The sequence below is a fragment of the Kitasatospora sp. NPDC049258 genome (assembly GCF_040678895.1).
Lineage (GTDB): Bacteria > Actinomycetota > Actinomycetes > Streptomycetales > Streptomycetaceae > Kitasatospora.
This window is the reverse complement of record NZ_JBFAQT010000051.1, coordinates 1-41,945: the sequence shown is the minus strand read 5'-3', so window position 1 is coordinate 41,945 and position 41,945 is coordinate 1. Positions and strand designations below refer to the sequence as shown.

The following is a 41,945-nucleotide window of genomic DNA, read 5'->3' as shown; positions in this document are numbered from 1 at the left end:
GACCGATGTCGGATGACAGATGGTGAAATCTGTCATCCGACATCGGTCCGACGGCCCCTGTCTACTGATTCTGCGTCAGCGGACGATCAGATCCGCTCAAGGACCTTCCCCAGCAGCGCGCCCATCCGCTCGGCCGAGGCCTTCCCGGCCTCCAGCACCTCGGCGTGGTTGAGCGGCTCGCCGGTCATGCCCGCGGCCAGGTTGGTGACCAGGGAGATGCCCAGCACCTCGGCGCCGGCCTCGCGGGCCGCGATGGCCTCCAGCGTGGTCGACATGCCGACCAGCTCGCCGCCGATCACCCGGGCCATGTGGACCTCGGCCGGGGTCTCGTAGTGCGGGCCGCGGAACTGCACGTACACGGCCTCGTCCAGGCTCGGGTCCACCTCGCGGCAGAGCTCGCGCAGCCGCTTGGAGTAGAGGTCCGTGAGGTCGACGAAGTTGGCGCCCACGATCGGCGAGTCCGCCGTCAGGTTGATGTGGTCGCTGATCAGCACCGGCTGACCGGGGACCCAGCCCTGGCGCAGGCCGCCGCAGCCGTTGGTCAGCACGACGGTCTTGCAGCCGGCCGCGGCGGCGGTGCGGACACCGTGCACCACGGTGGCCACGCCGTAGCCCTCGTAGTAGTGGTTGCGGCCGAGGAAGATCAGCGCGCGCTTCTCGCCGGAACCCTCGCCGCCCGGGATGCGGACCGAGCGGATCTTGCCGGCGTGGCCGGCCACCGAGGGGGCGGGGAAACCGGGGAGGTCGGTGACCGGGAACTCGGCCACGGTCTCACCCAGCGCGTCGGCGGCCGGCACCCAGCCGGAGCCCATCACCAGGGCGACGTCGTGGCGCTCGGCACCGGTCAGCTCGCGCAGGCGCTCGGCGGCGTCCTGGGCGGCGGCGTAGGGGTCGGCGGAGACGACCGACTGAGGAGATACGTTCACACGGCCGAGAATAGTCGCCATTCGCCTACGCGCGTAGACCAACGCGCCAAGGCTTGCCGGATTGTTACCCGGTTGACCCGAAACAACAGGTCGGGGCCGGAATGCGCCGCCTGCGCCTGTAGCAATCTCCCACCCCGGCCGGCGCCGGCCGGGCCAGGGTCAGCAGGGACGGCGCCGCAGGTCCGACACGTAGTCGTCGGGGGCGCCGGCGCTCTCGGCCGCGTCCGCGACCAGCCCCAGGTAGCGCGCGGCGGGCAGCCCGCCCTCGTAGTCGTTCAGCACGTACGTCCAGACCGGCACCTCGCCGTCCAGGGTCTGCGCGCGCAGCCGGACCTTGCGGTAGATGCCGAGCTGGACGCCCTCCCAGCGGTCGAGGCCCTCCTCGTCCATCGGCGCCACGTCGTAGAGCGAGACGAAGACCTGGTCCTTCTCGTCCTCCACCACGGTGGCCAGCGAGCCCTCCCAGCCGAGGTGCTCGCCGCCGAAGGTGAGCCGCCATCCGGTCAGCCAACCGGTGCCGCGCAGCGGGGAGTGCGGGGCGCGCCGGCTCATCTGTCGGGCATCGAGATTCGTGGCGTACGCGGCGTAGAGCGACATGCCGTCAGCCTACGGGAGATCGCCCCGCGCTCCGGGCCGGGGAGTGTTCACCGTCACATCCGCGGCAGGCCGGGTGGAATCAACGCCCCCGGCGTGGCGCAGGTTCCGGCATGCAGGACAATGGAGCACGTGACTCGGATCGTGATCATCGGTGGCGGACCCGGCGGATACGAGGCGGCCCTGGTGGCCGCCCAGCTCGGCGCGGAGGTGACCGTCGTCGACCGCGACGGTCTGGGCGGATCGGCGGTGCTCACGGACTGCGTCCCGTCCAAGACGCTGATCGCCACGGCCGAGGTGATGACCACCTTCGACAGCTCCTACGAGGAGCTGGGCATCATCGTGGCCGACGACACCCCGCCGCTGGAGCGCGCGGCCCGGGTGGTCGGCGTCGACCTGGGCAAGGTCAACCGACGGGTGAAGCGGCTGGCGATCGCGCAGTCCCACGACATCACCCAGGCGGTCACCCGGGCCGGGGTCACGGTGCTGCGCGGCAAGGGCCGGCTCGGCCCCGACGGCCAGGGCGTGGACGGCTCCCGCGAGGTGCTGGTCGACCGCGAGGACGGCAGCACCGAGGCGCTGCGCGCGGACGCGGTGCTGATCGCCACCGGCGTGCACCCGCGCGAGCTGCCGGACGCGCAGCCGGACGGCGAGCGGATCCTCACCTGGACCCAGGTCTACGACCTGGAGGAGCTGCCCCGGGAGCTGATCGTGGTCGGCTCCGGTGTCACCGGCGCCGAGTTCGCCGGCGCGTACCAGGCGCTCGGCTCCAAGGTCACCCTGGTCTCCTCGCGCGACCGGGTGCTGCCCGGCGAGGACCCGGACGCCGCCGAGGTGCTGGAGGAGGTCTTCCGCCGCCGCGGCATGAACGTGATGGGCCGCTCCCGGGCGGAGACGGTGAAGCGGGTCACCGCGCGGACCGAGGGCGCGGACGGCTCCGCCGCGGACGAGGCGGACCACGTCGAGGTCACCCTCGCCGACGGCCGGGTGATCACCGGCACGCACTGCCTGATGGCGGTCGGCTCGATCCCCAACACGGCCGGCATGGGCCTGGAGGAGGCGGGCGTCAAGCTCAACGACTGGGGCCAGATCAAGGTCGACCGGGTCTCCCGGACCACCGCCCCCGGCGTGTACGCCGCGGGCGACTGCACCGGCGTCTTCATGCTCGCCTCGGTCGCCGCCATGCAGGGCCGGATCGCGATGTACCACGTGCTCGGCGACGCGGTGCAGCCGCTCAACCTCAAGACCGTGGCCTCCAACGTCTTCACCGACCCGGAGATCGCCACCGTCGGCTACACCGCCGCCGATGTCTCCTGCGGCACGATGGACGCGGTCGAGGTCAAGCTCCCGCTGCGGGGCAACCCGCGGGCCAAGATGCAGGGCATCCGGGACGGCTTCGTGAAGCTGTTCTGCCGCCCCGGCACCGGCATCGTGGTCGGTGGTGTGGTGGTCTCCCCGCGGGCCAGCGAGCTGATTCACTCGATCTCGCTCGCGGTGGACAACAACTTGACGGTCGAACAGGTGGCCAGCGCGTTCACGGTCTACCCGTCGCTCTCCGGCTCCACCGCCGAGGCCGCCCGGCAGCTGCACATCCGCAAGCGCGAGAACACGGACTCCTGATCCACGCAGCCCAGTTGAGGCGGTCGCCGGTGGCGGCCGCCTCCGCCGTTCCCGGTCGGCCCCACCCGCGCGGTGGAGCGCGTGAGCCGGCGGACAGCGGCGCGCATTGTACGGTCGCGCGCTGGGCCGAGGTGAGCATTTCCCGCTACCAGCTGCAAACGCCTGAAAGCAGACGGTCATTCAGTTACCGTCGGTTCTGTGTTTGCAGCAGAACGTCGCCAGTTGATCCTTGAGATGGTGCGCGCCAACGGAGCAGTCTCGCTCCGGGAGTTGGCCCGCGTCGTCCAGACCTCCGAAGTCACCGTCCGTCGGGACGTCCGGGCGCTGGAGGCCGAAGGGCTGCTCGACCGCCGGCACGGCGGCGCGGTGCTCCCCGGCGGCTTCAGCCGGGAGCCCGGCTATCCACAGAAGACCCATCTCGCCGCCGCCGAGAAGAGCGCCATCGCCGACCTGGCCGCCGGCCTGGTCGAGGAGGGCGACGCGGTGGTGGTCGGCGCCGGCACCACCACGCAGGAGCTGGCCCGCCGGCTGGCCCGGGTGCCGGGCCTGACGGTGGTCACCAACTCCCTGCTGGTCGCCCAGGCGCTCGCGCACGCCAACCGGGTGGAGGTGGTGATGACCGGTGGCACCCTGCGGGGCTCCAACTACGCCCTGGTGGGTAGTGGGGCCGAGCAGTCCCTGCACGGGCTGCGGGTCTCCAAGGCCTTCATCTCCGGCAGCGGCCTCACCGCCGAGCGCGGCCTGTCCACCACCAACATGCTCTCCGCCAGCGTGGACCGCGCCCTGGTCCAGGCCGCCGCCGAGGTGATCGTGCTGGCGGACCACACCAAGCTCGGGGCCGACACCATGTTCCAGACGGTGCCGACCGAGGCGATCACCCATCTGGTCACGGACGAGCAGTCCGCCGCCGAGGACGCCACCGCCTGCGAGCTGGGCGCGCTGGCCGACTGCGGGGTGCGGATCTCGGTCGCCCCGATGGGCCTGCCGGCCGAGTCGACGGCGCACGGCGGGCCTGAGCGGCACCAGCCGCTGACGGCCGGCCCCGCGGTGCCGCGGCGGGTCGCCCCGCCGCCCGGCGGAGCCCCGCTGCCGGGCCAGCGCCGCCCCGGCGCGCACAGCGGCCCGCCGGGCCAGCTGCCCACCCGCCTCGCCGAACTGGGTGGGCCCCGGGTCCGCTAGCGCCTGCCGCGGCCCGGGGCCCACCCGGGGCGGGGTGGCCGTCAGGAGGTGCCGGCAGCCTCCGCGGCCAGGGCCCGGCCGGCCCGGCGCCGCTGCACGATCGGCGCCGCGGCCAGCACGATGGCCGCGGCCACCAGGGACAGGTACATCTGCACCCGGCCGTCCGGGTCGGTGAACATGTAGACCACCACGAAGCCGATCAGGCCGATGGTGGCCCAGGTCAGGTACGGGTAGAGCCACATCCGCACGGTCAGCCGCTCGGGCGACTCACGCTCGATGATCTTGCGCATCCGCAGCTGGGAGAAGCAGATCACCAGCCAGACGAACAGTGCCACCGCGCCCGAGGAGTTCAGCAGGAACTGGAACACCGTGTTCGGCGAGGTGTAGTTGAAGAACACCGCGACGAAGCCGAAGACCACCGAGGAGAGGATCGCCACGGTCGGCACGCCCCGGCTGCTCACCTTGGCGAAGGCGGCCGGCGCGTCGCCCCGGCGGCCGAGCGAGAAGGCCATCCGGGAGGCCGTGTACAGGCCCGAGTTGAGGCAGGACAGCACGGCCGTCAGCACGATGACGTCCATCACCCGGCCCGCACCGGGGATGCCCACGTGCTCCAGCACGGCCACGTACGGGCTGCCCTTGACGGCGGTCGAGTCCCACGGCAGCAGGGTGACCACGATCGCGATCGAGCCCAGGTAGAAGATCCCGATCCGCCAGATCACGCTGTTGGTGGCCTTGCTGACGGCGCGCTCGGGGTCGGCCGACTCGCCCGCGGCGAGGGTGACGATCTCGCTGCCCATGAAGGCGAAGACCACCGTCAGCATGCCGGTGAAGACCGCGCCCACGCCGTGCGGAAGGAAGCCGCCGTGGCCGACCAGGTTGGTGGTGCCCACCGCGTCCGTCCCGGGCAGCAGGCCGAAGACGGCCAGCACGCCGATCACGATGAAGGCGGCGATCGCGACCACCTTGATGCCGGCGAACCAGAACTCGAACTCGCCGTAGGAGGCGACCGAGAACAGGTTGGTGGCGGTCAGCACCGCCATCACCAGCAGGGCGAAGGCCCACTGCGGGACGCCGGGCACCCAGCTGTTGAGGATCTTCGCGCCGGCGGTGGCCTCCACGGCCAGCACCACCACCCAGAAGAACCAGTAGAGCCACCCGATCGAGAACCCGGCCCAGCGGCCCAGCGCCCGGTCCGCGTAAGCGGAGAAGGAGCCGCTCTGCGGGTCGGCCGCGGCCATCTCGCCGAGCATCCGCATGACCATCACGACCAGCACCCCGGCCAGGGCGTACGAGAGCAGGATGCCGGGGCCGGTGGCGGCGATGCCCGCGCCGGAGCCGACGAAGAGGCCGGCGCCGATCACGCCGCCGATGGCGATCATCGACAGGTGGCGGTTCTTGAGTCCGGCCTGCAGGTTGCCGTCGGCGGCCGCGGGGCCGGTCCCGGTGCGCTGGGTGGTGTCCGCGCTCATGAGGAGGTACTGCCTTTCCCGCGCGAGCCCGGACCCTCGGCCACTGCTGCCGGAGGGATGTGGGGACGGAATCACGCGATTCGGGCAAACTAGCGCCTACGTCCGGGTATCGGAATCCCCATCACCGAATACCGACGAGTACCACGCACTCGTCACACCGATGAGTCGATGTCGTGACCTCGTCAGCCGCTGCCGGAAAAGGAAACCGGTCCGCGCGCCCCCCGAGGGCACACGGACCGGTTCCCGGACCGGATCCGGCGTCAGTCCTTGATCTCGCAGAGCGCGGCGCCGCTGCTGACGCTCGCGCCGACCTCCGCCTTGAGACCCACGATGGTGCCGGCCTTGTGCGCGTTGAGCGGCTGCTCCATCTTCATCGCCTCCAGGACGACGATCAGCTCGCCCTCGGCGACGGTCTGGCCCTCCGTCACGGCGACCTTGACGATGGTGCCCTGCATGGGTGAGGCCAGGGTGTCACCGCTGACCGCGGACCCGGCCTTCTTGGCGCCCGCGCGGCGCTTGGTCTTGGCCGCGCCCGCGCCGGCCGCCGGGGCGGTGGAGACGCCCAGCGAGGAGGGCAGCGAGACCTCGATCCGCTTGCCGCCGACCTCGACCACCACGGTCTCCCGCTGGTCCGCCTCCTCGGCGTCCGGCCCCGCGCCGGTGAAGGCCGGGATGGTGTTGTCGAACTCGGTCTCGATCCAGCGGGTGAAGACCGTGAAGGCCTCGTCGCTGCCGTGCAGCTCCGGCGCGAACGCCGGGTCGGTGACGACCGCCTGGTGGAACGGGATGGCGGTGGCCATGCCCTCCACCTTGAACTCCGCCAGCGCGCGGGCCGCGCGCTGGAGCGCCTGCTTGCGGCTGGCGCCGGTGACGATCAGCTTGGCCAGCAGCGAGTCCCAGGCCGGGCCGATCACCGAGCCGCTCTCCACGCCCGCGTCCAGCCGGACACCGGGGCCGGACGGCGGCGCGAACAGCGTCACCGTGCCGGGGGCCGGCAGGAAGTTGCGGCCCGGGTCCTCGCCGTTGATCCGGAACTCGATCGAGTGACCGCGGACCTCCGGGTCGTCGTAGCCGAGCTCCTCGCCGTCCGCGATCCGGAACATCTCGCGGACCAGGTCGAGGCCGGTGACCTCCTCGGAGACCGGGTGCTCGACCTGGAGCCGGGTGTTGACCTCCAGGAAGGAGATCAGCCCGTCCTGGGAGACCAGGAACTCGCAGGTGCCGGCGCCGACGTAGCCGGCCTCGCGCAGGATCGCCTTGGACGCCCGGTACAGCTCGGCGTTCTGCTCGGCGGTGAGGAACGGCGCGGGCGCCTCCTCGACCAGCTTCTGGTGGCGGCGCTGCAGCGAGCAGTCACGGGTGGAGACGACCACCACGTTGCCGTGCTGGTCGGCCAGGCACTGGGTCTCCACGTGCCGCGGGTTGTCCAGGTACTGCTCGACGAAGCACTCGCCGCGGCCGAAGGCGGCGACCGCCTCGCGGACCGCCGACTCGAACAGCTCCGGGATCTCCTCCAGGGTGCGGGCGACCTTGAGGCCGCGACCGCCACCGCCGAAGGCCGCCTTGATGGCGACCGGAAGGCCGTGCTCGGAGGCGAACGCGACCACCTCGTCGGCCCCGGCCACCGGGTCCGGGGTGCCCGCGACCAGCGGCGCGCCGGCCCGCTGGGCGACGTGCCGGGCGGTGACCTTGTCGCCGAGGTCCCGGATGGCCTGCGGGGGCGGGCCGATCCAGGTCAGCCCGGCGTCGAGGACGGCCTGGGCGAACTCGGCGTTCTCGGACAGGAAGCCGTAGCCCGGGTGGACGGCGTCCGCCCCCGAGTCCGCGGCGGCCTTGAGGACCTTGGCGATGTCCAGGTAGCTGGTGGCCGGGGTGTCGCCGCCGAGCGCGTAGGCCTCGTCGGCCGCGCGGACGTGCAGCGCGTCCCGGTCCGGCTCGGCGTACACGGCGACGCTGGCGATACCGGAGTCCCGGCAGGCCCGGGCGACCCGGACGGCGATTTCTCCGCGGTTGGCGATGAGCACCTTGCGCACTGTGGCTCCCTTCTTGAACCTCGTTGAGTCTAGGGATTGCGGGGTCGTACCGGCGAGTAGCCCCAGGTGGTGAGCTAGCCCACGCGGAGCGTGACGCACGCCCGTGATCATCCGGTCACGGAGCGGGACACCTCGCTGGTGGTGACGTTACGCGCGCCCGTAGAGCCGGGCCCGCGGGCGGCTGGAGCCGCGCGGTCGGGGGTGTGGTCTTGGCCACATGAGGGTCGGTCAGGCGGCCACCGGGGCCGTCCGGGTGGTGGCCGCCGCGGTCACGTCGGCGGCGAGTTCGACCACGTCGGGGCCGTACGCCCGGGCGTTGACCACCCGCAGGACGAGCGCGAAGGTGCCGTCCACCCCGTGCCGGCGGGACAGCGCGCGGTGGTTGGCCACCAGGTGTCGCACCGCCGCGTGGTTCGAGGTCGCGGTCTGGCCGGCGATCAGGAACACCGGGCGGCTGCCCGGCCGCGGGTGCAGCCGGGCCAGCAGGACGTAGGTCTGCCCCTCCGGCGCGGCGTCCGGGTGCACGTACGCGAACTCCTGCTCGCCCACCTTGATGGTGGTGTCGCCGTACGGCCCGTCCGGGTTCTGTATCGCGAAGTCGACGCCCGGCAGCCAGGAGGCCAGGTGGGCCGCGGTGCGGGCATTGCTGGCCGGGCCGCCGAGGCAGAACTCCGCCTTGTTGCCGAGCCCCTGCCGGACCTGGTCGTGCACCACGATCTCGGCCTGCGCGCCGCACTCCTTCACCAGCGCCGACAGCTCCATCAGCGCGTACACGTCGTGGCGCGACACGCTCTTGGAACTCTCGGACGCGGCATGGTGGTTGACCACGAGCAGGCACTCGGTGCCGGCGGGCATCCCGAAGAACGCCCGGATCCGCCCGAGTCGCCGCCGACGGCGCAGGGACTGCGCGAGCCAGCCGAGACCTGCGCTGATGGCGCTGGCCACCAGGCCGAGCACCACGTTCAGCACGCTGTCGGTCATCCCCGGGCCTCCTTTCCGGTCGGACGGCTGCGCCAGCCTAGCGGCGCGGGCGGGCCCGGGGCGGTGGGTCACTGCGACAGATGTACGCGGCCGGTTCTGTCCGGATCCGCAACGGCGAATCGGAGCGGAGTGCTCCGGATCGGTCGCGCCTCAACCGTAATGGTCCAGACCATTGACGCTCCATGGGCCCGGTCCCTAGCGTGCGGCGCACGGCCCGCAGGTGGCCGTGACGGCTGATTCACGGGGGAGTCATGAGGCGGATCACCTGGTCCACGGCGGGCCCGGCGGCGCTCGCGCTGCTGCTCGTCGGGTGCGGATCGAGCGGCGGGAAGGAGGTGGCCCGGCCCGTGCCGAGCGCCACGGTGGCCACCTACGGGTGCCTGACGAAGGAGCAGGGCGCCAAGGGCGCGATCACCGTACCGAGTGACGTCAGCAGTGTGGACGGGTACTTCCGGGACTCCGACGCGGGCGGCGCGAAGGTCGCGATCGTGTTCTCCCACCAGAACGGCGGCAGCCTCTGCGACTGGCTGCCCTACCTGGACGGTTTCACCCGGGCCGGGTACGCCGTGCTGCCGTTCACCGCCAACGGTGACGTCGCCACCGGCATCGAGTCGGTCGCCGGTTACCTGAAGACCAAGGGCGCCACCCGGCTGGTGCTGATCGGTGCCTCCAAAGGCGGCACCGGCTCGCTGGTGGCCGGCGCGCTCCCCGGCCTGGCGGTGCCGGTGGCCGCGGTGGTCTCGCTGAGCGGCCCGGAGTCGTTCGGCGCGGACAACGCGGCCACCGCGGTCAAGCGGCTCACGGTGCCGGTGTTCTTCGCCGTGGAGGAGCACGACGGGGCGTTCCCGGCCGACGCGCGGAGCCTGCACGCGGCGGCGGTCTCGGCCGACAAGCAGCTCAAGGTCTACCCGGGCGGCAACCACGGCGCCTCGCTGCTCAAGGACGGCGCGCTGCCCGACGTCGAGGCGTTCCTCGCCCGGTACGCGCCGCCGGCCGGCTGACCGCGCCACCTGGGCGGACCTGCCGGGCGCGCCGGCTGCCCATGCCGGGCGGCCGGCGGCTCCCGGGCTCAGACCCAGAGGTCGGTGATCCGCACGTCGAGCTCGGCGAGCAGCCGGCGCAGCAGCGGCAGCGACAGGCCGATCACATTGCCCGGGTCGCCGTCGATGCCCTCGACGAACGGCGCCGAGCGGCCGTCCAGGGTGAACGCGCCGGCCACGTGCAGCGGTTCGCCGCTGGCGATGTAGGCGGCGATCTCGGCGTCGTCCGGGGTGCCGAACCGCACCGTGGTGGAGGCGGTCGCCGAGACCTGCCGGCCGCTCGCGGTGTCGATCACGCAGTGGCCGGTCTGCAGCACGCCGGCCCGGCCGCGCATCGACTGCCAGCGCTGCAGCGCCTCGGCGGCGTCGGCGGGCTTGCCGAGCGCCTGCCCGTCCAGCTCCAGCACCGAGTCGCAGCCGATCACCAGCTCGCCGGCGGTCAGCCCGGCGGCGACCGCCTTGGCCTTGGCCTCGGCCAGCACCAGGGCGAGTTCGGCGGGGGTGGGGGCGCTGAGCGCGTCCTCGTCGACCCCGCTCACCTGCACCCGCGGGTCGAGGCCCGCCTGGCGCAGCAGCCCGAGCCGGGCGGGGGAGGCGGAGGCGAGTACCAGGGTGCGACGGTCGGTCATGCGGCCCAGCCTAGGGCCTGCCGGGCAGGGCCCGGGCCGTCACGGCACCCGCTGGTACATCAGCAGCAGGGCCGCCAGCACGGTGACGACGGCCAGCAGCAGGCCGGCCCGGCGCAGCATCCGCTGCGCCTGGCGGGCTTCGGGCGAGGGCTCGTCGCGAGGGTCTGACCAGAGCACATCATCAGCTTGCGCCGCGGGGCGGTCCGGCCGCCTGAGTACGGGTACTCAGGTCCGTCGCCGGTGGGGCCGGACTCCCGCACCGCGCAGGTCACCTGATGTGCCGACGGCGTGACGATTTGTCACGCGCAGGTGAATTCCTCGGCGCCGGGATTGCCGAGGTTTCTTAGCTTAGGCAAGCCTAAGTAAGCCCCGGCTCATCCCCCCGAACGAGGAGTCGTCCCATGCCGTTCGTCCCGCGCGAGGCCGTCGAGGCCGCCCGACCGCACGTCCTCGGCCTGTTCCGGATCGTGGTCTGCCTGCTCTTCGTCTGCCACGGCGCCGCCAAGCTCTTCGGCGTGCTCGGCGGTGTCGGGGACGGTGCCACGGTGGACACCTGGGCCTGGCCCGGCTTCTACGCCGGGCTGATCGAGCTGGTCGCGGGCGGCCTGGTGCTGGTCGGGCTGGGGGCCAGGGTGGCCGCGCTGCTGTGCTCCGGCTCGATGGCCTTCGCCTACTTCGACGTGCACCAGGAACAGGCGCTGTGGCCGATCCAGAACGGCGGCGAGAGCGCCGCGCTGTTCTCCTGGGTCTTCCTGCTGATCGCCTTCGCCGGGCCGGGCAGTTTCGCGCTGGGCGCGGTGCTGACCCGGCGGGCCCAGGCCCCCGCCGCGGCCGACGAGCTGGTCACGGCCGAGGTCTGAGCCCCGGACGGGCCGAAGGCCCCCTGCCGGGGGCCTTCGGTCGGTCAGTGCGCCCAGCCGGAGGTGCGCCAGGCGTGCGCGCCGGGGCGCAGCGCCGGGCGTACCCGCCGGGCGTGGTCACGCCACGGGGAGGCCGGGCCGTCCGTCCGGCGGGCTGCCTCTGCGGCAGCCTGCGCGGCGGCGGCCCGGGCTGAGACCACCGCCAGGACGGTGGCCAGCTCCTCGGGGGTCGGCTGCCCGTGCAGCACATGGATCGGGGGCATGGGTCCATCCTCTCCCTTCGGGGGCTACAGCGGAATGTTGCCGTGCTTCTTGGGCGGCAGGGTCTCGCGCTTGCCGCGCAGCGCCCGCAGCCCGCGCACGATGTGCCGCCGGGTCTCGCTCGGCGCGATCACGGCGTCCACGTAGCCGCGCTCGGCGGCCAGGTACGGGTTGAGCAGGGTGTCCTCGTACGAGGCCAGCAGCTCGGCCCGCTTGGCCTCGACGTCCTCGGCCGCGGCGATCTCGCGCCGGTGCAGGATGTTGACCGCGCCCTGCGCGCCCATCACCGCGATCTGCGCGGTCGGCCAGGCCAGGTTGAGGTCGGCGCCCAGGTGCTTGGAGCCCATCACGTCGTAGGCCCCGCCGAAGGCCTTGCGGGTGATCACGGTGATCAGCGGCACGGTGGCCTCGGCGTAGGCGTAGATCAGCTTGGCGCCGCGCCGGATGATGCCGTCCCACTCCTGGCCGGTGCCGGGCAGGAAGCCGGGCACGTCGACGAAGGTCAGCACCGGGATGTTGAAGGCGTCGCAGGTGCGCACGAACCGGGCGGCCTTCTCGCTGGCGGCGATGTCCAGGCAGCCGGCCAGGTTCATCGGCTGGTTGCCGACGATGCCCACCGGGTGGCCCTCGACCCGGCCGAAGCCGGTCAGGATGTTGCCCGCGTACAGCCCCTGGACCTCCAGGAACTCGCCGTCGTCCAGGATGTGCTCGATCACGGTGTGCATGTCGTAAGGCTGGTTCGCCGAGTCGGGCACCAGGGTGTCGAGCTCCAGGTCCTCCTGGGAGACGGCCAGGTCGGCCTGCTCGGGGAGCACCGGCGGGTCCGAGAGGTTGTTGGAGGGCAGGTACGACAGCAGGTTCTTGACGTACTCGATCGCCTCCTTCTCGTCGGCGGCCAGGTAGTGCGCGTTGCCGGACTTGGTGTTGTGGGTCCGGGCGCCGCCCAGCTCCTCCATGCCGACGTCCTCGCCGGTGACGGTCTTGATCACGTCCGGCCCGGTGATGAACATGTGCGAGGTCTGGTCCGCCATCACCACGAAGTCGGTGACGGCGGGGGAGTAGACCGCGCCGCCCGCGCAGGGGCCCATGATCAGCGAGATCTGCGGGATCACGCCCGAGGCGTGCACGTTGCGGCGGAAGATCTCGCCGTACAGGCCGAGCGAGACCACGCCCTCCTGGATCCGCGCGCCGCCGGAGTCGTTGATGCCGATCATCGGGCAGCCGGTCTTCAGCGCGAAGTCCATCACCTTGACGATCTTCTCGCCGAACACCTCGCCGAGCGAGCCGCCGAAGACCGTGAAGTCCTGGGCGAAGACCGCCACCTGGCGGCCGTCCACGGTGCCGTAGCCGGTCACCACGCCGTCGCCGTACGGCCGGTTCTTCTCCTGGCCGAAGTTGGTGGAGCGGTGCCGGGCGAACTCGTCGAACTCCACGAAGGAGTCCTCGTCCAGCAGCTCGACGATCCGCTCACGGGCCGTCAGCTTGCCCTTGGCGTGCTGCTTCTCGACGGCGGCGGCGGAGCCCGAGTGCACCGCCTCGTCCAGCTTGCGCCGCAGGTCCGCCAGCTTGCCGGCGGTGGTGTGCGGGTCGTACGGGGCCTCGGTCATCCGGTGGCTCTCCCTGGTCCATGGGCCGCGGCCTGACGCAGGGGTGGGATTCCGGGCAGGGCGGCGCTGCGAACTACCGTTGAGTAGCGTAGCCAGCGCCGGGCCGTTCCGGTTATGGCAGGCGACACAGTGTGTCCGGCGCCGTTCTGCGCGATGATGGGGCGGCTTACGGCCGGGTGCCGCCGCCGGGCCCGACGCGCGCCCCGCCGCCTCGGCGGTCGGCTGACACCGCGTCGGTACGCTGGGCCGGTGACCGAGCCCACCGCGCCCACCGGCCCCACCCCTCCCCGCCGCAGCGGACTGCGTGGCTTCGGCCACGACGGCCCCTCGCCGTGGACCGACCTCGACCGCCCGCCGCTGGACGCCGCCGTGCTGCGCCGCGACCTGGTGGTGCCGGGCGGGCTGTGGACCTCCCTCGACGTGGTCACCGACACCGGCTCGACCAACAGCGACCTGTCCGCCCGGGCAAAGCTGGGGGCCCCGGAGGGCACCGTGCTGATCGCCGAGGAGCAGACCGCGGGGCGCGGCCGGCTGGACCGGCAGTGGTCCGCCCCCGCCCGCTCCGGCCTCTTCCTCTCCGTCCTGCTGCGGCCCACCGGGGTGCCGGTCGAGCGCTACGGCTGGCTGCCGATCCTGACCGGCGTGGCGGCCGCCGCGGTGCTGGCCCGGGTGGCCGAGGTCGAGACCTCCCTGAAGTGGCCCAACGACCTGCTGGTGACCGTGGACGGTGCCGAGCGCAAGGTCGGCGGCATCCTGGCCGAGCTGGCCGACGGCGCGGTGGTGGTCGGCCTCGGCGTCAACGTCTCGCTCCGCGCGGCCGAGCTGCCGGTGCCGGCCGCCGCCTCGCTGGCGCTGGCCGGGGGCGCCGTCACCGACCGGCAGACCCTGCTGCGGGCGCTGCTGCGCGAGTTCGCCGAGCTGTACCGGGGGTGGACGGCCGCGGCGGGCGACCCGCACGCCAGCGGCCTGCTGCCGGCCTACACCGCGCTGTGCGGCACCCTCGGGCGGCCGGTCCTGGTGCAGCTGCCGGGCGAGCGCGAGCTGCGCGGCGAAGCGGTGGCGGTGGACGGTGACGGCCGCCTGGTGGTGCGCACCGAGGACGGTGCCCGCCACCCGGTGGCGGCCGGCGACGTGGTGCACGTCCGCCCGCAGCCGTCCTGACCGGCTGACCACCGGGGACGCGCCCGGTGGCCGGGCCGTCGGTACAGCTCAGGAGACATGCCCTGCAATTCCGTGCGAACATTCCACCTGGCAGCGGTGTGAGGCGCGCCACTACCCGAGGGGTGGTCGCGCGCCATCGGACAGGCAGGACATGAGGCAAGTGCGGCGACCGCACGGGGACGGATCGGTGGCAGACGAGAGCGGCGGCGGTGGCGAGCACGAGGACGACGACGACCTGACGGTCGCGCTCGACCTGGAGCGGCTGATCCTGGACGCGCCCCGCCGCTACACCCCGTACCAGGCGGCCCGCGCCGCCGACGTGCCGATGGAGCTCGCCACCCGCTTCTGGCGGGCGATGGGCTTCCCCGACATCGGCCAGTCCCGGGCCCTCACCGACAACGACGTGATCGCGCTGCGCCGGCTGGCCGGCCTGGTGGAGTCCGGCCTGCTGAGCGAGCCGATGGCGATCCAGGTCGCCCGCTCCACCGGGCAGACCACGGCCCGGCTGGCCGGCTGGCAGATGGACACCTTCCTGGAGAACCTCACCCAGGCCGTCGAACCAGGGATGACCCGGGCCGATGTGGCCTACCCGCTGGTCGAGCTGCTGCTGCCGGAGCTGGAGCAGTTCCTGGTCTACGTCTGGCGCCGGCAGCTGGCCGCCGTCACCGGCCGGGTGGTGCAGGCCGCCGAGGACACCGAGATGACCAGCGGGCGCCTGGCCGTCGGCTTCGCCGACCTGGTGGGCTTCACCCGACTCTCCCGCCGGCTGGAGGAGGAGGAGCTCGGCGAGCTGGTCGAGACCTTCGAGAACACCTGCTCCGACCTGATCGCCGGCCAGGGCGGCCGGGTGATCAAGACCCTGGGCGACGAGATCCTCTACGTCTCCGAGGACCCGGCCACCGCCGCCGAGATCGCGCTCAGCCTGGTCGAGACGCTGGCCAAGGAGGACATCATGCCCGCGCTGCGGGTCGGGATGGCCTTCGGCACCGTCACCTCCCGGATGGGCGACGTCTTCGGCACCACCGTCAACCTGGCCAGCCGGCTGACCTCCATCGCGCCGCGCGACGCGGTGCTGGTGGACGGGGAGATGGCCATCGCGCTGGAGCAGATCGGGGCCGCCCCGCCGGTCACCCAGGAGGGTGCCGCGGCGGACGGGCCCGCGCCCGCCGGGGAGCACCGCTTCCACCTGCAGCCGATGTGGCGCCGCCCGGTCCGCGGGCTGGGCCTGGTCGAGCCCTGGATGCTGGCCCGCCCCGGCCGCCTCGGCTGATCGCCGCCCCGCCCCGCCTCGGCTGATCGCCGTCCCGCCCCGTGTCGCCCTGCCCCGCCCTGCCGGCCCCGCTCCGGCGGGCAGGTGGAGAGCCTGGCCCGTTTGCCGGGATTGACCTTGACAAATCGGGCATAGCACTCATGAGCCGCCATAGTCTTGATCCAGGACTGGACCCGCGGCGAGGGACGAGGCGATCCGTGAGTGGCGAGGCGACCATGACCAACGGCTGTTCCCACCCCGAGCCCGCCCCTGACCTGCGGCTCCAGGCGGTGGTCGAACTGGCGCAGGACATGGCCGGGGCGCTCACCCCGCTGGAGGCGGTCCGCGCCGCCGCCGTGCGCGCCACCGGCGCGCTGTCGGCCACCATGGCCGCCGTCTCGGTCTGGGACCGCGAGTCGGGTCGGCTGCGGGTGCTGGTCAACCACGGCGAGCTGGCGGCGGGCGAGGAGGAGCTGCCCGAGGACGAGTCCTACCCGGTCGCGGACTTCCCGGAGATCGTCAGCTACCTGGAGGAGCACTGGACCACCGGCCGGCTGCCGCGCGCCTGGGTGCAGACCGCCGAGGACCACCCCCCGCACACCGCCGACCCGCATCCGGCGGCCGGTGCCTTCGGCCAGCAGCGGGCCGCCGGGCTGCGCCGCCGGGGGCGGGCCTGCTGCCTGGTGGCCCCGATCGTGCTGCACGGGCGGGCCTGGGGGGAGCTCTACCTCGCCCGTGCGGTCGGCCTGCCGGTGTTCACCGACGCCGACGCCGACTACGCCACCCTGCTGGCGGCCCAGATCTCGGCCGGTCTGGCCCAGACCGAGCGGGTCGCGGACCTGCGCCGGCTGGCCTTCACCGACGGCCTCACCGGGCTGGCCAACCGGCGCGCGGTGGACGCCCGGCTGGAGAGCGCGCTGAAGGCGCACAACCGCGACAACACCGTGGTCAGCCTGGTGGTCTGCGATGTCAACGGGCTCAAGCGGGTCAACGACGAGCTCGGGCACGAGATGGGCGACCGGCTGCTGGAGCGGTTCGCCCAGCAGCTCTCGCTCTCCGCCGCCCGGCTCCCCGGCAGCCTGGCCGCCCGGCTCGGCGGCGACGAGTTCTGCCTGCTCGCCGAGGGGCAGAAGGCCGACGAGGTGGTCGCCGTCGCCGAGGAGCTGTGCACCAGGGCACTGGAGCTGACCGAGGGCGAGGGGGTGGCCTGCGGGGTGGCCTCCACCGGCGACTCGATCGGCCCGGTCACCACCCCCGACCGGCTGTTCCGGCTGGCCGACGCCGCGCAGTACCGGGCCAAGGCGGCCCGGGCCGCCCACCCGGTGGTGGCCGGCCGCAGCCACGGGCCCGGGCTGGCCCCCGATCCGACCGTGCTGCTGGCCGACGCCGCCGATCCGCACCACCGCGCGGACGGCCGCAAGCCCGGCCAGAGCGGGCGGCTCGGCAACCACGACCGCCGCCGCTTCCGGGGCGCCGCGCACAGCGCCGATCCGGGCCAGCTGCTCGCCGCGGTGCTGGCCGCGCTGGACCAGGGCAGCGAGCGGCGCAGCAGCCACCCCGCCGACACCCTGGCCCGGCTGGCCACCGTGGCGGAGACCTCGGCCCGGCTGCTGAACGCGGTCGGCTGGTGGATCTCGTACGTACCGCCCGGCTCCCAGCTGATGCGGACCGCGCAGCACGCCGTCTACCGGATGACCAGCGGGCCCAGCGGCAACAAGGCGCAGACCCAGCGGGCCCAGATCGAGGCCCCGGACGCGGTCTTCGACCTCGGGCACTACCCGACCACCCTGCGTGCCGTGCGGGGTGGCGCGTTCGCGCTGCGGGCCGGTGCGACCGGCAACGACCCGGCCGAGGAGGCCGTGATGGTGGTCAGCGGCTACCGCGGCATGGTCGCGGCGGGCGGTGCCAACCCGGCGGGCGGCTGGCTGGTGGAGCTGTTCGCGGACGACTCCACCCTCCCGCTCGGCCAGGCCTCCTCGGCCCTGCGGGCCTTGGTCGCGGTCGCCCTCTCCGGCCCGGCCTCCCCACCCCCGGGCTGACCCCCGGTCTCCGGGTAGGGCCGATTCAACGCCGCCGGCGGAGCGTGCCGGTCGACGCGCCACCGGCCCCCCGCAGGGGGTGTCTCCGGCGAGGGCCGCCTCGGGCCCGGGCGGTGCTCGGGCGCGCCCACGGGTGTCCTCGGTCGGCGCCGCGTCGGCCCCCGGCAGGGGTCCTTCGGGGCGGCCGGTGCTGCGCCCTCCGGAAATGCTAGCCATGTACTTAGTAGCCATGTACCGTATTTTTCATGAGCGCATCCCCCGAGGGCCCGACCCCCGGTTTCCTGGTCTGGCGGTTGTCCACGAAGTGGCGGGTGGCGGTCGACCGGGCGGTCGGCCCACTGGGGCTGACCCATGCCCAGTACACGCTGCTGGCCTCGCTGTACGGCCTGCAGCGGGCCGGCGCCCGACCGAGTCAGCGCCGGCTCGCCGACCACACCGGCCTGGAGCCGCTGTACGTCTCCAAGCTGGCCCGCGCGCTGGAGGCGGCCGGCCTGGTGGAGCGCGCCGCGGATCCGGCCGACACCCGGGCCGTCCAGCTGTCGCTCACCGCCGAGGGGCACGAGGTCACCGGTCGCGCGATCGCCGTGGTGCGCCGGCTGCTCGACCGGCTGATGGAGCCGCTCGGCGGCCGGTCCGGTGAGCGCGCCGCGGTGTTCGTCGCCGAGCTGACGGCCCTGCTGGACGCACCGCTCGACCTCCCCGCGCAAGAGACCGACGAGACGAACGAGGAGTAGGCCATGTCCACCACCCCGTCGCTGAACGGCCAGATCATCGGCCGCGCCCACCACGCCACCCGGGCCCTGCTGGAGCGCCTGCTGGCGCCGGCCGGCCTCACCTTCCACCAGTCGCTGGCGCTCAACGCCACCGCCGATCAAGGGGGTTCGGCCGACCGCGAGCAGCTGGTCGCCCGGCTGACCGGAGCCCTGAAGGTCGACCCGCCGGTGGTGCTGGCCGCCTTGGCCGGGCTGACCACCGCCGGTCTGCTCGCCGAGTCGCCCGACGGGCCCGGCCGTCTCGCGCTCACCGAGCGGGGCCGGGCGCGGCAGGAGGAGGTCCGGGCCGCGGTGGCCGGGCTGACCGCGCGGCTGTACGGCGGCCTGCCGGCCGAGGACCTGGCGGTGGCCGCCCGGGTGCTGGCCGTCGTCACCGAGCGGGCCGACGCCGAAGCGGCCGGGTGACGCTGAGCCGTTACACCGTCACAGTCTGGGAACGGGCCGGGCCGCCCCCCTGTCGCGGTGCGGCCGGCGCCTGCCACAGTGAGCCGGTCGCAGGCCATGGGGGCCGGGGCAGGAACGAGGTAGGCAGATGAGAACACGTCTGGCAGGGGTACTGCTCGCCCTGGCGCTGGCGGGCGGCGGTGCCACGCTGGCGACCGGTACGGCGGTGGCGGCGCCGCGCACCGCCGCGGTCGCGGCCGTCCAGCAGGCGCCCGCGGCGGCGCCGGCGGCCGGTGCGCAGGCCCAGGCGCCGACCGGGCAGCGGGCGCACGCCGCCACCGAGCTGGCCAAGAGCAAGAGCAAGTCGAAGAAGAAGTCCAAGGGCGGCCTGATCGGCTTCCTCGTGGTGGCGATCCTGGTGATCCTCGCGATCGCCCTCGTGGTGTGGCTGGTCCGCCGGAGCACCCGGCGCTCCTGAGCCGGCGAGGTTTGCGGCGGGGCCCGGCGAGGAAGCCGAGCCGGGGCAGGCCGAGCCGCTCGGCCGCGGCGGATCCCCGCCGGAACCCGGGAGGTTGACGTGACGACGACACGTTGGGCGAGTCTGGCCCTGTCCGTGGTGCTGGCGTTCGGTGGTGCCACGCTGGCCGCCGCACCGGCCGGTGCCACGACGGCCCCGGCGGTGGTGCAGCGGTCCGCGGCCGGTCCGCCCGCCGCGGCCGGCACGCCCGGTGCAGCGGTCACTGCGGTCGCCGCGGTCACCGACCCGAGTGCCACCCGTCGGGCCGGCACCGAGCTGGCCAAGAGCAAGCTGAAGAAAAAGAAGAAGGGCGGGCTGTTCTCCGGCATCCTCGGGATCGTCCTGATCGCGCTGGTGCTGATGATCGCCGTCCCGCTGATCGTCCTGGGCCTCTGGCTGGTCCGCCGCTCCCGCCGTCGGACCTGAGCGCGGCGTCGGCCGAGGGTCAGCCGACCCGGTCGGCCCGGGTGTAGACGTTGCCGCTCTGCCCGCGCAGGAAGCCGACCAGGGTCAGTCCGAGCTCCTCGGCCAGGTCCACCGCCAGCGAGGACGGGGCCGAGACGGCGGCCAGCAGCGGGATGCCCGCCAGCGCCGCCTTCTGGGTCAACTCGAACGAGGCCCGGCCGCTGACCAGCAGCAGATGCCCCGTCAGCGGGAGCCGGCCCTCGCGCAGCGCCCAGCCGATCACCTTGTCCACGGCGTTGTGCCGGCCGACGTCCTCGCGGGCGCAGAGCAGCTCGCCGTCGGCGCCGAACAGGCCGGCCGCGTGCAGCCCGCCGGTCGACTCGAAGGTCCGCTGGGCGGCGCGCAGGCGGTCCGGGAGCTCGTACAGCACCTGCTGGCGGACCTTCAGGCCGTCCTGCGCGACCGGCCAGTGGCTGTGCGTGCGGACGGCCTCCACGGTGTCCCGGCCGCACAGGCCGCAGGCACTGGTGGTCAGCAGGTTGCGGTGGGCGGACAGCGGGACCGCGCCGCCGTGGACGGTCGCGTCGACCACGTTGTAGGTGTTGGCCCCCTGCGCGTCGGTGCCCGCGCAGTAGCGCAGGGCCGCCAGCTGCTCGCCCCGGTGCACCAGGCCCTCGCCGACCAGGAAGCCGGCCACCAGGTCGAAGTCGTGGCCCGGGGTGCGCATGGTCACCGTCAGCGGCTCGCCGCCCAGCCTGATCTCCAGCGGCTCCTCCGCCGCCAGCGCGTCCGGGCGGGTCGACTGCTCCGCGCCCGCCAGTCGCACCACCCGCCGCCGTACCGTCGCCCGCGCCATCGCCCTACCGCCTCCGCTCGCCGGTCCCGATCCAGCTTGCGCCACGGGCGGCCCGGTCGGGAAATCCGCCGGCCGGGTCGGAGGGGCGGCCGGGCGCGTGCGGGCGCCCGGCCCCCGTGTCATGGTCGAAGCGGCGGCACCCGGTGGACTCCGGTCGGGTGACCTGCGTCACACCCGACCCTCCAGTCCTGCCCCGGGCGGTTGTCATATCCTCATTCACCTGATCTGATTGTGCATATGGATATGCACAGTGCTGTGGCCGCCGATGCCCCCGTGATCCAGGTCGGCAAGGCCGACGTGAGTGCCGAGGACGTGCTCGCCGTCGCGCGCGGCAACGCCCGGGTCGAGATCGGCCCGGACGCGCAGGCCGAGATGGCCGCCGCCCGCGCCACGATCGAGGCCCTCGCCGCCGAACCGCGCCCGGTCTACGGCGTCTCGACCGGCTTCGGCGCGCTCGCCGTCCGCCACATCAGCCCGGAGCTGCGCGCCCAGCTGCAGCGCTCACTGGTGCGCTCGCACGCCGCCGGGATGGGCCCGGCCGTCGAGCGCGAGGTGGTCCGCGCGCTGATGTTCCTGCGGATGAAGACCCTCGCCTCCGGCCGTACCGGGGTGCGCCCGCTGGTCGCCCACACGATGGCCGCCATCCTCAACGCGGGCATCACCCCCGTCGTCCGCGAGTTCGGCTCGCTCGGCTGCTCCGGCGACCTGGCGCCGCTCTCGCACTGCGCGCTGGTGCTGATGGGCGAGGGCGTCGCGTACGGCCCCGACGGCGTCGAGCGCCCGGCCGGCGAGCTGCTCGCCGAGGCCGGCATCGAGCCGGTCGAGCTGCTGGAGAAGGAGGGCCTGGCCCTCATCAACGGCACCGACGGCATGCTCGGCATGCTGGTGATGGCGATCGCCGACCTCTCCCGGCTGTTCACCACCGCCGACATCACCGCCGCGATGAGCCTGGAGGCGCTGCTCGGCACCGACCGGGTGCTCGCCCCCGAGCTGCACTCCGCGATCCGCCCGCACCCGGGCCAGGCGCTCAGCGCCGCCAACATGCTCGCCGTGCTCAAGGGCTCCGGCCTGACCGGCCACCACCAGGACGACGCACCGCGGGTCCAGGACGCCTACTCGATCCGCTGCGCCCCGCAGGTGGCCGGCGCCGGCCGCGACACCCTCGCGCACGCCCAGCTGGTCGCCTCGCGCGAGCTGGCCGCCTCGGTCGACAACCCGGTCGTGCTGTCCGACGGCCGGGTCGAGTCCAACGGCAACTTCCACGGCGCCCCGGTCGCCTACGTGCTGGACTTCCTCGCCATCGCCACCGCCGACCTGGCCTCGATCTCCGAGCGCCGCACCGACCGGCTGCTGGACAAGGCCCGCTCGCACGGCCTGCCGGCCTTCCTGGCCGACGACCCGGGCGTGGACTCCGGTCTGATGATCGCCCAGTACACCCAGGCCGCCCTGGTAAGCGAGAACAAGCGGCTCGCCGTGCCCGCCTCGGTCGACTCGATCCCGTCCTCCGCGATGCAGGAGGACCACGTCTCGATGGGCTGGTCGGCCGCGCGCAAGCTGCGCCAGGCCGTGGACAACCTGGCCCGGGTGCTGGCCGTCGAGCTGCTCGCCTCGGCCCGCGCGCTGGAGATCCGGGCGGACGGCAGCAGCGGCCCGCTGGCACCCGCCACCGCCGCCGCGATCGCCGCCGCCCGCGCGGCCGGCGTGCAGGGCCCCGGCCGGGACCGCTTCCTGTCGCCCGACCTGGAGGCCGCGCACGCCCTGGTCGCCTCCGGCGACCTGGTCGACGCGGTCGAGCGGGTCACCGGCCCGCTGGCCTGACCCGCCCGGTGCCCGGGGCGGGTGGGCGTCAGACCCACTCGCTCCGGGTGTCGCGGGGCAGCTCCCGCCCCCGGTGGCGATCGCCCAGGGCGGAGGCCACGTTGACCCCGACGATCCCGATCCAGCATGCGATCAGGCCGGTGGTCCCGGCGCTCTCCGAGGCGATGGCGGTGAGCGGAATGCCCATCACCAGCGAGACGATGCTCAGCCCGAGGCGCGCTCCGCGCCCCCGGACCCCGCTCGGGCCCCCGCCCGAGCGGTCGAGCCGCTCGGCGACCCGCTGTTCGACCCGGGCGTCCAGCCGGGAGTCGATCCGGGCCAGGAAGGAGTCGACGATCTCCGACTCGTACTCCTTGCCCAGCTCCTTGCGGGTCTGCAGGGCGGCATCGAGGTCGCGCCGCAGCTCGTCCTGGGAAGTGTTCATGGGCTCCATGGTCGGGGCCGGGAGAGCGGAAAGGCCACCCGAAGGCCAGGATTTCGGGGAAGGTTCAGGGGGAAGTCAGGGTCACCCCGAGAATCCGTCCGTCCCGTACCCCGAAACACCATTGCCCGACCGGCGGGACTGCGCCACAGTCGTCCTGCCGCCGCCGCCAGCGGTGGACGCCACAACCCGAGCTCGGAGGTACCGCCGATGACCGCCCCGGAGGAGAACGGCGCCGTCGGCCCGTCCGCCCGCCTGCTGCAGCTCTTCGAGGGCCACCGGCTGACGCCGACGCAGCGCCGGATCGCGCACTCGCTGGTCCGGCACGCCACCGAGGCGCCGTTCCTGTCCAGCGTGGAGGTCGCCGAACTCGCCGGGGTCAGCCAACCCTCCGTCACCCGCTTCGCGGTGGCGCTCGGTTACGACGGCTACCCGGCGCTGCGCAAGCAGCTGCGCGAACTCGGCGCCGGCGAGGGCGCCACCCCCGAGACCCCGGCCGAAGTGGTGCGCAACGAGCACCAGCAGGCCGTGCTGGCCGAGATCGAGCACCTGCGGCACCTGGCCGCCCTGCTCGCGGACCCGGAGCCGATCGTCCGCGCGGCCCGCCTGCTGGCCGCCTCCCGGCCGCTGCCGGTGCTCGGGCTGCGGGCCGCCTCCGCCCAGGCCCGCGGCTTCGCGTACTTCGCCGCCAAGGTGCACCCCGACGTCCGGTTGCTGGACGAGGGCGGTTCGATGCTCGCCGACCGGATCGAACAGGCGGCCTTCGCCGGCGCCAGTGCCCTGCTGTGCTTCGCGCTGCCGCGCTACCCGCGCGAGCTGATGGACGCCCTCGCGGTCGCCCGGGACTGCGGCCTGACCGTGCTGACCGTCGCGGACAGCGCCTTCGCACCGGTCGCCAAGCTCTCCGACCTGATGCTGCCGGCGGCGGTCGGCACCGGCCTGGTCTTCGACACCGCCTGCGCGCCGATGATGCTCGGGCGGGTGCTGCTGCAGACCATGTGCGACGAGATCCCCGGCACCGAGGCGCGGCTGGAGGCGATCGAGCAGTCGGCCGCCGCGCGCGGGCTCTTCCTGGAGTAGGGCCGCCCGGAGCAGGGCCGCCCGGAGCAGGCGCGGCCCGTCATGGGCACAGCTTGGCGTCGGTGGGTTGTCCGGCGCCCTCCAGCGGGCATCCCTTCTGCAGGTCCTGGCGCCAGGGCCGGACGGGGGTGGCAGCGATGGGTCCGATCCACCAGATGAGACTGACCGGCCGGCTCGCCTCGGGGGCGGACGAATGGTCCTGCCCGACCTGCGGCCGCCGGATCTCGCTCAAGCAGCCGCCCGAGCCCGACCTGGTGGTGCTGGAGGCAGGCGACGAGACGGCCGTGCACGTCGGCGTGATCGACCCCGACGCGGCGGCCGGCGTCGCGGAGAAGTACGGCCTCGGCCCGATCCGGGAGATCCCGCGCGCCCCACAGCCGGCCGGGGCGCAGTCCGGGCCCGCCCAGCCGGGCCGGGCCGAGGCGGTCGGCGCGGACGACCGCCGCTGGCTGGCCGAGATCGGCATCGACTGGGACGGCGACGCGGCGGCCTGAGCCGCCGGTCGGCCCGCCCGCCGCCGCGCCCGGCGGCCCCCTGTTGCACACAACGGGACGAATGTCCATGGGCGGGGCTCTGGCCGACCGTCGATTGATTGGATATATTCAGACTACGTAATCCTGAATGAATCCATCCGCAGGGAGGCCGGCAGCATGGTGCAGCAGCAGACGGGCAGTGGTCCGCGCGAGGTCCGCGCGGCGCGCGGGACGAACCTGACCACCCAGGGGTGGCAGCAGGAGGCCGCTCTGCGGATGCTCATGAACAACCTCGACCCCGAGGTGGCCGAGCACCCGTCCAAGCTGGTCGTCTACGGCGGCACCGGCAAGGCGGCCCGCGACTGGCGCTCGTACGACGCGATGGTGCGCACCCTGCAGACCCTCAAGCAGGACGAGACCATGCTGGTGCAGTCCGGCCGGCCGGTCGGCGTGATGCAGACCCACGAGTGGGCGCCGCGGGTCCTGATCGCCAACTCCAACCTGGTGGGCGACTGGGCCAACTGGGAGGAGTTCCGCCGGCTGGAGAGCCTCGGGCTCACCATGTACGGCCAGATGACCGCCGGTTCGTGGATCTACATCGGCACCCAGGGCATCCTCCAGGGCACCTACGAGACCTTCGGCGCCGTCGCGGCGAAGAAGTTCAACGACACCCTCGAAGGCACCATCACCCTCACCGCCGGCCTCGGCGGCATGGGCGGCGCCCAGCCGCTGGCCGTCACCATGAACGGCGGCGTGGCGATCTGCGTCGACTGCGACCCGTCCCGGATCTCCCGCCGGATCGAGCACCGCTACCTGGACGTCGAGGCCAAGAACCTCGACCACGCGCTGGAGCTGGCCGTCGCCGCCCGCGACAAGAAGCAGCCGCTCTCCATCGGCCTGCTGGGCAACGCGGCGGAGCTCTTCCCGCAGCTGCTCGCGATGGACGCGCCGATCGACATCGTCACCGACCAGACCAGTGCGCACGACCCGCTGAGCTACCTGCCGATCGGTGTCGACTTCGACGACATGGCCTCCTACGCGGCCGCCGAGCCGGGCGACTTCACCCGCCGGGCGCGCGAGTCGATGGCCCGGCACGTGGAGGCGATGGTCGGCTTCCAGGACAAGGGCGCCGAGGTCTTCGACTACGGCAACTCGATCCGCGGCGAGGCCCAGCTGGCCGGCTACGAGCGGGCGTTCGACTTCCCCGGCTTCGTGCCGGCGTACATCCGGCCGCTGTTCTGCGAGGGCAAGGGCCCGTTCCGCTGGGCCGCGCTGTCCGGCGACGCGCAGGACATCTACAAGACCGACAAGGCCGTGCTCGACCTCTTCCCGGAGAACGAGTCGCTGCACCGCTGGATCAAGATGGCCCAGGAGAAGGTGCACTTCCAGGGTCTGCCGGCGCGCATCTGCTGGCTCGGCTACGGCGAGCGGGACAAGGCCGGCGAGCGCTTCAACGACATGGTCGCGCGCGGCGAGCTGTCCGCCCCGATCGTGATCGGCCGCGACCACCTGGACTGCGGCTCGGTGGCCTCCCCGTACCGCGAGACCGAGGCCATGCTGGACGGCTCGGACGCGATCGCCGACTGGCCGCTGATCAACGCGATGGTCAACGTCGCCTCCGGCGCCTCCTGGGTCTCCATCCACCACGGCGGCGGCGTCGGCATCGGCCGTTCGATCCACGCCGGCCAGGTCACCGTCGCCGACGGCACCGCGCTCGCGGGCGAGAAGATCCGCCGGGTGCTCACCAACGACCCGGGCATGGGCGTCATCCGGCACGTCGACGCCGGTTACGACCGCGCGGTCGAGGTCGCGGACGAGCGCGGGGTCCGCGTCCCCATGAACGAGCTGTGACCGAGGACTCCTTCCGTCGGATGTGGGCGGAGCTGCTCCCCGTGGGCCGCTCCGCCTCCTCCGGCGGGTACCGCCGCTTCGCCTGGAACTCCGCCGACGCCGAGTGCCGGGCCTGGTTCGAGGAGCAGGCCCGCTCCCGCGGCCTGGCCTACGAGCTGGACCGCAACGGCAACCAGTGGGCCTGGCTCGGCGATCCGAACGCCGGCGGGGCGATCGTCACCGGCTCGCACCTGGACTCCGTGCCGGACGGCGGCGCCTTCGACGGCCCGCTCGGCGTGGTCTCCGCCTTCGCCGCGCTGGACGAACTCCGCGCCCGGGGCGCCGAGTTCGACAAGCCGCTGGCCATCGTCAACTTCGGTGACGAGGAGGGGGCCCGGTTCGGCGTCGCCTGCATCGGCTCCCGGCTCACCGCCGGGGTGCTCGGCAAGGAGCAGGCGTACGCGCTGCGCGACGCCGACGGCGTCCGGCTGCCCGACGCGATGGAGCGGGCCGGCTACGACCCCGCCGCGATCGGGGCCGACCACGAGCGGCTCGGCCGGGTCGGCGCCTACGTGGAGCTGCACGTCGAGCAGGGCCGCTACCTGACCGAGGAGCACCCGGTCGGGGTGGCCAGCGCGATCTGGCCGCACGGCCGCTGGCGGTTCGACTTCCACGGCGAGGCCAACCACGCGGGCACCACCCGGATCGAGGACCGCCGAGATCCGATGCTCACCTTCGCGAGCACCGTGCTCAGTGCCCGGGAGAAGGCCGAACTGGCCGGCGCCCTGGCCACCTTCGGCAAGGTCGCGGTGGAGCCCAACGGCACCAACGCGATCGCCTCGCTGATCCGCGGCTGGCTGGACTCCCGGGCCGCCGACGAGCCGACCCTGACCGCGCTGGTGGAGGAGATCCGCGCGGCCGCCACCGAGCGCGGCGGGCGCGACGGCGTCCGGGTCGAGCTGACCCGGGAGTCCTACACCCCGGTGGTGGACTTCGACGGCCCGCTGCGCGACCGGCTGGCCGAGCGGCTCGGCAAGGTGCCCGTGCTGCCGACCGGGGCGGGACACGACGCCGGAATCCTCGCATCGGCGATCCCGACCGCCATGCTGTTCGTAAGGAACCCGAGCGGTGTGTCGCACTCCCCGGCCGAGCACGCCGAGGAGCCCGACTGCCTCGCCGGCGTGACCGCTCTCGCCGACGTACTGGAGGACCTCGCATGTCAGCAGCGGTGACGTACTGGGCGGAGCACGCCTGGCTGCCGCACGCCAACGGGCCGGTGGTCGAGCAACAGGTGCTGATCGCCGTCGGCCCGGGCGGCCGGATCGCCAAGGTCACCCCGGACAGCGGGCCCTGCCCGCCCGGGGCCGTCCGGCTCGGCGGGCTGGTCCTGCCCGGCCAGGCGAACGCCCACTCGCACGCCTTCCACCGGGCGCTGCGCGGCACCGTGCAGGTCGGCTCGGGCACCTTCTGGACCTGGCGGGACACCATGTACCGGTTCGCCGGTGCGCTCGACCCGGAGAGCTACCTGGCGCTGGCCACCGCCGTCTACGCGGAGATGGCGCTGGCCGGCATCACCGCCGTCGGTGAGTTCCACTACCTGCACCACGCTCCGGGCGGCGGCCGCTACGACGAGCCGAACGCGATGGGCGAGGCGCTGATCGAGGCCGCGCTGCGGGCCGGCATCCGGATCACCCTGCTGGACACCTGCTACCTCTCGGCCGGCTTCGGCGCCGAGCCGACCAAGCCACAGCTGCGGTTCAGCGACGGCGACGCGGACGCCTGGGCGGCCCGGGTGGACGCGCTGAAGGGGGCCGAGCACGCCCGGATCGGTGCCGCCGTGCACTCCGTCCGGGCCGTCCCGGCCGACCAGTTGAGCACCGTCGCGCACTGGGCGGCGATGCACAAGGCCCCGCTGCACGTGCACCTCTCCGAGCAGACCGCGGAGAACGACGCCTGCCTCACCGCGCACGGGATCACCCCGACCCGGCTGCTCGCCGACCACGGGGTGCTCGGCCCGCGCACCTCGGCCGTGCACGCCACCCATCTGAGCGATGACGACATCCGGCTGCTCGCGGACTCCTCCACCACCATCTGCATGTGCCCCACCACCGAACGGGACCTGGCGGACGGCATCGGGCCGGCCCGCCGGCTGGCGAGCGCGGGCTGCCCGATCAGCCTGGGCAGCGACAGCCACGCGGTGATCGACCCGTTCGAGGAGGCCCGCGCGCTGGAGCTGGACGAGCGCCTGCGCACCCGCACCCGCGGCCACTGGACGGCCAACGCGCTGCTGCGGGCCGGCACCGAGGACGGCCACGCCTCGCTGGGCTGGCCGGAGGCCGGCCGGATCGAGGCCGGCTCGCTGGCCGACCTCACCGCCGTCGCGCTGGACAGCGTCCGCACGGCCGGCCCGCGCCCCGCCCTGGGCGCGGAGACGGCGGTCTTCGCGGCCTCGGCCGCGGACGTGCGGCACGTGGTGGTCGGCGGCCGGCACATCGTCAAGGACGGCGTGCACCAGCTGGTCGCGGACGTGCCGGCCGCTCTGCGCGACTCGATCGCCGCTCTCCAGTCATAGAATCCCGGGTGCGGGCTCCACCAGGGCTGATCTGGTGGGGCCCGCACCCGGGTCCCGACGTGAACCCGACGTGAAAGGGTCCCCTTGAGCCTCCTGATCACCGATATCGGCACCCTGGTGACCAACGACCCCGCGCTCGGAACGGGCCCGCTGGGCCTGCTCCAGGACGCCGCCGTGGTCGTCGAGGGCAGCCGGATCGCCTGGGTGGGCCCGGCCGCGTCCGCGCCCGCCGCCGACGAGCGCTACGACGCCAGGCACCGCGCGCTGCTGCCCGGCTTCGTCGACTCGCACGCCCACCTGGTCTTCGCGGGCGACCGCACCGCCGAGTTCAACGCCCGGATGTCCGGCCAGGCCTACAGCGCCGGCGGGATCCGCACCACGGTCGCCGCCACCCGGGCGGCCACCGACGCCGAGCTGGACGCCAACCTGGTGCGCTTCCTGCGCGAGGCGCTGCACCAGGGCACCACCACCGTGGAGTGCAAGTCCGGCTACGGCCTGACCGTCGCCGACGAGGCCCGCGCCCTGCGGATCGCGGCCTCGCACACCCCCGAGACCACCTACCTGGGCGCCCACGTGGTCGCCCCGGAGTTCGCCGACGACCCGGCCGGCTACGTCGACCTGGTGACCGGCGAGATGCTGGACGCCTGCGCCCCGCACGCCCGCTGGGTGGACGTCTTCTGCGAGCGGGGCGCCTTCGACGGCGACCAGGCCCGCGCCGTCCTCACCGCGGGCGCCAAGCGCGGCCTGATCCCGCGGGTGCACGCCAACCAGCTCTCGTACGGGCCCGGCGTGCAGCTGGCGGTGGAGCTGGGCGCCGCCTCGGCGGACCACTGCACCCACCTGACCGACGAGGACGTCGCGGCGCTGGCCGGCTCCGAGACGGTGGCCACCCTGCTGCCCGGCGCCGAGTTCTCCACCCGCGCGGAGTACCCGAACGCCCGCCGGCTGCTGGACGCGGGGGCGACCGTCGCGCTCTCCACCGACTGCAACCCCGGCTCCAGCTTCACCAGCTCGATGGCCTTCTGCATCGCGGTCGCGGTCCGCGAGATGGGGATGACCCCGGACGAGGCGGTGCACGCCGCCACCGCGGGCGGGGCCAAGGCGCTGCGCCGCGGCGACGTCGGCGTCATCACCCCCGGGGCCCGGGCCGACCTGCTGCTGCTGGAGGCCCCCTCGCACGTCCACCTGGCCTACCGGCCGGGGGTGCCGCTCACCGCCGCGGTCTGGCGGGCCGGGGCGCGCGAGTTCTGATCCGTCCACGCCGAAGGGCCGGTACCCGTCGCGGGTACCGGCCCTTCGGCGTGCAGCGGTCGGGTCAGTGCACGTCGCCCATCAGGGCGACCACCCGGCGGCGGTACATCCACAGCGCGACGCCCGCGATGATCGCCAGCACGCCCTGGGAGGCGAAGTACCAGGTGGAGCCGGTCGAGTCGCCCATCACCAGCTGCACCACGGCGGCCACGCAGTCGCCCGCCGTGACGGCGAGGAACCACAGGCCCATCATCTGGCTGGCGTACTTGGCCGGGGCCAGCTTGGTGGTGACCGACAGGCCGACCGGGGAGAGGGTCAGCTCACCGACGGTCTGGATCAGGTAGACCATGGCCAGCCACAGCGGCGAGACCTTGGCACCGCCGGAGGCGGCGGCCATCGCCAGCATCATCACCAGGAACGAGGCGCCGATCATCAGCAGGCCGATGGCGAACTTGACGGTGGTGCTGGGGTTCTTGCCGCGCCGGGACAGCCAGACCCATAGCCAGGCGAAGACCGGGGCCAGCGCCATGATGTAGAGCGGGTTCAGCGACTGGAACCAGCTGGACGGGAAGTCGAAGCCGAACAGCGTGGAGGAGGTGCTGTCGGTGGCGAAGATGTTCAGCGTCGAGCTGGACTGGTCGTAGATCATCCAGAACACGGCGGCCGCGACGAAGAACCAGATGTAGCCGGTCATCTTGGACTTCTCGTCCCGGCTGAGGTCCTTGTCCCGCTGCATCCGGGCGAAGTAGATCACCGGGATCGCGATGCCCGCGATGGACAGCGGCCAGATCACCCAGTCGACGGTGAAGCGGCCGGAAAGCGCGACCACGGCGTAGAACACCGCGGCGGCGGCCAGCCACAGCGCGGCCTTGCGCAGGACGGAGCGCTTCTCGGCCGGGGAGATCGGCGAGTTCACCACGTTGCTCTGCGCGCTGAGGTGGCGGGTGCCCAGCAGGTACTGGGCCAGGCCCAGGGCCATGCCGACGCCGGCCAGCGCGAAACCGAGGTGCCAGTCGACCTTCTGGCCGACCGTGCCGATGACCAGCGGGGCGGCGAAGGCACCGAGGTTGATGCCCATGTAGAAGATGGTGAAGCCACCGTCGCGGCGCGGGTCGTTCGGCCCGTCGTAGAGGTGGCCGACCATGGTCGAGATGTTGGACTTCAGCAGGCCGGAGCCGACCGCGATGAAGGCGAGTCCGGCGAAGAACAGCGCGGAGCCGGGCACGGCCAGCAGGAAGTGGCCGACCATGATGATCCCGCCGCCGACCGCCACGGTCTTGCGCGGTCCCCAGAAGCGGTCCGCGATCCAGCCGCCGGGAAGCGCGGTCAGGTACACCATCGCGTTGTAGACGCTGACGATCGCGGCGCCGACGGCCGCCTTGTACTCCAGGCCGCCGTCCGCGTGGTCGGCGACCAGGTAGAGCACCAGCAGGGCCCGCATGCCGTAGAAGCTGAAGCGCTCCCACATCTCGGTCATGAAGAGCGTGGCGAGGCCCCGGGGGTGCCCGAGAAAGGTCTTGCCGCTGGGGGGAGCCGACTGAATGCCGGGGTCCAGGGTGGTAGACGCCATGTGTCGTGGGTTCCTTGCCTGACTTCGTCCGCCAAGGGGGGTGGAGGCGGACGGGGACCAAACCACTGTACGTGGCGGTATTCCATGACATGGACGGACAAACCTCGCAGACCAGGTAACGCGCAAGCAAAGCTCAGCTGGCCCTGGGGTGCCAATTCAATGGCCCAAGCGGAAAATGTCCTTTGAAGTGAAGGTAGCACGTGGAAATCTTCGGTGAACGACGGCGAGTGACCGAGCCTTCGAAACCATGGCGGGGCCGAACGGGCGATCACAGCCTGTGAACTAGTTCACAGGCCGCACGGGGCCTGCCATGGTTGCCCCGTCGGCAGGTCATGCGGAGGTCAAGGGCCGATACGCTCCCTGATCGGGGGGCGCCCGGCGGTCTACCATCAGCCCATGACCTGTGTGCTGCTGGCCGAGGACGACCCGGCAATCTCCGAACCGCTGGCCCGCGCGCTGCGCCGGGAGGGCTATGAGGTGCTGGTCCGCGAGGACGGGCCCGCCGCGCTGGGGGCGGGGCTCACCGAGGAGGTCGACCTCATCGTCCTGGACCTCGGCCTGCCCGAGATGGACGGCCTGGAGGTCTGCCGACGGCTGCGCGCCGACGGCAAGAGCTTCCCGGTCCTGGTCCTCACCGCGCGCGCCGACGAGGTGGACACCGTGGTCGGCCTGGACGCGGGTGCCGACGACTACGTGACCAAGCCGTTCCGGCTGGCCGAGCTGCTCGCCCGGGTCCGGGCGCTGCTGCGCCGCGGCAACGTGGACCAGCTGACCACCGGCGCGCACGGCGTGAAGATCGACATCGAGTCGCACCGGGCCTGGCTCGGCGAGGAGGAGCTCACCCTCTCCGCCAAGGAGTTCGAGCTGCTGCGGGTGCTGGTCCGGGACGCCGGCCGGGTGGTCACCCGCGAGGAGATCATGCGCCAGGTCTGGGACACCACCTGGTGGACCTCGACCAAGACCCTGGACATGCACATCTCCTGGCTGCGCAAGAAGCTCGGCGACGACGCGGCCAATCCGCGCTACATCGCCACCGTCCGCGGTGTGGGCTTCCGCTTCGAGAAGAACTGACGACGAAGGACCGCCCGGCGTGAAGCGCAGGATGATCAATTCGCTGCTGGGTGTGGTCCTGGTGGTGGTCGCGGTGTTCTGCGTGCCGCTGGCCCTGATCGAGAAGCAGAGCATCGTCAGCGCGGCCAACGACCGGGTCGACGCGGCGGCCGTCCGGGTGCTGGGCCTGGTGGAGAGCCGGCTGGCCGCGGGCGAGCCGGTCACCGGCGAGAAGTTCGCCGCCCAGGTCACCGACGGCTCGTTCGTCCTGGTGGACATCCCCGGGCAGCCGCTGATCGCGGCCGGCCGGCCGGTGCAGGGCGCCGCGCTGACCGCCACCGAGGAGGGCGCGAGCGGCGAGACCGTGACCGTGATGCAGTCCCGCGAGGCGGTCGACCACGAGATCGGCAACATGCTGCTGCTGCTCGGGGTGGTCGCGCTGCTCGCCGTCCAGGCCGCCGTGGCCCTCGCGGTCTGGCAGGCCAAGCGGCTGGCCCGCCCGCTCACCGACCTCGCCGAGACCGCCGAGCGGCTCGGCTCCGGTGACCCGCGCCCGCGCGACCGCCGCTACGGCGTCCCCGAGCTCGACCGGGTCGCCGAGGTGCTGGACGCCAGCGCCGAGCGGATCGCCCGGATGCTCACCGCCGAGCGCCGGCTCGCCGCCGACGCCTCCCACCAGCTGCGCACCCCGCTGACCGCGCTCTCGATGCGGCTGGAGGAGATCACCGCACTCGCCGAGGACCCGGGGACGGTACGGGAGGAGGCCGCGATCGGCCTCCAGCAGGTCGAGCGGCTGACCGATGTGGTGCAGCGGCTGCTCACCAACCAGCGCGACCGCAGCAGCCCGGCCGCGGTCGGTTTCCCGCTCGACGAGGTGATCAAGCAGCAGGTCGAGGAGTGGGGGCCGCCGCTGCGCGACAGCGGGCGGCGGCTGGTCATCGAGGGGCTCCAGGGTGCCCATGTGACCGGCACCCCCGGCACCCTGGCGCAGGTGCTGGCCACCCTGATCGAGAACTCGCTGATGCACGGCGCGGGCACCATCACCCTGCGGGTGCGCCGCTCGGGCAGCTCGATCGTCGCCGAGGTCCAGGACGAGGGCGCCGGGGTGCCGCCGGAGCTGGGCAACCGGGTCTTCGAACGGGCGGTCAGCGGCCGCAACTCCACCGGCATCGGCCTGGCGGTCGCCCGCGACCTGGCGGAGGCGGACGGCGGCCGGCTGGAACTGCTCTCGCTCCAGCCACCGGTGTTCGCGCTCTTCGTGGGGCTGAGCCGCTAGGTCGTCGGCCCTAGCGCTGCTCGACGAACGGCTGCCGCTTGGCGGCCAGTACCAGCTCGGCCTCGGCCACCACCGCCTCGGGCTCGGCGGGTTCGGCCAGCTCCGGCAGCGCCTTGAACACCCAGGTGCGGTACGAGAAGAACCGGAACACCGTGCCGGCGGCGAGCCCGACCACCTTGGCGGCGAGCTGCTCCACGTGCGTGGTCAGCCCGAGGACGTAGACCGAGAATCCGAGGATCCCGGTCTCGATCAGCATGCCCGCGCCGCTGAACAGCAGGAACAGGGTGATCTCGCGCTTGCGCGAGGCCGCGTCCCGGTCGCGGTAGAGCCAGTAGCGGTAGCCGAGGTAGTTGGTCGCGATGGCGACCAGGGTGGCGGCGACGTTGGAGCGCAGCGAGGCCAGCCCGAGGCCGTTGATGCAGGCCCAGAAGACGATGAAGTTGACGACGACGCCGCTCAGCCCGACGATCCCGAACTTCACCACCTCGCCCGAGACCCCGCGGACGCGGTTCACGAGCGACGGCTTCGGCGCGGTGGTGGTCGTCATACCCGACTGTCTCCTGTGCTCGCCTGCGTAGGATGCCGTGCACGTGCCGCGGCGGCACGGGCGGTACCCCCAGATACACAGATGATCGGATTGTGCTTCGTGGGGCCCGGCCATCCAGGCTACTCGCTCCCCGGCGCCCCGTCCGCACCCCGGCAGCCGCCCACCGCCCCGCGGGCGGCCGGTGCACCCGCGATGACCGGCCCGGATATCCTGGGCGGCGTGACTCTCGCGGGCAAGGCAAATTTTCCAGTGGTCGGTGTGATCGGCGGCGGACAGCTGGCGCGGATGGCGCACCAGGCGGGCATCCCGCTGGGCATCCGGTTCAAGCTCCTCGCCGACACCCCTCAGGACTCCGCCGCGCAGGTGGTCTCCGACGTGGTCCTCGGTGACTACCGTGACCTCGAAACGCTGCGCCGGTTCGCGGCCGGCTGTGACGTGATCACCTTCGACCACGAGCACGTCCCCACCGAGCACCTGCGGGCGCTCCAGGCCGACGGCATCGCCGTCCGCCCGGGCCCCGACGCGCTGGTGAACGCCCAGGACAAGGGCGTGATGCGGGCGAAGCTGGACTCGATCGGCGTGCCCTGCCCGCGCCACCGGCTGGTCGCCGACCCGGCCGACGTCTCGGCGTTCGCCGCCGAGGGCGCGGGCTACCCGGTGGTGCTGAAGACCGTCCGGGGCGGCTACGACGGCAAGGGCGTCTGGGTCGTCGACGACGAGCAGGAGGCCGCCGCGCCGTTCCTGGCCGGCGTGCCGGTGCTGGCCGAGGAGAAGGTCGACTTCCTGCGCGAGCTGGCGGCCAACGTGGTCCGCTCGCCCAGCGGCCAGGCCGTGGCGTACCCGGTGGTGGAGAGCGTGCAGGAGAACGGCGTCTGCGCCGAGGTCACCGCGCCCGCACCGGAGCTGGACCCGGAACTCGCCGGCGAGGCCCAGGCGCTGGCCCTGCGGATCGCCGGCGAGCTGGACATCACCGGTCACCTGGCGGTCGAGCTGTTCCAGACCCGCGACGGCCGGATCCTGGTCAACGAGCTGGCCATGCGCCCGCACAACTCCGGCCACTGGACCCAGGACGGCTCCGTCACCTCGCAGTTCGAGAACCACCTGCGAGCCGTCCTGGACCTCCCGCTGGGGGACCCGCGCCCGCGCGCGAGGTGGACCGTGATGGTCAACGTCCTCGGCGGCGACTACCCCGACATGTACCACGCCTTCCTGCACTGCATGGCCCGCGATCCCGGCCTGCGGATCCACATGTACGGGAAGGACGTGAAGCCCGGCCGTAAGGTCGGCCACGTCAACGTCTTCGGGGACGACCTCGACGACGTCCGCGAGCGCGCCCGCCACGCGGCCGCCTACCTGCGAGGGACCATCACAGAATGACTGACCCGATCATCGGCATCGTCATGGGCTCGGACTCCGACTGGCCCGTGATGGAGGCGGCCGCCCAGGCCCTGGACGAGTTCGAGATCCCGTACGAGGTCGACGTGGTCTCCGCGCACCGGATGCCGCGCGAGATGGTGGCGTACGGCGAGCGGGCGCACCAGCGCGGCCTGAAGGCGATCATCGCGGGCGCGGGCGGAGCGGCCCACCTGCCGGGCATGCTGGCCTCGGTCACCCCGCTGCCGGTGATCGGCGTCCCGGTGCCGCTGCGCTACCTCGACGGGATGGACAGCCTGCTCTCCATCGTGCAGATGCCGGCCGGCGTGCCGGTGGCCACCGTCTCGGTCGCCGGGGCGCGCAACGCCGGGCTGCTGGCGGTCCGGATGCTGGCCGCCTTCGACCCCGAGCTGGCCGAGCGGATGGTCGAGTTCCAGGCCGACCTGAACACCCAGGCCACCGAGAAGGGCAAGAAGCTGCGGGCCAAGGTGGCCGGCTCCGGCTCGTTCGGCTTCGGCAAGTAGCCGCTCCGCCCCGCGGGGGCAGGCGGTAGAACAGGGGCATGACCTCTGAACTGCTCGATCGCGCCCGTGCCGTGCTCCGCGACACCCCGGTGGTGGACGGCCACAACGACCTCCCCTGGGCGATGCGCGTCCAGGCCGGCTACGACCTGGACGCCCTCGACCTGACGGCGGACCAGAGCGGCCGGTTGCACACCGACCTCGTCCGGCTGCGCGCCGGCGGGGTCGGTGCGCAGTTCTGGTCGGTCTTCGTGCGCTCCGACTACACGGGCGACCAGGCCGTCAGCGCCACCCTCGAACAGGTCGACTTCGTCCGGACGATGGCCCAGCGCCACGCGGCGGTGCTGCAACTGGCCCGCACCGCCGACGACATGGAGGCGGCCCGGGCCGGTGGCCGGATCGCCTCGCTGATCGGTGCGGAGGGCGGGCACTCGATCAACTGCTCGCTGGGCACCCTGCGGATGATGTTCGAACTGGGCGTGCGCTACCTGACGCTGACCCACAACGACAACCTGCCGTGGGCCGACTCCGCCACCGATGTCCGGGCCGTGGGCGGCCTGACCGCCTTCGGCGAGGAGGTGGTGCGGGAGATGAACCGGCTCGGGATGCTGGTCGACCTCTCGCACGTCTCGGCCGACACCATGCGGGCGGCGCTGCGGGTCTCGGTCGCGCCGGTGATCTTCTCGCACTCCTCCGCCCGCGCCGTCTGCGACCACCCGCGCAACGTGCCGGACGACGTGCTCGCCCAGCTGCCCGCCAACGGCGGCCTGGCGATGGCCACCTTCGTACCGAAGTTCATCCTGCCGGCGGCCATCGAGTGGACCGCCGCCGCCGACGAGAACCTGCGCGCCCACGGCTTCCACCCGCTGGAGACCACCCCGGAGGCGATGGCGGTCCAGCACGCGTACGAGGCCGCCCACCCGCGGCCGGTCGCCACCGTGGCCACCGTGGCCGACCACCTGGACCACATGCGGGAGGTGGCCGGGATCGACCACATCGGCATCGGTGGCGACTTCGACGGCACCGCCTTCCTGCCCGAGGGCCTCGGCGACGTCGCCGGCTACCCCAACCTGATCGCCGAACTGCTCGGCCGGGGCTGGTCCGAGGCCGATCTCGGGAAGCTCACCTGGCACAACGCGGTCCGGGTGCTGCGGGCGGCCGAGGACGTGGCCGCCGACCTCCGGCCGACCACCGGCCCCTCCCTGGCCACCATCGACCGGCTCGACGGCCGTGGTTGACCTTCCCCCTGGGGCAGACGGCAGCGTGCAGGACGTGGAGGAGGACGCCCTGCTGGGCATCGGAGCGTTCGCGCGCCGGTCCCGGCTGTCGCAGAAGGCGCTCCGGCTGTACGACAGTCAGGGCGTGCTGCGGCCCGACCGGGTCGATCCGGTCACCGGCTACCGCTACTACCGCGAGAGCCGGCTGGTCGACGCCCGGCGGATCAGGCTGCTGCGCGGCCTGGACATGCCGCTCGCGGCGGTGGCCGAGGTGCTGGCCGCGCCCGGGCCGCAGGCTGCCGCGCTGGTCGCCGAGTACTGGGAGCGGGTCGAACGCCGGACCGCCGCCCAGCGCGAGCTGGCCGCCTACCTCCGCATCCAACTGACCGGTGGCGAAGGGATTCTGGACATGTTCGACATTCAGCAGCGTGAGGTGCCCGAGCAGCTGGTGCTCACCGAGCGGCGGCACGTCCGGCCGGAGGAGCTGCCGACCTGGATCCCGACGGCCTGCGAGCGGCTGTTCGCCGCTGCCGAGGCCCTCGGCGGCGTGTTCGGGGCGCCGTTCGTGGTCTACCACGGCGAGGTCAACGACGACAGCGACGGGCCGGCGGAGGTGTGCGTCCCGGTCGACCCGGCCCGCGCGGCCGAGGTCGGGGCGGCGGGCCGCATCGAGCCGGCCCACCGCGAGGCCTACACCACCATCACCAAGGCCCAGGTCGTGTACCCGCAGATCCTCTCGGCCTACGACGCCGTCTTCCAGTGGGCCAAGGAGCACGACGAAGCGGTCACCGCCGGGCCCCGCGAGGTCTACTTCGTGAACTGGGACGCGGCCGCCCCGGGCGATCCGGTCTGCGACATCGCGGTGCCGATCGGCTAGCCGAGCCGGGGCAGCTCGATCGCCGGGCAGCGGTCCATGACCATGTCCAGCCCGGCGGCCGTGGTGCGCGCGTAGGCGGCCTCGTCGATCACGTCGAGCTGGTACCAGACCGCCTTCGCGCCCACCGCCACGGCCTGGTCGGCGACCTCGCCGGCCAGGCCGCTGTTCACGAACACGTCCACCACGTCGACCCCGAACGGGATGTCGGCGAGCGTGGCGTACCCCTGCTCGCCCAGCACCGTCTCGGCCTTGGGGTGCACCGGCACCACCCGCTTGCCCGCCCGCCGGAGCACCTGGGCGACCCCGTACGCGGCCCGGCGGGTGTTGTTCGACAGGCCGACCACCGCCCAGGTGTCGCCGCTGTCCTGGAGGATCCTGCGGACCGTTTCCCGGTCTCCGTAGCTCATGCCAGGGCCAACGACCGCGCGGGGCAGCGCATTCCGCCGGGCCTTTCGCCGGGCCTTTCGCCGGGCCTTTTGCCGGGCCTTTTGCCGGGCCCTATGCCGGGCCGGCCCGTGCTCGGCCGGCCGCTACTCCGCGCCGGGCCGGCCCATCGCCCGGTACGTCCAGCCGGCCGCCCGCCAGCGCTCGACGTCCAGGATGTTGCGGCCGTCCAGTATCCGGCGCTCGGCCACCAGCTCGCCCAGCACGGCCGGGTCCAGCTCGCGGAACTCCTGCCACTCGGTCAGGTGCAGCACCACGTGCGCGCCCTCGACGGCCTCCGTCGCCGTCGCCGCGTAGGCGAGGCTCGGGAACATCTTGCGGGCGTTGTCCATCGCTTTCGGGTCGTACACCGTGACCTGTGCGCCCTGCAGCTGGATCTGCCCGGCCACGTTGAGCGCGGGCGAGTCCCGGATGTCGTCCGAGTTGGGCTTGAAGGCGGCGCCCAGCACCGCCACCCGGCGGCCGAGGAAGCCGCCGCCGCACTGCTCCCGGGCCAGCTCGACCATCCGGGAGCGGCGCCGCATGTTGATCGAGTCGACCTCGCGCAGGAAGGTCAGCGCCTGGTCGGCGCCCAGCTCCCCGGCCCGGGCCATGAACGCCCGGATGTCCTTGGGCAGGCAGCCGCCGCCGAAGCCCAGGCCGGCGTTGAGGAACTTGCCGCCGATCCGCTCGTCGTGCGCCAGCGCCCGGCTGAGCTGGACCACGTCCGCGCCCGCGCTCTCGCAGACCTCGGCCATCGCGTTGATGAACGAGATCTTGGTGGCGAGGAAGGAGTTGGCGGCGGCCTTGACCAGCTCGGCGGTCGGGAAGTCGGTCACCACGAAGGGCACGCCCTCGGCGATCGGCGTCGCGTAGACCTCGCGCAGCAGCTGCTCGGCCCGCTCGCTGCGCACGCCGACCACCAGCCGGTCCGGGTGCAGGGTGTCGCCGACCGCGTAGCCCTCGCGCAGGAACTCCGGGTTCCAGGCCAGCTCGGCGGCCTCGCCGGCCGGGGCCAGCGCGGCCAGCCGCTCGGCCAGCCGGGCCGCGCTGCCGACCGGCACGGTCGACTTGCCGACCACCAGGGTCGGCCGGGTCAGGTGCGGGGCCAGCGAGTCCAGCGCGGCGTCGACGTACGACATGTCGGCCGCGAACTCGCCCTTCTTCTGCGGGGTGTTCACGCAGATGAAGTGCACGTCGCCGAACTCGGCGACCTCCTGCGGGGAGTCGGTGAAACGCAGCCGCCCGGTCGAGCCCTCGTGGCCGGCCACGTGCTTGACCAACAGGTCGGCCAGACCCGGCTCGTACATCGGCACCCGGCCCGCCGACAGCGCCGCCACCTTCTCCGGGTCGATGTCCAGGCCGAGCACCTCGAAGCCGAGCTCCGCCATGCAGGCGGCGTGCGTGGCGCCGAGGTAGCCGGTACCGATCACGGTGAGCCGGAGGGTCACGTGCTTCCCCTTTGTGGTCGGGACTCTGGCCGGGCGGGTCGTCGGAGACCCGAGGCCGCAGGCCCCGATGGTATCCGCCGGACGCCGGGCCAGGGGCCGGTCCCCCCGAAGCGGCGTTCGACGCTCTGGGTAACGGGATGACCACCTGCGCGTATCGGTCGCGGTGGGAACTGAAGTTTCAATACCGCGGCGGTGGGAGGACCGACAGAATGCCGCCCATGGACGCGCGGGAGCACGAGGACGGGGCGGACGGGCAGCCCAGGTCGCTGAGCCTTTTCGATGGACGGGGCCAGGCGGACGGGCGGGGCGAGGCCGACGGGCCGCCCGAGGAGGAGAGCCCGGAGGCCGCGGCGGGCCGCGGCCGGCGTCGCCGCCGGACCAGGCGGGTGCTGATCTGGACCTTGGCCACCCTGCTGGTGATGGTCGGCGGCGGCATCGGCGGGATCTACTGGACGGCCGAGCACTACGCCTCCTCGGTCGAGCGGATCCCCGGCGCCTTCCCCAGCGTCCCCGAGTCCGCCCAGCCCAAGCCCGTCCCCGGTACCGGCACCACCTTCCTGCTGGTCGGCCTGGACGCCCGCTCGGACGTGCCCACCACCGGCGGCCAGGCCAAGGCCCCCGCCTGGAAGGAGGGCGCGAGCCGGAGCGACACCATGATGCTGATGCACCTCTCGGCGGACCGGAAGAGCGTCTCGCTGGTCTCGATAGCCCGGGACACCTGGGTGCCGGTGCCCGGCCACGGCATGGCGAAGATCAACGCGGCCTACTCCTGGGGCGGCCCGCCGCTGATGGTCGACACCGTCCAGAAGCTCACCGGCATCCGGATCGACCACATCGCGGTGATCGACTGGAACGGCTTCAAGAAGCTCACCGACGCCGTCGGCGGGGTCGACATCACCATCCCGCAGACCATCGAGGCCAAGGGCGACGCCCGCGAGTGGCTCAAGGGCACCCACCACATGAGCGGCGAGCAGGCCCTGCTCTACGTCCGCGAGCGGCACGGGCTGCCCAACGGCGACCTGGACCGCACCAAGCGCCAGCAGAACTTCCTGCGCGCCCTGATGATCCAGACCATGAACGCCGGCACGCTCGGCAATCCGGGCCGGCTCACCGGCCTGCTGCAGGCCGTCGGCGACGTGGTCAGCGTCGATGACCGGCTCAGCAACTCCGACCTCTACGACCTGGGGTGGAGCCTGCGTGACGTCCGTCCGGACGACGTCCGCTTCATGAACGCGCCGTTCGGCGGCTTCGACAACATCGGCGGCCAGGACGTGGTGAAGCTCGACACCGCGGCCTCCGCCACCCTCTGGGAGGCCATCCGCAACGACCGGATGACCGACTACCTCGCCCAGCACCGGACCACCAGCGACACCCTGGGGGAGAGCGTGCGCTGAGCCGTCCGCCGTGTCACCCATCTCACCTGTGCCGGGCCCGCGGCCGAGCCTAGGATGTCCGTTACTACTGAACGGTAATGAACGTACGAAGGGTTGTGTCACATGGCGGGCAGCTCCGGGGCGGACTTCGACCTCTTCCGGCTCAGCGAGGAGCACGAGATGCTCCGTGCGGCGGTGCGTTCGCTGGCGGAGGCGAAGATCGCTCCGTTCGCGGCGG

At 73.1% G+C, this 41,945-nt stretch carries 40 protein-coding genes; 25 read left to right on the top strand and 15 right to left on the bottom strand.

Features of this window, described 5'->3' with window-relative positions:
- Positions 1–86 precede the first annotated feature (86 nt).
- A complete protein-coding gene (locus AB0K43_RS28560; RefSeq protein ID WP_363644751.1) occupies positions 87–947 on the bottom strand; it encodes a purine-nucleoside phosphorylase in 861 nt (286 codons plus the stop codon).
- 138 nt (positions 948–1,085) lie between these two features.
- Positions 1,086–1,523 (bottom strand): gamma-glutamylcyclotransferase, encoded by a 438-nt coding sequence (locus AB0K43_RS28555; protein ID WP_363644749.1) that lies wholly within the window; start codon positions 1,521–1,523, stop codon positions 1,086–1,088.
- Between the two features lie 120 nt (positions 1,524–1,643).
- Here AB0K43_RS28555 and AB0K43_RS28550 point away from each other — a divergent pair, with 120 nt between their 5' ends.
- On the top strand, positions 1,644–3,140 hold the full coding sequence (locus AB0K43_RS28550) for an NAD(P)H-quinone dehydrogenase (RefSeq protein ID WP_363644747.1): 1,497 nt from the start codon (positions 1,644–1,646) through the stop codon (positions 3,138–3,140).
- 198 nt (positions 3,141–3,338) lie between these two features.
- Entirely contained in the window at positions 3,339–4,319 is a 981-nt protein-coding gene (locus AB0K43_RS28545; protein ID WP_363644745.1) for a DeoR/GlpR family DNA-binding transcription regulator, read from the top strand.
- A gap of 41 nt (positions 4,320–4,360) precedes the next feature.
- Here the strand turns inward: AB0K43_RS28545 and AB0K43_RS28540 are convergent, their stop codons facing one another.
- From AB0K43_RS28540 to AB0K43_RS28530, 3 genes are all read right to left on the bottom strand, one after another.
- The gene (locus AB0K43_RS28540) at positions 4,361–5,788 is read right to left on the bottom strand and encodes an amino acid permease (protein WP_363644743.1); all 1,428 of its coding nucleotides are present in this window, start codon (positions 5,786–5,788) and stop codon (positions 4,361–4,363) included.
- 260 nt (positions 5,789–6,048) lie between these two features.
- Positions 6,049–7,821 (bottom strand): biotin carboxylase N-terminal domain-containing protein, encoded by a 1,773-nt coding sequence (locus tag AB0K43_RS28535; protein ID WP_363644741.1) that lies wholly within the window; start codon positions 7,819–7,821, stop codon positions 6,049–6,051.
- A gap of 228 nt (positions 7,822–8,049) precedes the next feature.
- On the bottom strand, positions 8,050–8,802 hold the full coding sequence (locus AB0K43_RS28530; RefSeq protein ID WP_363644739.1) for a hypothetical protein: 753 nt from the start codon (positions 8,800–8,802) through the stop codon (positions 8,050–8,052).
- 251 nt (positions 8,803–9,053) lie between these two features.
- On the opposite strand from AB0K43_RS28530, the gene AB0K43_RS28525 reads away from it, so the two are divergent.
- On the top strand, positions 9,054–9,803 hold the full coding sequence (locus AB0K43_RS28525) for a hypothetical protein (protein WP_363644737.1): 750 nt from the start codon (positions 9,054–9,056) through the stop codon (positions 9,801–9,803).
- A 68-nt stretch (positions 9,804–9,871) separates the two neighbouring features.
- Here AB0K43_RS28525 and AB0K43_RS28520 read toward each other — a convergent pair whose 3' ends face one another.
- Both AB0K43_RS28520 and AB0K43_RS28515 read right to left on the bottom strand, forming a co-directional pair.
- The gene (locus AB0K43_RS28520; RefSeq protein ID WP_363644735.1) at positions 9,872–10,471 is read right to left on the bottom strand and encodes a nucleoside triphosphate pyrophosphatase; all 600 of its coding nucleotides are present in this window, start codon (positions 10,469–10,471) and stop codon (positions 9,872–9,874) included.
- A 39-nt stretch (positions 10,472–10,510) separates the two neighbouring features.
- The gene (locus AB0K43_RS28515; protein ID WP_363644733.1) at positions 10,511–10,648 is read right to left on the bottom strand and encodes a hypothetical protein; all 138 of its coding nucleotides are present in this window, start codon (positions 10,646–10,648) and stop codon (positions 10,511–10,513) included.
- 224 nt (positions 10,649–10,872) lie between these two features.
- Here AB0K43_RS28515 and AB0K43_RS28510 point away from each other — a divergent pair, with 224 nt between their 5' ends.
- Positions 10,873–11,331: a DoxX family protein gene (locus AB0K43_RS28510; protein WP_363644731.1), complete on the top strand. Its 459-nt coding sequence runs from the start codon at positions 10,873–10,875 to the stop codon at positions 11,329–11,331.
- Positions 11,332–11,375: 44 nt separating this feature from the next.
- Here AB0K43_RS28510 and AB0K43_RS28505 read toward each other — a convergent pair whose 3' ends face one another.
- Both AB0K43_RS28505 and AB0K43_RS28500 read right to left on the bottom strand, forming a co-directional pair.
- Positions 11,376–11,594: an acyl-CoA carboxylase subunit epsilon gene (locus AB0K43_RS28505; RefSeq protein WP_363644729.1), complete on the bottom strand. Its 219-nt coding sequence runs from the start codon at positions 11,592–11,594 to the stop codon at positions 11,376–11,378.
- 24 nt (positions 11,595–11,618) lie between these two features.
- The gene (locus AB0K43_RS28500; RefSeq protein ID WP_363644727.1) at positions 11,619–13,199 is read right to left on the bottom strand and encodes an acyl-CoA carboxylase subunit beta; all 1,581 of its coding nucleotides are present in this window, start codon (positions 13,197–13,199) and stop codon (positions 11,619–11,621) included.
- A gap of 300 nt (positions 13,200–13,499) precedes the next feature.
- Between AB0K43_RS28500 and AB0K43_RS28495 the strand changes: the two genes are divergently transcribed.
- The 7 genes from AB0K43_RS28495 (at position 13,500) to AB0K43_RS28465 (ending at position 19,748) form a co-directional block, all read left to right on the top strand.
- Positions 13,500–14,360 (top strand): biotin--[acetyl-CoA-carboxylase] ligase, encoded by an 861-nt coding sequence (locus AB0K43_RS28495; RefSeq protein ID WP_363644757.1) that lies wholly within the window; start codon positions 13,500–13,502, stop codon positions 14,358–14,360.
- A gap of 187 nt (positions 14,361–14,547) precedes the next feature.
- Positions 14,548–15,630 carry an adenylate/guanylate cyclase domain-containing protein gene (locus AB0K43_RS28490; protein WP_363644725.1) on the top strand — a complete coding sequence of 361 codons (1,083 nt, stop codon included), beginning with the start codon at positions 14,548–14,550 and terminating at the stop codon, positions 15,628–15,630.
- A gap of 197 nt (positions 15,631–15,827) precedes the next feature.
- On the top strand, positions 15,828–17,648 hold the full coding sequence (locus AB0K43_RS28485) for a sensor domain-containing diguanylate cyclase (protein ID WP_363644723.1): 1,821 nt from the start codon (positions 15,828–15,830) through the stop codon (positions 17,646–17,648).
- Positions 17,649–17,893: 245 nt separating this feature from the next.
- The gene (locus AB0K43_RS28480) at positions 17,894–18,382 is read left to right on the top strand and encodes a MarR family transcriptional regulator (protein WP_363644721.1); all 489 of its coding nucleotides are present in this window, start codon (positions 17,894–17,896) and stop codon (positions 18,380–18,382) included.
- Positions 18,383–18,385: 3 nt separating this feature from the next.
- The gene (locus tag AB0K43_RS28475; RefSeq protein ID WP_363644719.1) at positions 18,386–18,826 is read left to right on the top strand and encodes a MarR family winged helix-turn-helix transcriptional regulator; all 441 of its coding nucleotides are present in this window, start codon (positions 18,386–18,388) and stop codon (positions 18,824–18,826) included.
- A 127-nt stretch (positions 18,827–18,953) separates the two neighbouring features.
- Entirely contained in the window at positions 18,954–19,283 is a 330-nt protein-coding gene (locus tag AB0K43_RS28470) for a hypothetical protein (RefSeq protein ID WP_363644717.1), read from the top strand.
- A 99-nt stretch (positions 19,284–19,382) separates the two neighbouring features.
- The gene (locus tag AB0K43_RS28465) at positions 19,383–19,748 is read left to right on the top strand and encodes a hypothetical protein (RefSeq protein WP_363644715.1); all 366 of its coding nucleotides are present in this window, start codon (positions 19,383–19,385) and stop codon (positions 19,746–19,748) included.
- 19 nt (positions 19,749–19,767) lie between these two features.
- Here the strand turns inward: AB0K43_RS28465 and fdhD are convergent, their stop codons facing one another.
- Positions 19,768–20,583, bottom strand: coding sequence for a formate dehydrogenase accessory sulfurtransferase FdhD (gene fdhD, locus AB0K43_RS28460; protein ID WP_363644713.1), 816 nt, complete (start codon positions 20,581–20,583; stop codon positions 19,768–19,770).
- Between the two features lie 237 nt (positions 20,584–20,820).
- Between fdhD and hutH the strand changes: the two genes are divergently transcribed.
- Positions 20,821–22,401, top strand: coding sequence for a histidine ammonia-lyase (gene hutH, locus AB0K43_RS28455; RefSeq protein WP_363644711.1), 1,581 nt, complete (start codon positions 20,821–20,823; stop codon positions 22,399–22,401).
- A 28-nt stretch (positions 22,402–22,429) separates the two neighbouring features.
- Here hutH and AB0K43_RS28450 read toward each other — a convergent pair whose 3' ends face one another.
- On the bottom strand, positions 22,430–22,825 hold the full coding sequence (locus AB0K43_RS28450; protein ID WP_363644709.1) for a hypothetical protein: 396 nt from the start codon (positions 22,823–22,825) through the stop codon (positions 22,430–22,432).
- A 207-nt stretch (positions 22,826–23,032) separates the two neighbouring features.
- On the opposite strand from AB0K43_RS28450, the gene AB0K43_RS28445 reads away from it, so the two are divergent.
- The 6 genes from AB0K43_RS28445 to hutI all read left to right on the top strand — a co-directional run bounded on the left by AB0K43_RS28445 (position 23,033) and on the right by hutI (position 30,028).
- The gene (locus AB0K43_RS28445; protein ID WP_363644707.1) at positions 23,033–23,902 is read left to right on the top strand and encodes a MurR/RpiR family transcriptional regulator; all 870 of its coding nucleotides are present in this window, start codon (positions 23,033–23,035) and stop codon (positions 23,900–23,902) included.
- Between the two features lie 155 nt (positions 23,903–24,057).
- Positions 24,058–24,396 (top strand): hypothetical protein, encoded by a 339-nt coding sequence (locus AB0K43_RS28440; RefSeq protein WP_363644705.1) that lies wholly within the window; start codon positions 24,058–24,060, stop codon positions 24,394–24,396.
- 156 nt (positions 24,397–24,552) lie between these two features.
- Entirely contained in the window at positions 24,553–26,226 is a 1,674-nt protein-coding gene (gene hutU, locus AB0K43_RS28435) for a urocanate hydratase (RefSeq protein WP_363644703.1), read from the top strand.
- A gap of 20 nt (positions 26,227–26,246) precedes the next feature.
- Positions 26,247–27,437 (top strand): allantoate amidohydrolase, encoded by a 1,191-nt coding sequence (locus AB0K43_RS28430; protein WP_363644755.1) that lies wholly within the window; start codon positions 26,247–26,249, stop codon positions 27,435–27,437.
- The gene (locus tag AB0K43_RS28425) at positions 27,422–28,777 is read left to right on the top strand and encodes a formimidoylglutamate deiminase (protein ID WP_363644701.1); all 1,356 of its coding nucleotides are present in this window, start codon (positions 27,422–27,424) and stop codon (positions 28,775–28,777) included. The genes AB0K43_RS28430 and AB0K43_RS28425 overlap by 16 nt, the downstream gene beginning before the upstream one ends.
- Before the next feature lie 84 nt (positions 28,778–28,861).
- Positions 28,862–30,028, top strand: coding sequence for an imidazolonepropionase (hutI, locus tag AB0K43_RS28420; RefSeq protein ID WP_363644699.1), 1,167 nt, complete (start codon positions 28,862–28,864; stop codon positions 30,026–30,028).
- A 64-nt stretch (positions 30,029–30,092) separates the two neighbouring features.
- On the opposite strand, the gene AB0K43_RS28415 is transcribed toward hutI, so the two are convergent.
- A complete protein-coding gene (locus AB0K43_RS28415; protein WP_363644697.1) occupies positions 30,093–31,598 on the bottom strand; it encodes an oligopeptide:H+ symporter in 1,506 nt (501 codons plus the stop codon).
- Between the two features lie 396 nt (positions 31,599–31,994).
- Between AB0K43_RS28415 and AB0K43_RS28410 the strand changes: the two genes are divergently transcribed.
- Both AB0K43_RS28410 and AB0K43_RS28405 read left to right on the top strand, forming a co-directional pair.
- Positions 31,995–32,669: a response regulator transcription factor gene (locus tag AB0K43_RS28410; RefSeq protein ID WP_033818466.1), complete on the top strand. Its 675-nt coding sequence runs from the start codon at positions 31,995–31,997 to the stop codon at positions 32,667–32,669.
- A 19-nt stretch (positions 32,670–32,688) separates the two neighbouring features.
- A complete protein-coding gene (locus tag AB0K43_RS28405) occupies positions 32,689–33,924 on the top strand; it encodes an ATP-binding protein (RefSeq protein ID WP_363644694.1) in 1,236 nt (411 codons plus the stop codon).
- Between the two features lie 10 nt (positions 33,925–33,934).
- Here AB0K43_RS28405 and AB0K43_RS28400 read toward each other — a convergent pair whose 3' ends face one another.
- Positions 33,935–34,471: a GtrA family protein gene (locus tag AB0K43_RS28400; RefSeq protein ID WP_363644692.1), complete on the bottom strand. Its 537-nt coding sequence runs from the start codon at positions 34,469–34,471 to the stop codon at positions 33,935–33,937.
- Between the two features lie 285 nt (positions 34,472–34,756).
- Between AB0K43_RS28400 and AB0K43_RS28395 the strand changes: the two genes are divergently transcribed.
- Genes AB0K43_RS28395 through AB0K43_RS28380 form a run of 4 tightly spaced genes read left to right on the top strand, consistent with a single transcriptional unit; the run spans position 34,757 to position 38,460 of the window.
- A complete protein-coding gene (locus AB0K43_RS28395) occupies positions 34,757–35,848 on the top strand; it encodes a 5-(carboxyamino)imidazole ribonucleotide synthase (protein ID WP_363644753.1) in 1,092 nt (363 codons plus the stop codon).
- Positions 35,845–36,369 carry a 5-(carboxyamino)imidazole ribonucleotide mutase gene (gene purE / locus AB0K43_RS28390; protein WP_363644690.1) on the top strand — a complete coding sequence of 175 codons (525 nt, stop codon included), beginning with the start codon at positions 35,845–35,847 and terminating at the stop codon, positions 36,367–36,369. Before AB0K43_RS28395 ends, purE begins: the two co-directional genes overlap by 4 nt.
- A gap of 38 nt (positions 36,370–36,407) precedes the next feature.
- A complete protein-coding gene (locus tag AB0K43_RS28385) occupies positions 36,408–37,604 on the top strand; it encodes a dipeptidase (protein ID WP_363644688.1) in 1,197 nt (398 codons plus the stop codon).
- A gap of 34 nt (positions 37,605–37,638) precedes the next feature.
- A complete protein-coding gene (locus tag AB0K43_RS28380) occupies positions 37,639–38,460 on the top strand; it encodes a MerR family transcriptional regulator (protein ID WP_363644686.1) in 822 nt (273 codons plus the stop codon).
- Here the strand turns inward: AB0K43_RS28380 and AB0K43_RS28375 are convergent.
- On the bottom strand, positions 38,457–38,867 hold the full coding sequence (locus AB0K43_RS28375; RefSeq protein WP_363644684.1) for a CoA-binding protein: 411 nt from the start codon (positions 38,865–38,867) through the stop codon (positions 38,457–38,459). The two genes, AB0K43_RS28380 and AB0K43_RS28375, sit on opposite strands and share 4 nt — an antisense overlap.
- A 123-nt stretch (positions 38,868–38,990) precedes the next feature.
- Complete coding sequence (locus AB0K43_RS28370) at positions 38,991–40,334, bottom strand: UDP-glucose/GDP-mannose dehydrogenase family protein (protein ID WP_363644682.1); 1,344 nt, start codon at positions 40,332–40,334, stop codon at positions 38,991–38,993.
- A 218-nt stretch (positions 40,335–40,552) separates the two neighbouring features.
- Here AB0K43_RS28370 and AB0K43_RS28365 point away from each other — a divergent pair, with 218 nt between their 5' ends.
- Positions 40,553–41,728 carry an LCP family protein gene (locus AB0K43_RS28365; RefSeq protein WP_363644680.1) on the top strand — a complete coding sequence of 392 codons (1,176 nt, stop codon included), beginning with the start codon at positions 40,553–40,555 and terminating at the stop codon, positions 41,726–41,728.
- The last annotated feature ends 217 nt before the right edge of the window (positions 41,729–41,945 follow it).

What these genes read in the sequence shown, in the direction of transcription:
- AB0K43_RS28560 (WP_363644751.1), bottom strand. Translation starts at nt 947, where the DNA reads ATGGCGACTATTCTCGGCCGTGTGAACGTATCTCCTCAGTCGGTCGTC.
- AB0K43_RS28555 (WP_363644749.1), bottom strand. Translation starts at nt 1,523, where the DNA reads ATGTCGCTCTACGCCGCGTACGCCACGAATCTCGATGCCCGACAGATG.
- AB0K43_RS28550 (WP_363644747.1), top strand. Translation starts at nt 1,644, where the DNA reads ATGGAGCACGTGACTCGGATCGTGATCATCGGTGGCGGACCCGGCGGA.
- AB0K43_RS28540 (WP_363644743.1), bottom strand. Translation starts at nt 5,788, where the DNA reads ATGAGCGCGGACACCACCCAGCGCACCGGGACCGGCCCCGCGGCCGCC.
- AB0K43_RS28530 (WP_363644739.1), bottom strand. Translation starts at nt 8,802, where the DNA reads ATGACCGACAGCGTGCTGAACGTGGTGCTCGGCCTGGTGGCCAGCGCC.
- AB0K43_RS28525 (WP_363644737.1), top strand. Translation starts at nt 9,054, where the DNA reads ATGAGGCGGATCACCTGGTCCACGGCGGGCCCGGCGGCGCTCGCGCTG.
- AB0K43_RS28520 (WP_363644735.1), bottom strand. Translation starts at nt 10,471, where the DNA reads ATGACCGACCGTCGCACCCTGGTACTCGCCTCCGCCTCCCCCGCCCGG.
- AB0K43_RS28510 (WP_363644731.1), top strand. Translation starts at nt 10,873, where the DNA reads ATGCCGTTCGTCCCGCGCGAGGCCGTCGAGGCCGCCCGACCGCACGTC.
- AB0K43_RS28505 (WP_363644729.1), bottom strand. Translation starts at nt 11,594, where the DNA reads ATGCCCCCGATCCATGTGCTGCACGGGCAGCCGACCCCCGAGGAGCTG.
- AB0K43_RS28500 (WP_363644727.1), bottom strand. Translation starts at nt 13,199, where the DNA reads ATGACCGAGGCCCCGTACGACCCGCACACCACCGCCGGCAAGCTGGCG.
- AB0K43_RS28480 (WP_363644721.1), top strand. Translation starts at nt 17,894, where the DNA reads ATGAGCGCATCCCCCGAGGGCCCGACCCCCGGTTTCCTGGTCTGGCGG.
- AB0K43_RS28475 (WP_363644719.1), top strand. Translation starts at nt 18,386, where the DNA reads ATGTCCACCACCCCGTCGCTGAACGGCCAGATCATCGGCCGCGCCCAC.
- AB0K43_RS28470 (WP_363644717.1), top strand. Translation starts at nt 18,954, where the DNA reads ATGAGAACACGTCTGGCAGGGGTACTGCTCGCCCTGGCGCTGGCGGGC.
- fdhD (WP_363644713.1), bottom strand. Translation starts at nt 20,583, where the DNA reads ATGGCGCGGGCGACGGTACGGCGGCGGGTGGTGCGACTGGCGGGCGCG.
- hutH (WP_363644711.1), top strand. Translation starts at nt 20,821, where the DNA reads ATGGATATGCACAGTGCTGTGGCCGCCGATGCCCCCGTGATCCAGGTC.
- AB0K43_RS28450 (WP_363644709.1), bottom strand. Translation starts at nt 22,825, where the DNA reads ATGAACACTTCCCAGGACGAGCTGCGGCGCGACCTCGATGCCGCCCTG.
- AB0K43_RS28445 (WP_363644707.1), top strand. Translation starts at nt 23,033, where the DNA reads ATGACCGCCCCGGAGGAGAACGGCGCCGTCGGCCCGTCCGCCCGCCTG.
- AB0K43_RS28440 (WP_363644705.1), top strand. Translation starts at nt 24,058, where the DNA reads ATGAGACTGACCGGCCGGCTCGCCTCGGGGGCGGACGAATGGTCCTGC.
- hutU (WP_363644703.1), top strand. Translation starts at nt 24,553, where the DNA reads ATGGTGCAGCAGCAGACGGGCAGTGGTCCGCGCGAGGTCCGCGCGGCG.
- AB0K43_RS28430 (WP_363644755.1), top strand. Translation starts at nt 26,247, where the DNA reads ATGTGGGCGGAGCTGCTCCCCGTGGGCCGCTCCGCCTCCTCCGGCGGG.
- AB0K43_RS28425 (WP_363644701.1), top strand. Translation starts at nt 27,422, where the DNA reads ATGTCAGCAGCGGTGACGTACTGGGCGGAGCACGCCTGGCTGCCGCAC.
- AB0K43_RS28415 (WP_363644697.1), bottom strand. Translation starts at nt 31,598, where the DNA reads ATGGCGTCTACCACCCTGGACCCCGGCATTCAGTCGGCTCCCCCCAGC.
- AB0K43_RS28410 (WP_033818466.1), top strand. Translation starts at nt 31,995, where the DNA reads ATGACCTGTGTGCTGCTGGCCGAGGACGACCCGGCAATCTCCGAACCG.
- AB0K43_RS28400 (WP_363644692.1), bottom strand. Translation starts at nt 34,471, where the DNA reads ATGACGACCACCACCGCGCCGAAGCCGTCGCTCGTGAACCGCGTCCGC.
- AB0K43_RS28395 (WP_363644753.1), top strand. Translation starts at nt 34,757, where the DNA reads ATGGCGCACCAGGCGGGCATCCCGCTGGGCATCCGGTTCAAGCTCCTC.
- purE (WP_363644690.1), top strand. Translation starts at nt 35,845, where the DNA reads ATGACTGACCCGATCATCGGCATCGTCATGGGCTCGGACTCCGACTGG.
- AB0K43_RS28385 (WP_363644688.1), top strand. Translation starts at nt 36,408, where the DNA reads ATGACCTCTGAACTGCTCGATCGCGCCCGTGCCGTGCTCCGCGACACC.
- AB0K43_RS28375 (WP_363644684.1), bottom strand. Translation starts at nt 38,867, where the DNA reads ATGAGCTACGGAGACCGGGAAACGGTCCGCAGGATCCTCCAGGACAGC.
- AB0K43_RS28365 (WP_363644680.1), top strand. Translation starts at nt 40,553, where the DNA reads ATGGACGCGCGGGAGCACGAGGACGGGGCGGACGGGCAGCCCAGGTCG.